Annotated in this window: 51 protein-coding genes, 1 tRNA gene and 1 pseudogene (1 of these 53 running past the window's edge); 32 read left to right on the top strand and 21 right to left on the bottom strand. The window is 41.5% G+C overall.

All coding sequences use genetic code 11. The features are described from left to right. Positions 1 to 109: 109 nt before the first annotated feature. From U5K72_03270 to U5K72_03350, 17 genes are all read left to right on the top strand, one after another. The gene (locus U5K72_03270) at positions 110 to 331 is read left to right on the top strand and encodes a hypothetical protein (GenBank protein ID MDZ7717827.1); all 222 of its coding nucleotides are present in this window, start codon (positions 110 to 112) and stop codon (positions 329 to 331) included. Positions 332 to 488: 157 nt separating this feature from the next. Continuing rightward, positions 489 to 926, top strand: coding sequence for a hypothetical protein (locus U5K72_03275; protein ID MDZ7717828.1), 438 nt, complete (start codon positions 489 to 491; stop codon positions 924 to 926). Continuing rightward, positions 889 to 1080 (top strand): hypothetical protein, encoded by a 192-nt coding sequence (locus U5K72_03280; GenBank protein MDZ7717829.1) that lies wholly within the window; start codon positions 889 to 891, stop codon positions 1078 to 1080. Before U5K72_03275 ends, U5K72_03280 begins: the two co-directional genes overlap by 38 nt. 541 nt (positions 1081 to 1621) lie before the next feature. Next, entirely contained in the window at positions 1622 to 1948 is a 327-nt protein-coding gene (locus U5K72_03285; GenBank protein ID MDZ7717830.1) for a hypothetical protein, read from the top strand. Positions 1949 to 2483: 535 nt separating this feature from the next. Further along, positions 2484 to 2996, top strand: coding sequence for an ATP-binding protein (locus U5K72_03290; GenBank protein ID MDZ7717831.1), 513 nt, complete (start codon positions 2484 to 2486; stop codon positions 2994 to 2996). 811 nt (positions 2997 to 3807) lie between these two features. Continuing rightward, a complete protein-coding gene (locus U5K72_03295) occupies positions 3808 to 5442 on the top strand; it encodes a tetratricopeptide repeat protein (protein MDZ7717832.1) in 1635 nt (544 codons plus the stop codon). Continuing rightward, positions 5439 to 5729: a hypothetical protein gene (locus U5K72_03300; protein MDZ7717833.1), complete on the top strand. Its 291-nt coding sequence runs from the start codon at positions 5439 to 5441 to the stop codon at positions 5727 to 5729. Before U5K72_03295 ends, U5K72_03300 begins: the two co-directional genes overlap by 4 nt. 148 nt (positions 5730 to 5877) lie before the next feature. Next, positions 5878 to 7161, top strand: coding sequence for a hypothetical protein (locus tag U5K72_03305; protein MDZ7717834.1), 1284 nt, complete (start codon positions 5878 to 5880; stop codon positions 7159 to 7161). Continuing rightward, positions 7130 to 7594: a DNA methyltransferase gene (locus tag U5K72_03310; protein ID MDZ7717835.1), complete on the top strand. Its 465-nt coding sequence runs from the start codon at positions 7130 to 7132 to the stop codon at positions 7592 to 7594. The genes U5K72_03305 and U5K72_03310 overlap by 32 nt, the downstream gene beginning before the upstream one ends. Further along, positions 7560 to 8312, top strand: coding sequence for an Eco57I restriction-modification methylase domain-containing protein (locus U5K72_03315; protein MDZ7717836.1), 753 nt, complete (start codon positions 7560 to 7562; stop codon positions 8310 to 8312). Before U5K72_03310 ends, U5K72_03315 begins: the two co-directional genes overlap by 35 nt. Next, entirely contained in the window at positions 8281 to 8850 is a 570-nt protein-coding gene (locus tag U5K72_03320; GenBank protein ID MDZ7717837.1) for a hypothetical protein, read from the top strand. Before U5K72_03315 ends, U5K72_03320 begins: the two co-directional genes overlap by 32 nt. Before the next feature lie 150 nt (positions 8851 to 9000). Further along, on the top strand, positions 9001 to 9426 hold the full coding sequence (locus U5K72_03325; GenBank protein MDZ7717838.1) for a hypothetical protein: 426 nt from the start codon (positions 9001 to 9003) through the stop codon (positions 9424 to 9426). A 534-nt stretch (positions 9427 to 9960) separates the two neighbouring features. Beyond that, on the top strand, positions 9961 to 10605 hold the full coding sequence (locus U5K72_03330) for a bZIP transcription factor (protein MDZ7717839.1): 645 nt from the start codon (positions 9961 to 9963) through the stop codon (positions 10603 to 10605). A gap of 650 nt (positions 10606 to 11255) precedes the next feature. Next, on the top strand, positions 11256 to 11699 hold the full coding sequence (locus U5K72_03335) for a hypothetical protein (GenBank protein ID MDZ7717840.1): 444 nt from the start codon (positions 11256 to 11258) through the stop codon (positions 11697 to 11699). Then, positions 11696 to 12052: a hypothetical protein gene (locus U5K72_03340; protein MDZ7717841.1), complete on the top strand. Its 357-nt coding sequence runs from the start codon at positions 11696 to 11698 to the stop codon at positions 12050 to 12052. Before U5K72_03335 ends, U5K72_03340 begins: the two co-directional genes overlap by 4 nt. After that, positions 12030 to 12428 (top strand): S8 family serine peptidase, encoded by a 399-nt coding sequence (locus U5K72_03345; GenBank protein MDZ7717842.1) that lies wholly within the window; start codon positions 12030 to 12032, stop codon positions 12426 to 12428. The genes U5K72_03340 and U5K72_03345 overlap by 23 nt, the downstream gene beginning before the upstream one ends. Before the next feature lie 128 nt (positions 12429 to 12556). Then, the gene (locus U5K72_03350; GenBank protein ID MDZ7717843.1) at positions 12557 to 13441 is read left to right on the top strand and encodes a S8 family serine peptidase; all 885 of its coding nucleotides are present in this window, start codon (positions 12557 to 12559) and stop codon (positions 13439 to 13441) included. 169 nt (positions 13442 to 13610) lie between these two features. Here U5K72_03350 and U5K72_03355 read toward each other — a convergent pair. Beyond that, positions 13611 to 13928, bottom strand: a pseudogene (locus U5K72_03355) (AAA family ATPase). Between the two features lie 178 nt (positions 13929 to 14106). Beyond that, positions 14107 to 14466, bottom strand: a complete 360-nt coding sequence (locus U5K72_03360; protein ID MDZ7717844.1) for a hypothetical protein — start codon at positions 14464 to 14466, stop codon at positions 14107 to 14109. Between the two features lie 422 nt (positions 14467 to 14888). Here U5K72_03360 and U5K72_03365 point away from each other — a divergent pair, with 422 nt between their 5' ends. The 3 genes from U5K72_03365 to U5K72_03375 all read left to right on the top strand — a co-directional run bounded on the left by U5K72_03365 (position 14889) and on the right by U5K72_03375 (position 20105). Then, entirely contained in the window at positions 14889 to 18266 is a 3378-nt protein-coding gene (locus tag U5K72_03365; protein MDZ7717845.1) for a helicase-related protein, read from the top strand. Positions 18267 to 18489: 223 nt separating this feature from the next. Further along, the gene (locus tag U5K72_03370; protein ID MDZ7717846.1) at positions 18490 to 19305 is read left to right on the top strand and encodes a hypothetical protein; all 816 of its coding nucleotides are present in this window, start codon (positions 18490 to 18492) and stop codon (positions 19303 to 19305) included. Continuing rightward, on the top strand, positions 19302 to 20105 hold the full coding sequence (locus U5K72_03375) for a nucleotidyl transferase AbiEii/AbiGii toxin family protein (GenBank protein ID MDZ7717847.1): 804 nt from the start codon (positions 19302 to 19304) through the stop codon (positions 20103 to 20105). The genes U5K72_03370 and U5K72_03375 overlap by 4 nt, the downstream gene beginning before the upstream one ends. Before the next feature lie 175 nt (positions 20106 to 20280). Here U5K72_03375 and U5K72_03380 read toward each other — a convergent pair whose 3' ends face one another. Then, positions 20281 to 21624, bottom strand: coding sequence for a DNA polymerase IV (locus U5K72_03380; GenBank protein MDZ7717848.1), 1344 nt, complete (start codon positions 21622 to 21624; stop codon positions 20281 to 20283). A gap of 72 nt (positions 21625 to 21696) precedes the next feature. On the opposite strand from U5K72_03380, the gene U5K72_03385 reads away from it, so the two are divergent. Next, positions 21697 to 22305, top strand: coding sequence for a hypothetical protein (locus U5K72_03385; GenBank protein MDZ7717849.1), 609 nt, complete (start codon positions 21697 to 21699; stop codon positions 22303 to 22305). Here U5K72_03385 and U5K72_03390 read toward each other — a convergent pair. The 3 genes from U5K72_03390 to U5K72_03400 form a co-directional block, all read right to left on the bottom strand. Further along, positions 22265 to 22960 (bottom strand): SOS response-associated peptidase, encoded by a 696-nt coding sequence (locus U5K72_03390; GenBank protein ID MDZ7717850.1) that lies wholly within the window; start codon positions 22958 to 22960, stop codon positions 22265 to 22267. The two genes, U5K72_03385 and U5K72_03390, sit on opposite strands and share 41 nt — an antisense overlap. Before the next feature lie 117 nt (positions 22961 to 23077). Then, on the bottom strand, positions 23078 to 23446 hold the full coding sequence (locus tag U5K72_03395) for a hypothetical protein (GenBank protein MDZ7717851.1): 369 nt from the start codon (positions 23444 to 23446) through the stop codon (positions 23078 to 23080). A gap of 15 nt (positions 23447 to 23461) precedes the next feature. Next, positions 23462 to 24271: a hypothetical protein gene (locus tag U5K72_03400; protein ID MDZ7717852.1), complete on the bottom strand. Its 810-nt coding sequence runs from the start codon at positions 24269 to 24271 to the stop codon at positions 23462 to 23464. Between the two features lie 1069 nt (positions 24272 to 25340). Here U5K72_03400 and U5K72_03405 point away from each other — a divergent pair. Further along, positions 25341 to 25628, top strand: a complete 288-nt coding sequence (locus U5K72_03405) for a helix-turn-helix domain-containing protein (protein ID MDZ7717853.1) — start codon at positions 25341 to 25343, stop codon at positions 25626 to 25628. A 149-nt stretch (positions 25629 to 25777) separates the two neighbouring features. On the opposite strand, the gene U5K72_03410 is transcribed toward U5K72_03405, so the two are convergent. Beyond that, positions 25778 to 25850 (bottom strand) — tRNA-Phe (locus U5K72_03410). Between the two features lie 169 nt (positions 25851 to 26019). After that, a complete protein-coding gene (recJ, locus tag U5K72_03415; protein MDZ7717854.1) occupies positions 26020 to 27660 on the bottom strand; it encodes a single-stranded-DNA-specific exonuclease RecJ in 1641 nt (546 codons plus the stop codon). A 1010-nt stretch (positions 27661 to 28670) separates the two neighbouring features. Here recJ and U5K72_03420 point away from each other — a divergent pair. Beyond that, the gene (locus tag U5K72_03420; protein ID MDZ7717855.1) at positions 28671 to 29597 is read left to right on the top strand and encodes a sulfotransferase domain-containing protein; all 927 of its coding nucleotides are present in this window, start codon (positions 28671 to 28673) and stop codon (positions 29595 to 29597) included. Here U5K72_03420 and U5K72_03425 read toward each other — a convergent pair. Together U5K72_03425 and U5K72_03430 are read right to left on the bottom strand one after the other, a co-directional pair. Further along, positions 29594 to 32497, bottom strand: coding sequence for a hypothetical protein (locus U5K72_03425; GenBank protein ID MDZ7717856.1), 2904 nt, complete (start codon positions 32495 to 32497; stop codon positions 29594 to 29596). The genes U5K72_03420 and U5K72_03425 overlap by 4 nt on opposite strands. 121 nt (positions 32498 to 32618) lie before the next feature. Beyond that, the gene (locus U5K72_03430; protein MDZ7717857.1) at positions 32619 to 33764 is read right to left on the bottom strand and encodes an Nramp family divalent metal transporter; all 1146 of its coding nucleotides are present in this window, start codon (positions 33762 to 33764) and stop codon (positions 32619 to 32621) included. A 191-nt stretch (positions 33765 to 33955) separates the two neighbouring features. Between U5K72_03430 and U5K72_03435 the strand changes: the two genes are divergently transcribed. Together U5K72_03435 and U5K72_03440 are read left to right on the top strand one after the other, a co-directional pair. Continuing rightward, a complete protein-coding gene (locus U5K72_03435; protein ID MDZ7717858.1) occupies positions 33956 to 35083 on the top strand; it encodes a hypothetical protein in 1128 nt (375 codons plus the stop codon). A 181-nt stretch (positions 35084 to 35264) separates the two neighbouring features. Then, on the top strand, positions 35265 to 36488 hold the full coding sequence (locus U5K72_03440; protein ID MDZ7717859.1) for an acetate kinase: 1224 nt from the start codon (positions 35265 to 35267) through the stop codon (positions 36486 to 36488). 117 nt (positions 36489 to 36605) lie between these two features. Here the strand turns inward: U5K72_03440 and secG are convergent, their stop codons facing one another. Further along, positions 36606 to 36986: a preprotein translocase subunit SecG gene (gene secG, locus U5K72_03445; GenBank protein MDZ7717860.1), complete on the bottom strand. Its 381-nt coding sequence runs from the start codon at positions 36984 to 36986 to the stop codon at positions 36606 to 36608. A gap of 130 nt (positions 36987 to 37116) precedes the next feature. Here secG and U5K72_03450 point away from each other — a divergent pair, with 130 nt between their 5' ends. Next, positions 37117 to 38064 (top strand): mechanosensitive ion channel, encoded by a 948-nt coding sequence (locus U5K72_03450; protein ID MDZ7717861.1) that lies wholly within the window; start codon positions 37117 to 37119, stop codon positions 38062 to 38064. Here U5K72_03450 and U5K72_03455 read toward each other — a convergent pair. Then, positions 38042 to 38671 carry an SOS response-associated peptidase family protein gene (locus tag U5K72_03455; protein ID MDZ7717862.1) on the bottom strand — a complete coding sequence of 210 codons (630 nt, stop codon included), beginning with the start codon at positions 38669 to 38671 and terminating at the stop codon, positions 38042 to 38044. The genes U5K72_03450 and U5K72_03455 overlap by 23 nt on opposite strands. Before the next feature lie 799 nt (positions 38672 to 39470). On the opposite strand from U5K72_03455, the gene U5K72_03460 reads away from it, so the two are divergent. Further along, positions 39471 to 40850, top strand: a complete 1380-nt coding sequence (locus U5K72_03460) for a DEAD/DEAH box helicase (GenBank protein MDZ7717863.1) — start codon at positions 39471 to 39473, stop codon at positions 40848 to 40850. On the opposite strand, the gene U5K72_03465 is transcribed toward U5K72_03460, so the two are convergent. Further along, positions 40847 to 42340, bottom strand: coding sequence for a sodium/proline symporter (locus U5K72_03465; protein ID MDZ7717864.1), 1494 nt, complete (start codon positions 42338 to 42340; stop codon positions 40847 to 40849). The genes U5K72_03460 and U5K72_03465 overlap by 4 nt on opposite strands. A 330-nt stretch (positions 42341 to 42670) precedes the next feature. Between U5K72_03465 and dnaN the strand changes: the two genes are divergently transcribed. The 3 genes from dnaN (at position 42671) to U5K72_03480 (ending at position 45757) form a co-directional block, all read left to right on the top strand. Beyond that, the gene (gene dnaN, locus U5K72_03470) at positions 42671 to 43786 is read left to right on the top strand and encodes a DNA polymerase III subunit beta (protein ID MDZ7717865.1); all 1116 of its coding nucleotides are present in this window, start codon (positions 42671 to 42673) and stop codon (positions 43784 to 43786) included. Between the two features lie 8 nt (positions 43787 to 43794). Further along, entirely contained in the window at positions 43795 to 44583 is a 789-nt protein-coding gene (locus U5K72_03475) for an SAM-dependent chlorinase/fluorinase (protein ID MDZ7717866.1), read from the top strand. Between the two features lie 370 nt (positions 44584 to 44953). Continuing rightward, the gene (locus U5K72_03480; GenBank protein MDZ7717867.1) at positions 44954 to 45757 is read left to right on the top strand and encodes a class I SAM-dependent methyltransferase; all 804 of its coding nucleotides are present in this window, start codon (positions 44954 to 44956) and stop codon (positions 45755 to 45757) included. Positions 45758 to 46147: 390 nt separating this feature from the next. Here U5K72_03480 and argS read toward each other — a convergent pair whose 3' ends face one another. The 6 genes from argS to U5K72_03510 form a co-directional block, all read right to left on the bottom strand. Next, positions 46148 to 47782 carry an arginine--tRNA ligase gene (argS, locus tag U5K72_03485; GenBank protein MDZ7717868.1) on the bottom strand — a complete coding sequence of 545 codons (1635 nt, stop codon included), beginning with the start codon at positions 47780 to 47782 and terminating at the stop codon, positions 46148 to 46150. Between the two features lie 239 nt (positions 47783 to 48021). Beyond that, entirely contained in the window at positions 48022 to 48585 is a 564-nt protein-coding gene (locus tag U5K72_03490) for a hypothetical protein (GenBank protein ID MDZ7717869.1), read from the bottom strand. A 114-nt stretch (positions 48586 to 48699) separates the two neighbouring features. Next, a complete protein-coding gene (locus U5K72_03495) occupies positions 48700 to 49632 on the bottom strand; it encodes a DUF4340 domain-containing protein (protein MDZ7717870.1) in 933 nt (310 codons plus the stop codon). Between the two features lie 2 nt (positions 49633 to 49634). Further along, entirely contained in the window at positions 49635 to 51218 is a 1584-nt protein-coding gene (locus tag U5K72_03500) for a Gldg family protein (GenBank protein MDZ7717871.1), read from the bottom strand. Then, positions 51215 to 51940 carry an ABC transporter permease subunit gene (locus tag U5K72_03505; GenBank protein ID MDZ7717872.1) on the bottom strand — a complete coding sequence of 242 codons (726 nt, stop codon included), beginning with the start codon at positions 51938 to 51940 and terminating at the stop codon, positions 51215 to 51217. Before U5K72_03505 ends, U5K72_03500 begins: the two co-directional genes overlap by 4 nt. Continuing rightward, a complete protein-coding gene (locus tag U5K72_03510) occupies positions 51937 to 52872 on the bottom strand; it encodes an ATP-binding cassette domain-containing protein (protein MDZ7717873.1) in 936 nt (311 codons plus the stop codon). The genes U5K72_03505 and U5K72_03510 overlap by 4 nt, the downstream gene beginning before the upstream one ends. 355 nt (positions 52873 to 53227) lie before the next feature. Here U5K72_03510 and U5K72_03515 point away from each other — a divergent pair, with 355 nt between their 5' ends. Then, on the top strand, positions 53228 to 54154 hold the full coding sequence (locus U5K72_03515; GenBank protein ID MDZ7717874.1) for a mechanosensitive ion channel family protein: 927 nt from the start codon (positions 53228 to 53230) through the stop codon (positions 54152 to 54154). Between the two features lie 115 nt (positions 54155 to 54269). Here the strand turns inward: U5K72_03515 and U5K72_03520 are convergent, their stop codons facing one another. Continuing rightward, complete coding sequence (locus U5K72_03520; protein ID MDZ7717875.1) at positions 54270 to 54767, bottom strand: heme-binding domain-containing protein; 498 nt, start codon at positions 54765 to 54767, stop codon at positions 54270 to 54272. A 556-nt stretch (positions 54768 to 55323) separates the two neighbouring features. Then, a complete protein-coding gene (locus tag U5K72_03525; protein MDZ7717876.1) occupies positions 55324 to 56211 on the bottom strand; it encodes a hypothetical protein in 888 nt (295 codons plus the stop codon). Between the two features lie 523 nt (positions 56212 to 56734). Here U5K72_03525 and U5K72_03530 point away from each other — a divergent pair. Beyond that, positions 56735 to 57671, top strand: the start of a protein-coding gene (locus tag U5K72_03530) for a glycoside hydrolase family 3 C-terminal domain-containing protein (protein MDZ7717877.1). The gene runs 1793 nt beyond the window's last position; the window shows 937 of its 2730 coding nt (coding positions 1-937); the start codon lies at positions 56735 to 56737; its stop codon lies off the right edge, out of view.

Here is a 57671-nt window from a genome sequence, read left to right on the forward strand (position 1 = left end):
GGTTTGATATTAATGGAAAGCATTTGACCGCTAAAATTAAAAATTACTTTGAAAAGATTTAGATTTCCCAATCAATTTTACACCGACGTTTATTAATAATCAAAAACGATTGTCAATCTTAGAAAATGGTGTAGCTCATCATAATAGTAGATTAAATTCGATCGAAAAGATTTTAGCTGATCGTTTGGAAGGTAGTGAGATAGAGGGTATTGAATTATCAGAAATTGGAGATATTTTTGTAATAAAACCAGATTTTGCGAGACGATCATTTGATATCATAGAAAATCACTTAAACAGCATAATGAAGGATTATGAAAAAAAATATACATAGACGTTAAACTTCCGAATTAAGTGGGCTGAATCTCGCCATTTCACCACAGTTATTGGTTTTTTAGTTTGTCGACTATTATTTAACAAGTTAACATTTTTTGTGCGCTGCTTATTTTCAAGACCATTATACCCTTTAAACAAATTATTATTTTCTTAAAATGCTTTGGTCCGAAATTTTAACATCGAGTATTGTAGCTACTGTTGTAAGTGGAATTATTAGCTGGATTGGAAAAAGATATCTTGATAAAAAATTGGAAATAGAAAAAGCAAATCACACAAAGAAGTTGGAAGATTTAAAGGCAGAGAATCAAAAAGTTTTAGAAAATTATCGAGCTCGATTGAAGAACTCTGAAATATACTTTAATCGACAACTTACTGCATGTGATGAAATCCACGCTTTATGTCAAAGTATGCTTCCTAAAAATAAGTTTCCAAATATGGAGTGGGACGATGCACTGGAAGATATGGCATTAGAAATGGAGAGAATTGAAACAGAAGCTCAAAAATTATACACAAAATTCTATTCTGTGTTACCAGATTCTATTCTTACGAAACTAAATGCATCTATTAGATACGCCGGAAGATGCAAAGTTTGAAACAGAAGTGGGTAAAGTTTCTACGACAGGAATTAAACTTGTTGAAGCAACTTTTAATGAATTGCATGAAGCAGCTGTAAACTCGAAAGAACTTTTAGATGGTCAAAGACATAGAATTATTGATCCTCCATCTAAAAAAGTAACCGAAATTTAAATCTTACAAGGTGGATTAAAAATGGCAGATCATCGAAAATGTAGTTGGGTTGGTAAAAGGGGGACCGAATACACTTATTATATTTGGAAACTACCAGCCTCGATAGGTGATAATCAATTTGGAAATTATATTTCATTCCAAGAAAAACTCCGAAGGTAAATGGGTTCCAATATACATTGGACAAGGGGACTTATCTGAAAGAGTAAATCCAGACTATCATCATAAAGTGCATGTATTAAAAAAAAGGTGCAACTCATATTCATATGCACCTCAACAAGAATGAATCCGATAGAGAACTTGAAGAAGAAAATTTATTAGATCGATACAAAAATGCTTTAAAACCCACAGTTGCAACGAACAAAGTAAATAGTCATGGTATAACGTTTTCAAGGCTTACTTGGTCGCTACACGCCGTCTCAAAATTCGTAGACTTATAGAAATTTCGAGTTATATTTACGTTACTTCCTAATAAGACCAAGCTGGTTATCCGCAGGCCGTCGTACAGTTTCATTCGGTCATAATTTCAATCATACTTCTCAATTTGATATACTTTGAAGCCAAGAAAAATATTGAGGTAGTTGAAAGGTTTAGAAATTTAGTAGAAGAATTTTGGAATCTGGAGGCTAATCTCAGAGAACACCAGAGAAAAATGAGACGTCATGAAGATTTTTCAGATGAAGAAATCGCATTATTCGAAAGACTACAGGAAATAAGAGAAGAGATTGCTAAATCTACTCCAAAACTTATTCGACTTGCCAGCCAAAATGGCATCCCCGCCAATTTACAATCTTATCCTGCTCCAATGGTTGGAGGTCCTGTTATAACTGTAAATATCTTTAATGCCATTTTAAATGATGACTCACACTAGGAGTTGATAACCAAAGAATTTTAGATACTATTAACACCTTAATTGGCCAGCTTGAAGAAAGAGTAGATAGAGAATTCAAAAAACTGATCAATCCTTTCTTCTGGCTTGGGTTGATAATTGAAAAAATTCTCAGATTTCCATTTTGGTTACTTTCAAAAACTGGTTTCGATGTAAACAAGATTGAAGATCATTTTTGGGGTAAATTTTTCAAGGTATTAGAAGTACTTATTATTCTTTATATAGCAATTCGACTTGGTGTTTCAGATGAGATAATTTCGGAAGTCTTTTCTTTTATTAAATAATCAACATGCATAATATCAAGACGCATTAACTGGGACCCAGACCAGATTCCGATTTATAGGGTTTAATTGATTTAAACTTTTAGCCGTTTATTAACTTATAATCTCCGCACCTGTTCTATGCCGCACCGTCATAGCAATTTTCATCACTTTGATCATGAGTCCATTTAAAAAAAATCTTGCAAATATAGACAAAGGGGATTTAGATCTTTTAATTAAAAGGGAAATATCGGAAGATGAATCTTTGGAGTTCAAAAAAACTTTGGCAAGCAACAAAGGAAATGATCCTTGGATTGATGGTAAAAGACAAGGTTGGCAAGAAGGCGTTATCCAAATTAATAAAAGAGATTATTGCGCTTGCTAACACGACAGGTGGATATCTCGTGCTTGGAATTGAAGAAAAAGGAAAGGTTAGACCAAGGGCAAACAAAATTAATCCTATCCCAAGAATCAAAGCTTTATCGGAAAAACTTAAATTGCAAATTAGGGATTATGTAGAACCAACCATTAATAATATTAGATTTAAAGAAGTCGAAACTGAGGATGAAAAAGGTGTTTTAATTATAAGGGTTGAAAAATCTAACCTGGCCCCTCACAGATCGCTAATCGATAAGGAATGTTATATTAGGAGAAATGATCGCTCAGAAAAAATGACTATGAGAGAAATTAAAGATTTGACTATTCTTCGAATAAGATCCCAGCAAGAAATAGAAAATGAATTCAAAAACGAGAGAAGAACTCTTTCTTAAAAAATTTAAAACCGGCACACTTCCATATCGCTATCACAAAGAACTTAATAATGAGCGAATTGGTGTAAGGTTCACCTTCATACCAATTTCAGATCGTTTGTTAGTTGAGTAACTTATATGACAAGATTGCAATTGAAGGACTTTCAATCAAACATTGGCTCTTAAACTAAATGATAGAAAAGAGGAAACGACTTTTCCTTTCATCCAAATAGGAAACAGCCGATCCTTAGAGGAGTCAGATTTTATGGTGACATTTTTAACTTAGATGTGTTAGAAAATGGAATAATTGAAGCAACTACTATAATCAATGAAACTACGCATGATGAGCCTGTTTTATTTATTCACTGGTATCTCGGATTCGTTTTATAGAGCTCTTATGCATGGCAATCAATTTAAGACATATGAGCAGCTTGTATAATGTTGAGTTCGCCATTGAACCAGAAATTATAACTGCTACAAAAAATTTTAAAGTACAATTATTTCCAAGCGGATTTAATAGCAAAAAAATAGTCGAAGAGTCAAATATCAAACTTCCCAGATATTCCTTCGCTGATGCTAATGAAATTGAGGCCCTTGTCTCTTTAATGATTACAGATTTTTATCATATAACTGGTACTCATTTTTACCTACTATTTCAGTAATTAAATGAATTTGCTATAGGGTATCATGAAGTAGTGTCTACGATTGGTAGCAAGACCTGTACATGGTGGTTTTGCTACATAAACCCAAGATTTAACCCATTTCTTTATAACACAGAACTTTTATAGGTTCCAACGATGAAGAAAAATGAAGAATTTTTTAAAGAAGGTAGATGACGATAACACACCGAATTGACGATTTTCTTTTTGAGTTATTTCCGGGGACGGAATCAGATACAGAAAAGCTCACCGATGCCATCAAGAGATATTACACCATTGGGCCTTTTGAACCGTCTGTTGAAGTGGATGAGGATCTCATTCACATCACGATTGACACAGAGCGAATCGAGACAGATAAAGATCGGTTCAAAAAGCTTGTATCGCTGGCTGAAAATGAGAAGTATGATGAAGCGAAAGAACTGGCGTTGGAGTTGATTGAACAGGCTCCGAATATCTCTGAATACCACCGCATTTTGGGACAGATCTATTCCGAGACCGGGGAGCAGGAAGAAGCGGTGAACTCACTCATCGATGCGTTGAAATGGAATCCAAAGAATGAGTGGGCGCTTTTGATGATGGGCAACATCTATGCAAAGTTTAAAAATGATGTGGATACGGCTCTTACCTTTTACGAGCAGATCCTCACCTTTAAACCGGACGATCACCTGGCGTTAAATAATATCGGTGCACAGCTATTGCAGGCGGACCAGGTGGATGAAGCGGCCAACTATTTCCGGAAAGCCCATGAGGTAAAACCGGACTATCCCAATACACTGTTTGCACTGGGTACCATTGAAGAAGAGAAGGGCAATAACTTTGAAGCTTTTGAGTATGCCATCGAATCGATCAAGAAGAATCCAAAACAGGATGAACTCTACAAGCGAAGTGTGAATTTGGCGCTGCAAGCATCACAGCAATACGCTTCTGCAACGGATACCCAATCCATCGTTGATGACTTTATTTCGGAGTTGGAGTACAAAACGGAAAAAGAGATCAAGAAAGTGGAAGATGACAGCATATCAACGGCTGCTAAGATTGAATATGCTGAAGTCCACGACCGGCCGTATCATTTGATCAAATACAAGCCCGGCCAAACCGGAGTGAATCATCTGATCATTCATGAGCTTACTCACCTTGAATTGGCAGAGGAAGCCAGGGAAGAGGGGACGAACATGCTGTTCACCTCCAAGCCTTCGTTAAAAGCGAATTTCATGCAGCGCTTCAAGAAAGAGATCGATAAGCTGAAAAAGAAAGGTGTACCCGAACGAAATGTGGAACGGTATTTCGGTTCCATTTATGACGGGATGAATACACAAGTGTTCAATACACCCATCGACCTGTTTATAGAAGACCGGATCTATAAACGGTTTGAAAATCTTCGGCCTGTTCAGTTCATATCTATGTTTTCGATGGTTCAGGAAGGGATTGAAGCCACCACGACACCGGATGTCATAAAAAACGCACCCTCCGAAATTCTTTCAAAGTCCATTATTTACAGTCTTGTAAACGCACTTCATCTGAAAGAGTTATTCGGTGTTGATCTGATCAAAGATCACAAACCCAAAAAGTCTGAGGTTCAAAAAGCAAAAGAGTTCTACAACGAATATAAAGAGTACCGGCACAACAAAAAGCCTGCTGAGGAATACGAACTGGTTCAGTTTTGGGCGGACGATCTTAACCTTTCATCCTTTTTTGAGTTGGTAGAAGAATCGGAGACGGAAAGGCAGACAGCCGACTCCGTTCTGGACGATATTGAACAAGACCCGTATGGCCTGGACTTGGACGATCCGGGGCTGAGCGGAAGATGAAACAGTTCCTGGAAGCCCATTCGGATAAAGATGTGAACCAGGCAGTGGCCATGTATATGGTAGGGGCGTTACAGTACTTCAAGGATATGCCCAAACCGGAAGTGAAGGAGATTGCACAAGAGATTGCGATGATGGGAATGACGGGAATAGATCCCAAAAAAGACGGCTATCACATTCCATCTATCGAAGGCAGCAGTTTTTCGGGCTATAAGACACTGGCCTATTACTATGTAAGCTGGGCCATTGCGATACCGGAGATGTTATCTCAACTGCAATATGCCGTTTGATAAGGAGTATGAGTTGGCGAAGAAGATGATTGAGCAATAGATGTACGTATTGGTTTCAAGCCTAATATAATTTTCTTATTTAGTGTGAAAGCTAAAAGAGGATAAGACAGTTCGATATCATGTAAATTCTAAAATCATAAACCGGTTTATGAACCAAAGAGAACGGCTAAAAGATCTTTCATCAAATTTTAAGCTCGAAACACTTGAGCAATTTTTCCGGGATGCCAGCATGGATTACAGGCCGGAACCGGAAAACCTGACTCGAGAAGTGGAGCCCGATCCGGAGTTCATTCAATCCATTGAAAAACTTGGAGAGATTGAATTTGAGGATGGGCGTCGATTGGTTGTGGTTTCTTCATTGCTAACAGGGGAAATTACAGACAAAACCAGTAAGAAAAAGCAGTTCGATATCGGGTGGAAGTTCCTGAAGAAACGGTTTTATGATGCCGGGATTTTCATCTTCCGGGACGATCGTGGCCACTTTCGGTTCAGCCTGATTGTTACCAAATATACGGGGAACAAACGAACGCACACCCCTTTCCGCCGCTATACGTATTATGTACATCCCGGAAAGCCCAACAAAACGTTTATTAACCAGATTGGGAAGGCGGACTTTTCTTCCATTGATTCGATTCTGAAAGCATTTTCCATTGATGCGGTTTCGGATGACTTTTACAATGCCTTCAAACCCAAGTTCAATGAGATTTCTTCAAGTGTGCAGGGTACGGATGATGCTAACCTGAAAGAGGACTTTGCCCTGTTGTTTGTGATACGGGTGATTTTTATCGGATTTGTGCAAAAGCGGGGATGGCTTAAAAAGAATGAGTTTTTGCAGCAGTTTTGGAAGGAATATCAAGAAACTGGTACTGAGGAGAATACACTTTACAAAAACTGGCTGGTACCCCTCTTTTTTGAGGCGTTAAACACTCAACCGGGTCATCAGGTGAAATACCGGAATAACGATTTTTCGGAAGAGACACAGCGGATTTTACAGATGGCTCCGTATTTGAATGGTGAGCTGTTCAAGGAGAAGAAAGGATATGACGATCAGGGATTGTGGATACCGGATGCTCAAATCGGGGAGTTCATTGACTTCCTGTTTCAGTACAATTTTACCATCGAGGAAAACACCTTTTATGATGAGGAGCTGGAGCTGAACCCGGAATTTCTGGGAATTATTTTTGAACGGCTGGTGAACAAGGAAGACGGGGCGGTTTATACTCCCAGAACCGAAGTGGATTTTATGTGCCGTATGGGTCTGGTGAAGTGGCTGCAGAAAAATAGTTCAGCTGATACCAACGACTTGTATCATCTGTTTTTCCGGGATCGTGGACAAGATCCTGAATTTGATGAAGATCAAAAGCAGGGCGATTTTACCACGGCACAAATTCAGAGAGTTGGTGGATCTGCTCAGCAATGTAACGGTGTGTGATCCGGCTGCCGGTTCGGGAGCGTTTGAAGTGGGGATGCTGCATGTGCTCCATGATATTTTGGATAATCTATACCACCGGCATAATGCACCCAAAGATCTGCCTGAATGGGATGATTTTGAGCAAAAGAAATCCATTATTGCCCGTTCGCTGTACGGGGTGGAAGTGAAGGAATGGGCGGTTTGGATTAACCAGCTCCGGCTGTGGCTCACCCTGTTTATTGATATGCCGGATGATTACAAGAATTCATTGCAACCGCTGTTACCCAGCCTGAATTTTAAGGTCCGCCAGGGCGACTCGCTGGTGCAGCGCATTGGCAACAAGTTGTTCCCTGGTTCAGGGGCACGCCCATCTCTCCAAAAATATAAAACGCAAGATCACCGAGCTGAAAAAGGCCAAGGTGGATTTCTTTTACAACAAGGGCGGTTCGTATGACGACTTGCGCGGAAAAGAGAACGATATTTTCCGGGCTATTTTGGATGAGGAAATTGTAGCTAAACGGAAAGAACTGCGGGGTTTTGCCAATCCCAGGGGCGTACAAGGAAATTTACTGGGCGATTCAGGTCCCGCTCAGTCGAACATAGACCTGGATGAGAAGGAAAAAGAAAAACTGAAAGCTGAGATCACAGAACTGGAAGACCAGAAGAAGGCCCTGGGCGAAAACCATCCGCTGATCTGGAATATTGAGTTTGCCGAGATCTTTTTTGACCGGGGTGGTTTTGATGTGGTGATCGGGAATCCGCCGTATGTACGGCAGGAAGGTATTGGAGACCCAATGGGAAATTTGGAGCCCAAAGATTATAAGAACCAGTTGGAAGCTGCTGTCCGGGGTGATTTTCCAAAGTATTTTACTTCCGGGATTAAGATTAGCGGACGGTCTGATTTGTACACCTATTTCTACATTCGTTCCCTACGGCTGTTGAATGAGAAAGGGAGAGCTGATCTTTATCTGCTCCAACTCCTGGCTGGATGTGGGCTATGGCGACTGGTTGCAACGATTCCTGCTGCGCATGACCGAAGTGGACGGCATTGTGGACAACCACGCCAAGCGAAGTTTTGCCAGCGCCGATGTAAATACGGTGATTACCTTTATGGGCGCACCCAAACAACGCAAAGACTGGATGGAAGGAACCGTTCCGTTCATTGCCTTTAAGAAGCCCTTTGAAGAAGTGATCATTGCCGACCACCTGCTCACCATAGAACACGCTAAGCAAACCATAGCCAACGATCAATTTCGCGTATTCCCGGTGCCCAAAAAGCGCTTGGTGGAAGAAGGCTCCGAGTTTAACAGCCCGGAAGACAAAAAAATGCTGGAGGGAACCTATGTGGGAGATAAATGGGGTGGCAAATACCTGCGGGCCCCGGATATCTTTTTTACGATTTTAGAAAAAGGGGAAGGCAAATTAGAGAAATTGAAGGAGATTGCTGATATAGAATTTGGAATAAAGACAGGTGCTAACGATTTCTTTTACTTAACGAAAGAAGAGGCAGAATACCATAAAATAGAAGAAGATTACCTCAAACCAGCGATTCTGAAAACTGATGAAATTAAGATTCCAATTTTGTCTAAAAATGATTTTGATGGGTATTTCTTTTGGTGTTCTAAGGAGAAAGATGATTTACAAGGTACAAATGCACTAAAGTACATTAACTGGGGTGAACAGCAACCCAATCGAAATCAAACAAGGTAATAGAAAAGGAGAATTTTATGATGGCTTTCATGAGGTAGCAAGTGTACAAAGTAGAAGTAATTGGTATGATATAGCAAAAAGAATCCCGCACCGGTTTGGTGGATTATTGCACATAATGAACGGTCTATCGCCTTTTACAATGAAGATTATGTGTGCAGTGATAATTTCTTTGAGATTACTCCATATAAATATCCGCCAGAGACATTAGCTCTATATTTATCATCAACCGTAGCTTGTTTTTATAAAGAACTACTTGGACGATCAAATTTTGGTGGTGGATTATTAAAAACCCAAAAGCCAGACTTACAGAAGATTGATGTTGTTAAGGATTTAAAAATTGATAAATCTATTCAATTTGCCTCAAATATAGTTGAATCAATCTTCAAAGAATGCGGCATCAATCCCGAATCCGAGGTTCCCATTTCTGAGCAAGAGCCCAATCCGCTGCCCGACCGCGCCGAGTTAGACAACATCGTCTTCGACGCCCTCGGCCTCACCGAAGAAGAACGTAAAGAAGTGTACCGGGCTGTGTGCCAGTTGGTGTGGAATAGGGTTAGTAAGGCGAGGAGTGTTTAATTAAATGAAGAGATTATGAAAACGACCTATTTCACGACTTTTCAACTTGGTAACAAAGATCAAGCCATTAGAAAATTATTCTGAATTATATAAAATCATCAGAAACTGGCTTGAAAAACCAATTCGAGGTTTCAAGCTTCCAGAAAAATACAATTTTATAAAAGAGAATATTGATTATGAAAATAATGGACATCGTCTTTCAACGATGTATGATAGTTCTACAGATTTTGGAAAATATTTAGCAATAAAATATGAGCATCCGGATAGTTCAGAAGACAGACATAAAGTGGAGAACCGAAATAATTATCGGCGACAAGATAAGGGAGACGGACAGTTCGTCTCGCATAGCAGTTCGGATATCTTACGGTGGATCTTCTCCACATTTTCGCCCGGTAAGAACGGTATAATAGTCGTCCAAGTATCAGTCAATAGTACTTTTAAATGAAATCGGTGCTTTTGAGTCACTACCGTTAATTGATGGGCATTTAAGACTTCCTGAAAGTGATATACAACAATTTGTGCATTTACTTTCTGATGAAAACAGATACCTACCAATTTTATTTATTAGTAAAGATTCAGAGACAAATCAACCAATCAGTTGATATTGATAAATTAACCTCCATGTGTTCAGGGTTGGCTTATATATTGTTGGCAGATAATAAAAATGTGACATGGAAGTTAGACGCCTTCCTTGGTGCAACTCACAACTGTTTTGATGGTGCAATAAGAATCTATTGGCCGAAATTTAAGGTCTCAGATAATCGTTTTTCACATCCATTATGGACAAGTGATAAAATTGAAAATATAAACCAAAGACCTGGTGGCTTTGAGTCCTATATTTTCAATATACTTTGCGACCATTCATCAAGTAGATTTGTGCATGAAGCACTTACTTGGGAAGGTGCAAATAGAGTCTTTAGAAAAATAGAGATTGAAGAATTAAAGAAGGCAGGGAATAAGGATGAATGGATTGACCTTCTTGAAGATGAGAACGCGGATCTAACTGCTCGGGTTAACGGGTTTGAGAATGAAAATGATGCTTTGCGACAGGAGAACTTTCAATTAAAGTCTCAAGTTAATCAGTTTAAGTATCAATTAAATGAAAAAGATACTACTGGAAATTTATCGGAAGAACTTGAGGAGTTCGAAAGTGTTCATGCAAATTATAAATCACTTTAATGACAAATATTCTGAGTTTATTGAAATTCCAAAGAATATAACTAGTAAACGAACATTTTGAAGATTTAGATTCTCTATTTGCCGCTTTGAAATGGTTGACACTGACCTATCGTCAAGCAAGATTAGGTAGAATTAAGTATTTCTGATTTCAATCATAATTGCATGGAAAGTTCTGCGATTTCTTATGAGGCAAATCAATCTGATATAACAATTGGGACAATTTCCTGATGAATATAAAATGAACTATAATGGTAAAAAGGCAGTCTGCTCAAAGAGCATATCGGACAAGGATCATCTAAACAACCGAGATATACAATACGAATTGCTTTCTTTTTTGATGAAAAATATGAAAAGGTTGTTGTTGGATATATGGGGCAACATCAAAAAACGAGGGCAACTTAAAAACATGAGGAAATCGTGCCAAACAGACCACATCTATACTTTCGGGGAGAGCAGTTATTAGAGGGGCGTTTTAGTTATCGCAGCAGATACACGACCCCAATAGTAACAAAGACGATAATCCAGATCCGGATTATCGTCCCATGCAGAATGTGTTCAGGCAGAGTTTGGCAAGTTTTACGCGAAAAAGAAATCTGAGAAGAGAGCGAAGAAACCCGGACATTCGGCTTCCCCATAAGGATTACATTCAGTTGAATTTTTATGGTGTCTACGATAATGCCAAATTTGAAAAAACGTATCGAGATAATTTTGGAATAAGTCCTGTTACCTTTTGGAATTTTAATCGCTCTGGGCTCTTTATCATAGAATCACCAAATCGTTTTGAAAGGTTTATCAGAGATGTCCAAACATTTATTGATGCAGATGATCCATTAGAAAACACTGGTAGTTACTCAGGTGCAATTCGGTTTATTGAATCTTTTGATGGTTATTCGACAGAAGAAATCATGCAATTAAGTGGAGCCCATCGACATGTAGTTATTGACGTCTTTAAAACGCTTCGTTTATCCAATCAATTTTTTGTACCGGTTCGTGAACGGTTGCAAGAGTATTTAGAAGAACGAGATATCTCATATGAGTTTAATGCAACTGCAGAGATTCTCTTGAACTTACTGACCCAACTCAGGAAATATTGATTGAGATTGCTAATAATTTCGATATTATTCAGAGCATATCCTCTCATGATGCCGGAGTTATTCGCCCTTCAAGGTTTGGGGAACCTATACGTGAATTCGGTTTTTCAGTGAATGAAACAGGCATTGATGAGCTACCTATTATTGGCATCCTTGACTCTGGTGTAAGTGATCAAACCCCATTGGCACCGTTATTGATTCAGACAACTCCCAATTTTGATCTGACAAATACGGATCCATTTACTGATGAAATAGATCATGGCACAGGAGTGGCTGCTATAGCTGCTTTAGGTACAAAGCCATACCCTGAATTTCTTGGAGAATTTGAAGCCGATGCCCAGAATTCTTCCTATTAAGATAATTCATACTAACCATACACCCATATCTCAAAAAGGGATTCTTGAAGCCATTCGAAGGGCAAACCGAGAGTCTGGTGTACGTATTATGGTATTGGCTGTATCTTGGGACGATCACAAGAGAACGCACGAAAAACCATCAGAATATACATTTGCTCTTGATCAATTGGCAAATGAACTGGACATCCTCATTTTTATATCCACCGGAAATCGAAATGATATACTACGTGGAGTGAATGGATTTCTCAATTACCCGGATCACTTTCTTGATGAAGAATCAAATCTGAATACTCCTGCCGAAAGCATGAATAATATTACGGTAGGAGCAATAGCCGATAATTTATCTGGAGAAGGATTATCAGGGATTTTCAATTGACAGAAGTTATCCTGCAGTATACAGTAAAAAGTTCCATTATAACTGGGCAGATGAACATCTAAAAGAAAGTATTATAAACCTGAAACTAACTAAGCCGGACATTTTAATGCCTGGAGGTGATTATCCTGGTGAAGGTTTTACAGACAGAACAGATCCAGAACTTTTCGGTTTTAAAGTGGTCTCATCAGAAACGGGAGAATATTTCGAAAAAAATGCCCGGTACAAGTTACGCCGCTCCACTTGCAGCTAATCTTGCTGCACGATTAATGCAACAATATCCGGATATCACAAACATTCAAACAATCAAAGCCTTGATTCTAAACTCTTCACGTGAAATAAGGTTTGGTCCTGATTTTGATAATGTACATAAACGTATAAGAAATGCAGTATGCGGTTTGGGTGTACCTGATGAATCCATATGTCTCCATTCAGATAATCACAGAGCAACGTTTATCATTGAGGGTTCAATACGACCTGAAAAGATGGAGGTATTTGAACTAAAGCTCCCTGAATATCTTCTTGAAGCTGATAGAGACATGGGATTGCTAAAGATTCATGCCACTCTATGTTTTAAATTCAATCCCGTTTCTGAAAATCAACTTGCTTATTGTCCTGTACATTTTGCTTTTGGTTTCTTTAAGAATATACCTGTTGATGATATTCAAAACGGAAAACTTAGTGAAACGAAACTAAAGCAAGGATGGACGGAAGATTACTATTTTGCAAAAGGCATTTTAAGTAATACTCAAAAAGTTGATTTCTCAATCAGCAAACCGGATTTAGTAACAGAGGAAAATACGGTTAGAATAGGAGTGCACAGCAAGCTTCATAAATATCTCGATGGAGGGCGTAAGACTGAAAATACACGAGAACACTCCTACTCGCTTGTGATCAGTATTGAAGAAACGACCAGAGAGGAGGTACGGATCAACAACTTATATGATGAATTGGTAGCAATAAATGAACTTGAAGCAATTGGAGAAATTGAAATTGAACTTGAGGCTGAAACCTAATCAGAAACAGATTGTTGTTTCTTTTCCTTTTAATTGTGTTTATCCAATATTGAGTCTTAATAATGGGGTTAAGATGGGTTGTTTTTTGTTTTAGGTCGAACAAGCTATTCTTAATTGCACCAATTAATGTCCGCTGAATACTTGTAATAAGAAAGGCCATCTGCAAGTTCTACAATCTCCTCAAGCCTTCTTCGCGATCAAGTGAAAAAGGGCCTGCATTCAGCGTTTTATCAATTAATTGTTTGATTTTGTTTTTATCTGGTAATTCTAATTTCAGTTTTACATCGAAACGACGAATTAAAGCGGAATCAATAATATGGGAATGGTTTGTTGCAGCTATGAGAACCACATTTTGAGGCAGATAATCGAACAGTTGCAAAAAGGTATTGACAACCCTTTTCATTTCAGCATGATCTTGGTTTGCATCTCTCAATTTTCCAAGCGTATCAAACTCATCAAAAAATAATACACGCTCATTTCGGGCAGCTTTTTGAACAGTCTGAGTTTACTGGTTTCGCCCAATTTAGAAGATACGATTGCTCCGACATTCACTACATACATGGGGCGATTTAATCTTCCGGCCAACACATAAGCAGCTAATGTTTTTCCACAACCTGATGGGCCGTGCAGAAACACCTTGTTGGAAACAGGTAGTTCATATTTTTTTAAATACTAAAATTTTCCTGTTCTTTTATGAATAGTTTTAATGACTCACTGACATAATTATCACTGATAAGATCATCAAAAGTATATCTTGAACTTAATTTTTCAAGAATGAGATCTTTTAAAGACTGATCCTCAATGGGTACAGATTCTGCAATTCTGCTTTTGAAAAGACAGGTCCGGCAGTTCACCGCCTGTTTTTGCCAACTCTGCTTAAGAATGGATTGAAGTTCCAAAGCAAAATTATGCTTATTGATCTTTTTGGAATAATCAATCAATCCCTGCACTTTTTCCTTAAGACGCTTTTCATCGTTTTGCAGAGCGTAACGGGTAATTTCTTTTATGTAGTCGTATTGGCTCATGATTCCAATCGATATTTATATGAGCAGAGTGATAATTTTATTTCGATGATGTTGCTAAATAATAAAAATAGGCAGTGACAGCCTTATGACACCTTAGACCGTATATTTAAAATGTAACATTTTTTTTGAATGAACCATTATTTTATCATAGATGAAACGCAAAGCCACAATGTGCAATTCAGTTCGTGTAATGGCAAAAAAGGTTAAATGACCGTAAAATGAAACAGCTGAAAAGTTCAAATCAGATTATGGGTGAGCGCAAAATTTAGCATTTGGCATCATACTATCACTTTAAAACATTTATAATGTCTTCATCTTCATAATATACTGTTTTTAAAAAAAGAACCTTTACAACAAAATTGCATGACCATGGGGTTATTCTTTTATTCCAGCCTCTGTTTAAATTGACCTGACAAAAACAAATGCCTACCAAAGCTTTTATCACCAACAGTAAAACACAAGCCAGGACTTTAAAGAAAAGACTACATGAATTAATCAGTCACAGTGCTGAACTGAAATTTCTTGTCGGCTTTTTCTATTTCTCAGGGTGGAGAGAATTATACAGTGCTCTAAAAGAGAAAGAGGATCTGACGATTAAGCTTTTGGTTGGGCTACAAATCGACCATTTGCTGGGAAAAATGGTTGAGGTGGAAACAGAGGATGGAGAAAAGTCCAATAGGGAAATTGCCGACCGACTGATGGAATCTTTTTCCAAAGCTTTGAATGATGAGGAACTGGATCACGAAGAATTTTACAAGCAGGTGGATTTCTTTATCGGTCTGCTGGAAAGCGGCCGCTTGCAGATTCGAAAAACACAGGAGCCAAACCATGCTAAGCTCTATTTCTTTAAATATGATGATGCGTCTAAAACGCTGATCGAATCCAGTTTTATCACCGGCAGCAGTAACCTCACCAGAGCAGGTATGCAAGAGCAGAATGAATTCAATGTAGAGCTGCGCGATTTGGGAGCAAGCGAGGCCGAAGCCTATTTTGATGAACTTTGGGATACGGCCATTCGAATTACAGAAGATGATGCCACAAAAGAGTATTTGATACAACTTATCAAAAATCGTACCCAGGCGGCGACCGTTTCCCCATTTGAAGCATACATCATGGTGCTTCAAACATACCTGGAGCTGATGGATCAGAAGAAGATAAAGCCCCAGATCAAGGATCTTCTCGAAAAGCAGGGGTACATAGAATATACCTACCAGACGGATGCCGTGAAGCAAGCACTGACGATCATTGATCAATATCACGGAGCCATTATTGCAGATGTTGTTGGTTTAGGGAAATCTGTGATTGCAAGCCTGGTGGCAAAAAGTCTTGGAAAAAGGGGAATGATTATTTGTCCACCCGGATTGATGGGCGACCCCAAAGCTAAAACATCCGGCTGGCACAAATACACCCAGGATTTCAAGCTCTATGATTGGGAAGTCCATTCCGCCGGTAATCTGGAAGCGGCTTCGAACTATCTGAATGAATGGGGGGAGGATATAGAAATCGTCATTATTGATGAGGCGCACCGTTTTCGGAATCAGGACACGCAGGATTATGAATATCTCAGCACCATTTGCCAGGGACGTATTGTATTGTTGTTAACGGCAACGCCATTTAACAACAGCCCGGCTGATATTTTCGCTCTTCTTAAACTGTTCATTGTTCCGGGTAAATCGGGCATTACTCTGGAAGATAATCTCGAAGCAAGGTTTTCACACTATGAGTCTGTTTTCAGGAAGCTCTCTTACATCACAAAGAACTATAATTCAAATGATCCGGATAAGAGAAGTAAAGCCGAACGAACCTATGAACAACTATTTGGAACGTTACCTATTGATCTCAACAGGGTAAAGCAACGGTCGAAAGAACTGGCTGATGAAATACGCAATGTGTTAGAACCGGTTTTGATACGCCGGAACCGGCTGGATTTAAAAAATGATCCTGTGTACAAGAAGGAAGTGATGAATCTTTCTAACACGGAAAATCCCAAAGAGCTGTTCTACGAGTTAACAAAAGAGCAGTCGGCCTTTTATGATGAAATTCAACAGGATTACTTTGGAGATGGAGCGGCATTTAAGGGAGCCATCTATCAGCCCTTTATGTATGAAAATAAAGTAGATGAAGAGGACTTAGACGAAGAAGGGAACCGGTCATTCCAGCAACAACGCAACTTGTATGAATTTATGAGACGATTGCTGGTAAAACGTTTTGAGAGTTCGTTTGGCTCGTTTAGGCAAAGCATTTCCAACTTTATTCAAGTGCATCAGGCTGTTTTGAAGTTTATAGAGCGGTCAGGGAAATATATACTGGACAGAAAAATTATTGAAAAGGTGTACAATGGCTCAGAGGAAGAAATTGAAGAAGCGTTAGAGAAATTTAAGGAATCATTGGATGAAGACCGGCATCCAAGACATGATAAGGTTTATGAAGTAGAAGAATTTGAATTCAAGGATCAATTCTTATCTGATATTAAATCAGACATTGAATTATTGGAGGAGGTCAAAGGAAAGGTTGAACGATTAAACCTTGCTACCAATGATCCAAAGGCTCACCGGGTTATTGAAGAAATAAAAAAGATCATCCATGAAACTCCGAAGCCGGGTGAACCCAAAAGAAAAGTAATCTTATTCACCGAGTATGTGGACACGGTTAAACATCTGAGAACTTTTTTTGAAAAAGAGTTTAAAGACGAGCTGTTTGTAGTGGATGGCAGTCTGGGGAAAAACAAGGCAGAAGAATTGCTGAATAACTTTGATGCCAGCAGAAAAAAAAGTAAACAGGAAGATAAGTACAGTGTCTTGCTAACCAGTGATATTCTTTCGGAAGGCCAGAATCTTAACCGGGCTGGTGCTATCATTAATTACGATATTCCCTGGAATCCAACGAGGGTAATTCAACGGGTGGGAAGAATTAACCGTATCGGGGAGAAGGTGTTTGAAAATCTGAGAATTTATAATTTTTTCCCAACCGAACAGGGGGCGACGGTTGTAAAGAGCCGGGAGATTGCCGCTAATAAGATGTATTTGATTCATAATACACTGGGTGAAGACGTTAAAGTTTTTGATGCAGATGAAGAACCGTCACCATCAGAACTTTTTAACCGGGTAAACAGACACCCTGATGAGAGTGAGGAAATAGCTCCGATTACACAGATAAGACTGAAGTATGACGAAATTAAAAAACACCATGCAGACATTGTCGAGAGAGTCGAAAAATTACCTTACCGTATAAAAACCGCCAAGCAATTCGACAAAAATGAATTACTTGTTTTTAGAAAAAAAAGATTAAGTCTTTTTATCAGTCATATAGCCGATACAGAAGCAGAAAAAATTGTGCCGGAAACGATCTATTCTCTTTTAGATGCCATTCCTCATATTGAATGTGGCAACGATGAGCCAACCCTGCCGTTAAGCCCACGCTTCTGGACATGCTATGAATCTGTAAAAGCTCACAAAATGGACTACACATCAACTCATTCAGAAATTTCTTTTGAGGTAAAAGCCATCAACGTTTTGAAAGCTGCACTGCATCATTTTAAGCAGGAATTTCAACCTGAGATTCCATTTATACGAACCCTGATTAAAGATTTAACGCAATATCGTTCCCTTCCAAAATTTACTCTTCGAAGGATAGCAAATGTTGATTTCGAAAAAGACAAAAAGAAAGCAATTAGTGATCTTAAAATTGCTTTAAAAAGCACTAAGAAACGTTTCGGGGAAGATTACCTGGAAAAACTCGAATCGAGAATTGGGGATATGAAGAGTGAGATTATTATTGCGGTTGAGAATGTTAGAAATTAAAATCAAGAATTCCTCTCAAAAAATGCGTATTCCCTTCCACTTGATGTAGTGTATTTGCCTTGGTTATGTTTCATATCTAAAGAACATGAATTAAAACTCATAAATTAGATATAAAATATAACTATAGGAGCTTTTTATTATGTTTTGTATCTTAAAAGTGATTTAATAACTCATTATACAGATATAAAACATAATTACCATTCTGAATGGTATGGGAACACGAATGAAAAATATCTCAACAAAATCGAGTACACTGCTACGGTATTTGGCAAAGAACAAGATACGTTGCTTTGAAGTATCCGATGCGAAACAGGCACTTCCCGAATCATCGGATAACACGTTGATCAAGTTGCTTTCCGATATGGTACAGCGGGGATTGTTAATGAGGATTAAAAATGGAGTGTATTGCGTCATCCCCTATGAGGAAGATCCGGAACAATATATGCCCGAGTGGCATCTGCTGCCTGAATATTTAATATCCGGGGGTGAGTATTACATTGGATATTATTCCGCGATGGAAATCCATAACCTGATTACCCAGCCTTCATTAAAAGAACAAGTGGTCGTCTCGAAACAGGTGAAGCCGAGCATCCAAAACGTAAAAGATGTGACGTTTCAGTTTATCTATCACAACGAAAAGCATTTCTTTGGCAAGAAAAAGATGTGGATAAATTCCTACGATAAAGTTTGGTGCTCTGACCTTGAGAAGACCCTGATCGACTGCTTGTACAAACCGGATTATGCCGGTGGCATTGTAGAAGTGGCTCGCGGCCTGTATAGATCAAAAGACAACATCGATTATGAAAAACTGCTGGAGTACGTCATTACATTTGATACGCAGGTTGTGATCAAACGCCTGGGCTTTTTATTGGAATTGTTTGAAATAGACACCGACATTATTCCAAAGCTACAGGAGCTGAAAACGGCTTCCTATACTGTTTTAGATACCGAACTTCCCAAGACCGGAAAAATGCACAGCCGCTGGAGTATTCGTCAGAACCTGGATACCGAAACCATTACATCCGCTATAACCACATGATTGTACCTGCAGAAATTCAACAACAGGCCCGTGAGGTCGGAGTACGTGATACGCAAATGGAAAAGGATTACATCTTGTCCTGGATTTTGCAGGGAGTAGCTCATCACGAGCATCTGCGGACTGCTTTGGTGTTCAAAGGAGGGACTGTTTTAAAGAAGTTTTATTTTGAGGACTACCGCTTTTCTGAAGATCTGGATTTTACACTGAATAATTCTGAGGTGACCAATGAGCAAATATTTGAGGGGTTTCACGAGGTATTTGAATACATAAAAGAGGAAGCCAATATTCCATTGGAGCTTATTGATGACAATGAACATGAGGATGGCGGCATCAATTTCTACATCAGCTATACGGGGCCGCTCGGCGGAAAGGGAAAGCAAAAAAGTGTGAAGGTAGATATATCGAGAAGTGAGCTTATCTGTTTTGATCCCGTTACCAAACCGGCCATTGGGCTTTACAGCGATCAGGATGAATTCGAGCTGCTGTGTTATCCACTAAAAGAGATATTAATCGAAAAGATGAGATCGGTGATGCAGCGCATGCAGCCCCGCGACTTTTACGACATTTGGTACTTATTGGAAATTGAACAGATGGATCTGGAATTTTTATTGCCTGAATTTTCGCAGAAGTGCGAGCACAAAGGTCTCCATTCTGCCGATTTTGAAGATGCTTTACAAAAACGCCTCCCACTCTACCAGGCCCGCTGGACTGGCTCAATCAGTGATCAAATTCAGGAACTACCCGAGTTTGAACAGGTGGAAAGAGAAGTTCAACGCCATTTTAGAAATATTGAGTTTTAGGCGAAGGTGACGACCAAGATCACGACTAAGATGGCGACCAAGTTTACGACCAAGATAGTGACCAAGCTACTGACCAAGGTAGTGACCAAGCTGCTGTCCAAGAGTTGCAGGTGTTTGAACTCTGTAAACTGCTACACTCCCGAAAGGAGATCTTAGAATGCATTGGTTCAGGGTTTCAAACATTCCTCTCCAAAAAATGCGTATTCCCTTCCACCCGATGTAGCGTATTCGCCCTGGTAATACACTTTGGCCCAAACCGGTTTTTGATCTTATCCACAGCTTTTGTCCTGGCTACTTTATCCTCATCATCCTGGAAGAATACATTCAGTTGATTGGTCTTGTCGATCTTATGCGTTCCAAGACCGATGTTTCGAATTTCCATGCCGTGCTGGCTTGCTTTCTCAATGGCCGGAGATACTTTCTCCATCAGTGCAGCGTACACGTAGTCATCAATATTCGTATGAGCCTCGGTACCAAACCGAAATCCTACTCCCGGTTTGTCTGGTTCGTTGAATCCAAACATCCCTGAATAGGAGTTGGCCCGGATGCCGTAGGCTCTCATCCGGTAGCAGATCTGCTGGACGGCAATGGCGTATTCTCCTTTGATCCGTTCAACATCCGTAGAACCTTCCGAAAAGGTGTGGCCATAGCTAACCCCTTGTTTGGGTTTGTAGTCCTCGGAGATCTCTTCCAGTACACGTCCCTGGTCTTTGCCGGTAATGGTTTGATAGAGCATCTTTCCGAAGTTGGCACCAAACAGGCGGGTGAAGGTATGAATGTTGCCACGCTCCGCAACATCTCCAATGGTTTTGTACCCTTCGGCCAGGATATGTTCATGTCGTCGTCGGCCCACGCCCCAAACCTCGTCCAGATCCAGCGGCCAGATTTGGGTTCGTTCATCATCATCGGTCAAGATCAATGTTCGTCCCTTCGGTTTATTCAAACTGCTGGATAGCTTGGCGTAGGTCTTGGAACGGGCAATCCCCACAGCCCCGACCAGGTTCGTCACTTCGTAAATTCGCTCCTGAAGCCGCCGGGCAAACTCATCAATCTCTTTTCGGGATCTGTCTTTCAGGAAATCGACCTCCATAAAGTATTCATCCATGCTGTAGCGCTCTACCACCGGCGCGAACTCCTTGAAGATGAAATGAACCTGCTTGGAGATGGCGGTGTATGCGTCATAATCCACCTGAAGCATGCAGACGTGCGGACAGAGCTGCCACGCTTCATAGGCACTCATTCCGGTCTTGATGCCAAAGCTTCGGGCTTCGTAGCTGGCCGTGGCTACAATGCCTTTCACCTGCCCGTTCTCTTTTCTCCATCCACCGATAATCAGCGGCAGTCCGTACAGACTCTTACGAAGCTGTTCGACCTGTGCGTAGAAACATGCGAAATCAAAGTGAAGATACAGACGCTCTTTTCGGGATTTGTGTTGGTGCTCCGGGTAGATGGTATTGTAGAGCGTAATCCGGTGGACATCGTGCTCAGGTTGGTAGCTGTGGTTCTTGTTTTTCTTCATAAATATTCTCGAAACCTATTGATATGTGTAATATATGTGTGTAGGTTGCTTTGACCAAAAAGATTTACGGTCATGAATGAATTTCCTCTTGTAGAAATGCTGGCTCTATTTACCCGCTATGAGGCCAACCCGGATGCCGACTGGCGGTTGCCCTATCGAAGGGATCTGCTGCGCGTGCGCTCCTGCCACAGCAAAGAGCAGGGAGGCGTTCGTAAATCCTTCTACACCATTGATACCAAACAGGGAGAGAGGTTCGATCTGGTCTTTAATGAACAGGAACTGCTGTGGTCACTGAATAAAGCCAATGGCTATGAGGACAAAGCCATCGACCGTGTACTGGCACTTGTGGACCGGCATAAGCACAAGCCGTCCAGGGCACACCGCGTCATTCCCTACCGGTTTGAACTGCTGCCGGAAGAGCTGGCCAAGAAAACCTATGACGGCACTGAAAAACCGTTGATACGCAGAATGCAGCCGTACCGGTTCCGATCTGGAAAGATACCTTCCACACAAGTATTTGGAATTCCAACGATTCACATGGAAAACACGATGATTACCAAAGAGCTAAACTATGTGGTGGAAACCGATCAGCACCGGTTTTTTCACCTGGTCTACATCCTGGATGAGATGGACTGGCGGTTTATGCAGGAGGTGGATGAGGAGTTCTTCTTTGTTCGCTAACCAAACAGATCTGCTTTCTGAGTGAGGCTTTGTCATTATTCCTCACATTGCCGACAGCTTTGCTCACAATATACTCATCGATTGCATCATCGGGATACGGACGCAGGAAATCCGTAAGATAGTCCGGGTCTTGATTGTCCGGATTCAGCCAGTCATCGAATTCCGATGGGTGCAGGATTACCGGCATACGATCATGGATGTCTTCCATCACTTTATTCGGCTTGGTCGTAATGATCGAGTAGGATTTGTTCGAGGCTTTATCTTCCGGGGCTAAATCGGAAAATATTCCGGCAAATCCCATGAACTTCTCTTTCGTAGGATAGATATAGTGAGGGGTCTTGTTTCCTTTCTTCCCAGCCCACTCGTAGAACCCACTGGCCGGAACGATGCACCGGCTTTTGATAAAAGGCTTTTTCCACATGGGCTTCTCTAATAAAGAGTCATCTCGTGTATTGATCGGCAGGAAAGGCTTCTTCCCCGGTTTCGGCTTCCACCCCATAAATCCCCAGTGCATGGTATCCAGGATTCGCTTTCCGTTCTCATCGACAAACGCCACCGGCATTTCGTGAGTGGGAGCAACATTATAGTTGCCGTAGGGTTCATCCTGTTCACTTGTTATGGCACCGCTGTCAACGGCATTTAAGAACTCTTCGATTTCCTGTGCTTTTCTGTAGGTAAGTAGTGTATCGCCGACACATAGGTTTTACTTTTTTATTGAGTCTAATAATTGAGATATATGTGAAAAAAAAAACAAACGTTTAAGGGCTGCGGTTCAAATCTTTACACTGTTTATTTTTAAATGCCTCCAAAAATTATCGCCATTGCTTCTATCGTTTTCATTTGGCTCATAGTTCAAAACATATTGGACTTCAAAATTTTTGGAATCTCTATCATTTACTGCAATGCAGGAATCTAAATCAAAGTATGCAATGGCTGATGTCAACAGTGTCATACCACGATCAATAATTTCTTGACGGTTAATGCCTTTTGAAGATGTAAAGACGTAGCCAAAATTAGGCTTTGAATCAGATAGCATAATACCATAAGCTGTATTTTTATCATTTGATTCATTTTTGTTTTTATCAATAATATTGTTGAATTGTGTCCCAAATTGAACTCTTTCATTTAAATTTAACGCCACAAATTTCTTGCTGCATTAACATATAATTATCGCGTGCATCTTCAGGATCAAATGCTTGAAGTGTATCTTTCTGAGCCCTGATCTATAATTTGGTAATCTTTCAGTGAGCGAATTAATCACATTTTCAGTTAGCTCCATATTTGCTTCATTCTCCTTTTTCCAGTCAATAAATTCTATCCACTTTGATGGTACGACAGTTAAATCGTCGATTGAGGCGACATCACTAAAGGATTGATTATGAGAAATATAATGTTGAAAAAATTTTCGCTCGTATCCGATATAGTTTCTCGTATTTTCGTACAAAGAGCTTCTCGATTCTAAGTAATTTTTTAAATCTGTGAATGTTCTTAATTCTGAAACCAAGTTTAAAAAGTCATTTACTGAAAAATATAGAATAGGAATTCCATCTTGAGCATTTGGAAGTTTTTCTGAAATTAAAAAGTGATCGTTAAATAGTTCTGCAATGACTATTACATATTTTATTTCTATTGATTTTGGATCAAAATTTACTTTACCTCTTATGTCATGGTCACACCAGAACTTTTCATTTGCAATAGTTTTTAAAGCACCTTTAGCTTGTTTTACAGCTTTTTTACTACTCTTTTTAACCCAGCTTTTTAGTTTTTTTCCAGATTTAGAATCCGGATCTTCTTGAGCTTTCATTGAAATAAGAATTGCTTCTTCTTTCATAATGATCAAATGATCACATACTTCTTTCTCAATACCCTTTTTTAAATATTTCGGGCTATGATAAACACACTCACGACTTAACGGTAACGATGAAAATTGTGCTACAAATTTTTCAGCCCAATCAGTTCTTGACATTTTTCTCTATTGTGTATTAATGTAAAGGATTACGGTCAGCGGTTGTGCCGCCGGGTGATCAATGTTGAAGTAAGAAAAAAACCTAAACCGGTCTGCACGAAAGTCGTTAACTTCCATTGCGAGTTTTCCCCACTGGTTATTCAGTTTCCCCGGATCTTCGATTTTTTCAACTCTCAGTCCAGCCTTTTAATAATTTTCTCACGTATACCGAAGCAATTTTGTTTTTGTTGATGCCGTTTAGAATTCTTTCTTCATCATCAGTAACTAAATTCTTCCCTTGGCCGCTTTTGCAATTCTCCAATCAAGTGGAGGGTATAGTCCCCTTTCAAAACGGACAGGATGCAAATAGAGGTTTTGATTCCAGCACCCCATGAGTCAATTATATCCAACAGTCTTTGATTTCTTTACAGTTATTTCTGAGGATCTGGAAGAATTTCCAACTGTGTCAACCACGATGATGTCCGAGATTGGAATGGGAGGTGTGCGTTTTTTTGCAGACTCTATACTTTTGTACTCTTCCATCTTTACCAATATATCTTTCGACAAGCTATCGATTTCAATTGAGTACCGCTTATCGATATCCCAGATGCTTCGTTTGTAAGGTTGATTACGGTCATTGATGGCAGTTAACATATAATGCTACGACAAATAGGTTGTTGCTTCGTGTGTTGCAGAATTTATTATTCATATTATTGGCAAATGTAGAGTCTTTCAAGGCAAGTCACACCAAATTGTATATTTGAAGGAATTGTCGTGTAATATCAAAAATGATCTATAAGGAATTTGGATTTTTTGGTTCATGCATATGAGAACACGAATATGTAGAACCGATAAGTGTTTGATAACACAATGAGTCTTTCCAGGCGTCGTGATGGATAATCACAACCCTCGATTATTTTAAAGCAATTTCTCTTTGAAAGTCACTGACTGGTTAACAAATCAAATAAAAAATTTATTTGAGGCGGTTTGAACCGGAACGAATCCCTGGGACTGTCGGCTGAAATTTCAATATCGAAATTCTGCACATCTTCGAATAGAAAGTAACTTTTCAAACTAAGACCAACAGAACATGAAACTCGTAATTACGACAGAAGATGAATTGAAAGCACTGATCAAAGAAGCCACAGGTGAAATTTTAAAAGATGTATTACCTGGCATCATCCGTAAGGCATCAATGAAAGAGTGGTTAACAACGGATGACGTGATGGAATACCTTCGGTGCAGCAGGCGCCACGTTCAACATCTAAGAGATTCAAACCAGATTACATTTACTCAAAATGGTCGCACAATACGATATCATATAGATGATGTGCTCGAATATTTGAATAGAGGAAAAGTGCCAAAAAGAGATTGCTGAGTTGGGTCCCTGATATTCTTGAGTATATTTGGGCTGATTAATTTTGTACCCAATGAGTACCCAAATCTTAAAATTCTCAAATATATTAGCAGAAAAAGAAAACCCCTGTAAGATCATAAATCAATGCCTCACAGGGGTTTAAGTATGTGTGGGACCGGGCGGAATCGAACCGCCGACACACGGATTTTCAGTCCGTTGCTCTACCGACTGAGCTACAGTCCCTCACAGAGCCATCAAATATAAGGGCTTTAAAAACCGAACACAATCTGTTTTGAGTGAAAAGTGAAAAGGCAAAAGTGAAAAGAAGCGTTTGAGAGAATTTATAATGTGTAGCGATATAATATCTATTTGTCTGCACCGATCTTATGTAAACTTACTTACTTTTGCCTTTTCACTTTTCACTTCTGCCTTTAATATGAATATCCTTCAAACGCATCTGGATCGTTCGGCGGCCGTTCCAGTGGTTCTCTTCAAGGACGTAGGCGATGTCGATTTTGTCCCGGTCACAATTTCGCAACTTGGGTTCAAATGCGTGCATATTAAAACCGATACAGTCAAAAACGGGTGACTTGCCCTGGCGAATTTTCATCTTTAGGTGCCCGTTTCCAACGATAGTTGGCACTCCTTCGATGCATACATCTTCGCTCACAAAAATAGGCCGCATATTTCCGGGGCCAAACGGTTCAAACTGGGTGAGAAGTTTCCAGAATTTCATATCTACCTTGGAGAGATCGAGGTCGCTTGAAATTTCAAGCTCGGGAGTGAAATCTTTGTCAGACAGGTTCGAACCTGCAATTTTATTCATCCGTTTACGGAACTCGTCCAGGTTTTCTTTATCCATGGTCAGTCCCGCGGCAAATTCGTGACCCCCAAATTGCTCAAGCAGATCTTCGCACTCTTTCAGCGCATCATAGATATTAAACCCTTTGATGGATCTTGCCGATCCTTTGATTTTTCCCTCCACAGTACTGAGCATAATCGCAGGGCGATAGTGGGCATCCACCAGCCGGGATGCTACGATACCAATCACACCAAGATGCCAGCCCGGATCATGGAGAACCATGGCCGAAAGATCATCAAGATTGAAACTATTTTCGAGCATCTCCATCGCCTGGTCCATCGTTTTAGAATCGGTGTTTCTCCGCATTTTATTGATGGATTCCAATTCATTGGCATATCTTTTAGCCGAGGTTTCTTCTTCGGCAATCATCAGTTCCACGGCAGTAGTTGCATCCCCCATCCTGCCGGCTGCGTTAATTCGCGGACCAATAGAAAATACGATACTGGAAGTAGTGACAGAGCTGGCCGGAATTTTTATCCTGTCGAGCAAGGCTTTAATGCCAATGCGTGGTTCTGTGTTGATGAGGTTCAGTCCCTTTCTCATTAAAATGCGGTTCTCGTCGATAATGGGAACAATGTCTGATGCGATGGAGATTGCAACGAGATCCAGGTATTTATTGGGTAGTTTTTTTGGGAGGCCCAGTTTTTCAACTGTACCCTGAACCAATTTGTATCCTACACCGGCTCCGGATAATCCGTCAAATGGGTAATTGCAATCTGTTCGTTTGGGATCTAAAACCGCAACTGCATCGGGCAGCTCATCCCCAACGGTATGGTGATCGCAGATGATGAGATCAACTCCTTTTTGCCGGGCATATTTGGCTTCTTCAATAGCGGTGATACCACAGTCAACGGAGACAATCAGGTCGGCATTTTTTTCAAGAGAAAACTGAATGCCCTCCGGGTTGATGCCGTACCCCTCTTTAAAGCGATGGGGAATATAATAATACACATCCAGCCCGAAACTTTTTAAAAAAGTGAAGAGAAGGCTGACGGCCGTGGTGCCGTCTACATCATAATCGCCGTAAATAACAACGGTTTCGTGATTGCGGATGGCTGCAGATAGTCGACACGCACCAGCCTCCATATCTTTCATCAAAAAAGGATCATGGAGTTTTACCTTTTCAGGTCTGAAAAACGTTTTAGCTTTTTCGTAGGTGTCAATTCCCCGAATGCTTAATAAGATGGGCAATTTCCGGTGGAATGTTCAGTTCGTCTTGAATATCGTTGGCAGAGTTCCCCCCTTGGGGTTCGGAATAGACCCATCGGTAAGACATGATTATGTTCCTGTTTTATTATCATTTAACAGGTATGAGAGCTTCACCCCAAACATACCCAAGCTTTATTTTCCTGAATGTCTAATTTTGTAAATCAGGCGGCATCGAATCAATCTCTTCTATACAAATACGATTATAAAGAAGAGAAAGACAAATGTGAAGAGGAGATTTTTACCAGTTTAACATAGACGTCCGAAGTCTGCCAAAATATTGCTATTGTTAATTCCCCGAATCAATATAAGAAGCGTTGATTTGTACCTGTTTAGCGGTTTGAGTCAAACAACCTGAAAGAACCCGTGCTTTTTCGGTTTCGGTGCCCGAGGCCTCGGGATGGGATAAGATCAATTCCCTTCGAAAACCTCTACTCGTGACTCTCTGGCAGGAGCTATCGCACTCTGCCTGGTCGGTAAACACATGAGAAGTTACCCCGAAATTTTAAGTTTAAGTATGCTAAAGATATAAATAACAGTAGTTTAATACATTTAACAAGTGGAAATGGTGATTTTGGGAAAATAACCGACCTTGAATAGTTGGCGGGAAAAAGGACAACGAGAGAACCGTGAGAAGAATCCTTTCATACCGGCGAGGAGCGAAATTTAAGGGCTGAAAGCCTGATGGACCATTGAAAGGATTCCACGGTGAACTCGTGTCCGCCGCCAAGTATTCACAGTCTTGATCTTTTCGTTCTTTTGTATCAAGACAAAAGGACATACAACATGCAATAAGTTTACACTTACAATAATGGGGTAAGTCCTCGATAAACACATAAACACATACGTTGATTTTGTCCTGAAAGAGTTTGAAAATTTCTTCATCTAAAGACATTGGCTGATCTTTCGGTTACATTCCCTGCAGAAAAAAGTTATGATGTAGGTTAAAATATTTTAAGCCTTCGTCTCAACATGTTTAAACGGAATAAGGGTCTGTGCTGGTAAAGGAAAATCGGAAACATATTCTGGTAACGGGAACTCATCGCTCGGGTACAACATGGGTAGGGCGGACACTTTCCAAGACAAAAAATGTAGAGTTGGTTTATGAACCCTTCAACCCGGAAACAACACGGTACAATTTTGAATACAAATTCGATCACTGGTTTGAGCACGTTCCCACTTCACAGAATTACAGGGAAATTAAAAGAGAGTTCGATCGGTATATACCCAATACCGCATTCCAATATCCGGCAAAAATTTGCAGGGAATCGGGGTATAACTGGAAAACCCCGCTTATCTATCTAAAATATCTTCTGTTGAGTGGAAATCGTCCCCGCTATTTGTTGAAAGACCCGATTGCGCTTTTATCGGCGGGATGGTTATATGAGCGGTACCAGCTAAAAGTGATCTGCATGATTCGAAATCCCCTTGCATTTGCAGGAAGCTTAAAAAAACAGGGGTGGGATTTTGACTTCAAAAATTTTCTCAACCAGGAAAAACTGATCAATACCCGTTTGGAACCATTCAAGAAAGAGATCGAGAAAACGGATGCAGAAGGCGATTTCATTGACCGGATCAGTCTGTTATGGAATGTGCTGAACTTTGTGATTTTGGATTACCGGGAAACATATCCCGAGTGGCTTTTCATGAAGCATGAAAAACTTGCTCAAGATCCGATTGAAAACTTCCGAAAAATGTTCACCTACCTGGACCTGGAATTCAGCGAAGAAATTGAACAGTATATAAGGGAGTTTACATCGAAGCAGAATCCTGCAGAAGCTGAATCGAACGATTATCAGCCCAGAGATTCGAAGCAAACGATTCATACATGGAAAAACCGGCTGACAGATGATGAAGCTAAGCGGGTAAAAGAAAAAACTGCAAAAATCTATCGCAAACTTTATACAGCCGAAGAGAGTTAAAAGCTGCCAAAATGGTAGGAAAGATTGTCCCGGGTCGGTTCCCAGCCGAGTGAAATCCCGATATCGAAACTCATGTTGCTCAAACGAAATCTCGATCGAATTCCGGCACCGAAAATAGTCCTTGAGTTTGAGGTACGAATGGTATGATCTAAATCAGCAGCTGTCTGAGAAAACAGAACCAGGTAAATATTGGATAGATAGAGAGGCAAGAGCAATCCTCCCTCATCGGGATAGATAATGGGAATGGTATAGCGGGTATTCAGGAAACCGATATTGTTGGCACCGGGAAATGGAAACTCTGAGAAATGATCAATAAAACGAGAGGATACTCCAAATACAGGAACGTCGGTTTGCGAATACAGCTCAGCGGAAATTCGCAAAGATTGATTCCAGCGCTTCAGTGGAGAAAGAAATGTAATTGCGCCAACATTGAGCCCGCGCCGGCGAGAGAGAGTTCCGTCAACCGAAACCTGGTCTGTTTCAATCATAAATTCATCTTTGTTCAATGCCTGCCGACCCTCTACAAAGAAAGCCCATCCTGCATTGGGCTGAATGTCACGGGTAAAATGACGTAGTTTCCAGTTGAAAATGGTTTTGAACCCGAGAGTATGGCGGGTTCCAAAATCAGAAACAGGTTGCCATGATTGATCCGGGTTCAGAAAGCGGATCTGAGAAACAGAATATCGCGGTTCAAAAAAGAGAGATGTAAACCGGGTGTTTGATTCGAGCATGAGTGGAATAGGGATGCTGAATGAGGCTCCACGGGATTCCTGCAGCAACTCCTGGTATGATTCATCCTCACCATCGTCCGTTTGGAACTGGGTGAAAATCGGGCTGTTAAATAGCTCAACTTTAAACCCGGGATAAAATCCTTTGTAGTTATAGGATGTATTAAACCAGAGCCGTTCTGCTAAATAACTCACGTCAAGCGAGTAAGCTTGCGAGCTCATCACATCTCCGCTTTCAAATGTTAATCCGGGCCGGTGGTATCCATTCTGTTCTTCATAGGTGGGAAGCCAAAGCCGGGGTTTGAGCCAGGCCCAACCGGTTGAGTACGACTCGGGTTTCCAGGCAGAGGTATCGACTGCCATTTTCCGGTTCATTAACGGACGAGAAAGGCTTTCCCGAATTGACGAATCGAATTGCCACCGATCGGCCGGAACCTGTTCCCAAACGGCATCATCTGCATCGAACAATTGAAGCGTTTGCTCATTTTCATCCTGCATGATGTAGGCGATCTGCTGTCCATCGGGAGAATACGAAGCCTCAAATACATTGAATTGACTATTGGTGATTTGATGAACTTGACCACCTTTCAGATCGTACTGATACAGGTTCATGGTTCCGGTATGATCGCTCACAAACAGTAGTTTCTGTTCGGTGGGATGCCACGACAGATCAAAAACAGAACCTTCTTCAAAAACAATATCGGGTTTAGCATCGAGAATCCTCGTCTTATCGAGATCTTCAAACCAAATTCCCTGGGTGCTTTTTATTCGCCCGATGATGGCTGCAGAGACAGGTTTGTGAGGATTGGGAGCCACCTGAACAAGGGTGGAGTGCTCTGGCCTGGAGTACTTTTTCATAATCTCACCATCGTTTGGGTTGATCCGTACGAGATTCATCTGGTTGGCTTCTGTTTGAAGAGCAAGGATATTCCCATCAAAAAAAGCCGGAGAAAAAAGTCTCGATTTTTGGGTGATGCGTTCCGAATCTCCAGTTGAGAGTTCAAGGATATGAAGATCTCCCTGATAGAGGTTGTCGTAGAGAAGATTTGTGTGATAGCGAGAATAGACCGCAATACTTTTATCTTCCGAAAGTGAATACAGAAAATCGTCGGTGATGGATACTTCCTTCAGTAGTTCTAATGACTTGGAATTAAGATCGTACGTATAAAAGCCGGAGGCCCGGTTGCATCCTCTTCCATAAAAAATAAGAGTATGATTGTTCAGCCATTTTGGGCGTTGAAGCCGTTTACAAGTGGCGGTAAATGGAATCTCTTTTGACAGCGTATCAGTGCTGTTACCGATCTTTTTGAGGCGGTCATCTTCATTCTGTTTTTTTTGCTCGTTGAACTGATCGTAAAGTTGGCCCGGCCAAAAATCTGTTTCATGTTTTAAGGCTAACCCAAAACCTAAAAAAGGGTATTTATAATGATATTCAATTGCGTTTTTCATGGAATCCTGTCCGTAGGAATCCAGCAGCCAGTTTACAAATTCATATCCGCCAATGTAGTGCCGGTTAAACGGCGGCGTATAGGTTGAACTGTGAACCAACTGCCCCATCGACCACGGGTTGGAAGAATGTAAAACAGACCGAAATTGATTGCGGAAATAGGGATGGTGTCCCCGTCCTGCCTGCGGTATTTGATTGTGAGTTTCATACTCTACGGCAATTCCCTCAATCAAACCGATTGGAGCGGCGCCGTGAGTAGCTCGCCTGATGTCGGGAGAAAAGATGGAGAGGATACTGGTTACCGATGATGGATTTTCGTTGAAATGCATGGCGTGAACCAACTCGTGGGGAAGAACCAGTTCCAGCCACCCGCCCGACTTAGGATTCATCGTTTTGCTGATGATGGGGGAGAGTTCAACCTCTGACCGGAAATTTATTGGAGAGACGAACCCGTTCGAGTTGTCATTTTCAGGGTTGAGGATAAAGGGAAATCGATTCATCGTTCCGCCAACCAGGTTTTTTATATCTGAATATTCGCTCTCTAAAATGGCCATTGAACGATAAGCTTCCTGCTGATATCGTTTAGGGTAGATAAGCCTGAATCGGTCGGTGTTGAGCTCCATCCACTCCTGGCCTGGCACCCTGTACTGGGTATTGTACATTTGTGCCTGCGCTGGCAGTACAACAAAAAGTGAAATGAAACCGAAAAGAAAAAACCTGACCATGGAATAAAGTTAATAAAAGAGCATCCAATACAGGTAAATTAAGGCAAATAGTGTAAGAAAAATAATGCCGCTCACGCTCAGCCAGTAGAGCCATGGTTTAGGCCTGAACTGCTCTTCAACTTCAGGTTGATGAATGAGTTTGTGATTCATAAATGCTAATACCGGCGCTGTGAGAAATGACATGGTTGTGGCGAGATCGATCAGAAAACCGAAATTGATCCCCAAGAAAAATCAATAGCAAAAGCGAGCCGGCACTAACCCCGATAAGAAGATACCGGTAACGGATTTCTGTTGATTGATTGTCGTCCTTTTTTAAGACCGACACAAATTCATTAACTACGCGCGGGTATGTATCTGTTACCGTAAGTGTTGTACTAAACATGGTTGTGAAGGCACAGGCGGCAATCAGTACAAAAGCCCAATCGCCCAGTGCCGAGGTGTAAAGTTCAATCAGTTGATTTGAGAATCCGGCTGCGCTGGCAGCGTATTCCTCTCCTGAACCGTACATAACCATTGCGCCAAGTGTTAAAAAACAGAGTGCGATAATGGCCGTGCCGATGTAACCGAGATTAAAGTCGAACTGCACTTCGCCGAGTTGTGGTTTGTACTTGGTTTCCTTCATTCGCTCCAGTGTCCAGATTGATTGCCAGGCTGCGGCATCAATAGGAATGGGCATCCAGCCCATCAGGGCAATCAAAAAAGCAACCCCGGATACGGTCCAGATCTCGGGTGCAATAGCTTTAGGTTTTGGTGTGTAACCGATGTTTACAAACGCCAAAATCATGGCAATTACTGTTGAAATGGCCAAAATTACCATCAATACTTTAATGGCCTTATCTAATAATGCATATGTGTTTCGAAATAGATAAATGACGCACAAAACGAGAATGATGGCACACCATACCGTAACGGATAGTTCAATTCCGGTGAGGCTGGTTGCCAGGCTTGCTGTTACAATTGTAACTGCCGCATGAACCGCAAACATTGTTGAAACTGTAAAGATGATGAAAATCCATAGTGCCAGGGAGCTCATTTTGGCATATCCCCGGATCAAATTTTTGCGTGTGGCAAGAGCGTACCGCGGGCCAAACTCCAGAAACGGATATTTAAAAATATTTGCTAAAAGTACCGCCCATACAAGAGCAAAACCATATTCGGCGCCGGCACGGGTTGACTGAACAAGATGTGAAACACCTATTGCAGCGGCAGCCATAATTAACCCGGGGCCCAAACTGTTTTTAATTCCCTGAAGAGTAGATTTACTCATTTTGTCTTTTAGTTGTACTTATTTCTTTTCATTCACGTAGAGTAAGAAATTTTTATCAGAGTCAGTAAAACCTCTTGTTTTCACATTTAGCGACTTTATTTTTGTACGTATATTTTAAGTGGAACCTTAAGACTCAGAAATTCTTTATTTTTATAGAAGACTCATCGAAATATTAAGTAGGAGACAAAAGGATGGTAAGCGAAAAAACAATACACGAGCTGATTAATAAAAACGCTGAAAATTACGTAACAATAACTCTTCCAACTCACGAAAAAGGAGAAGAATCAAAGCAAGATCCCATTCGGTTCAAAAATTTACTGTCTAACGCTGAAAATAAATTAGAAGAACGAAATTTAAAAAAAGAAGATGTCCAGCAGATGCTTAAACCGGCGAAAGAACTGCTGGATAAGCCATTGTTTTGGTCTCATCTTAAAAAAGGACTTGTGGTTTATATAACTGAAGATTCATATGACCTCTATCATCTACCCTACGAAGTAGATGAACGGGTGTTTGTGAATGATCATTTTATGATAACCCCGTTGCTGCCCATGACCAGTATGGACGGTTCATTTGTGGTATTGGCAGCGAGCCGAAAGAATGTACGTTTACTGCGCTGCACCCGAAATTCCGTTCATGATATCACTCCGGATAACATTGAAACATCTGTGACCGATTATCTTGAAGTGGATCCTCAAAAGCAGCTTCAGTTTCATACCGGGGCGAGGGGGCAATCTGCTATGTATTTCGGGCATAATGCCAACGAAGAGGACAAAATGGTAGTTGTTGAAGCGTTTTACCGCGAAATTGAGAAAGAGATATCTAACGTAGTGAATGAAACGGGCGACCCGTTAATTCTGGTCGGACTTACGGAAAATACCGGGCTTTATAAAAAGGTGAATCACTACAATCGATTAATTGAAAATACAGTTTCTCACAACCCCGATGACCTTTCCGATAAAGAACTGCGGGATAAAGGCTGGGATGTAGTGAAAGAGCACTTTTTATCTGAGATGTACAGATCTCTTGAAAATTTCTCTGAGTATGGAGAAGACCGCGTATCCAATAATCTGAGTGAGATTATTGAATCAACTGTGATGGGGAAATCTCAAACCATATTTATTTCACGAGGAGAAACCAAGTGGGGTAAGTATGATGAAGAGAACCACACCGTTCACTACAGCGGTGAGCCGAATGGCGAGGATGTAGAACTCCTGAACTGGCTGTCCATCACCGGTTATAAAACAGGCAGCAAAGTGTATGTGCTTCCCAAAGAAGAGATGCCCATTCACTCAACCGTAGCTGCAGAATTCAGATTCTAAGGTATTGTTGATCCCTAAAAAGGCACACTTCTAATGTAAAGGAGTGTGCCTTTTAATTTTTTTTGGCTGAAAACAATTCGTTTAGGAAAAACAGTTTCAGTAGTTTTAAAAGAGACCCGGATTAAATGAAAAAACTCAGGGGTATACACTACTAACCAAATTAACTATCAAATAAATATACATGCTTGTATTAGTCATCAATTGCGGAAGTTCATCCGTAAAATACGACCTGATTGAAGTTGAAGAGAGAGAAGAACTTTGCCATGGAATAATTGAACGCATTGGCGCAGTTACATCCATCGTAAAACATGAACCGGCAACCGGCAACCGGATTAAAGACACAAAAGTAATTTCCAACCATGGAGAGGCACTAAAAGAGATCCTGGATTACCTGTTGAGCCCGGAAGCTGATATTATCTCTTCGCCATCTGATATTAAAGCTGTGGGGCACCGGGTTGTTCATGGCGGCGAAATGTTTAAGGATTCTGTATTGATTGACAAGGAAGTAAAATATGCCATCAAACAGGCGTTTGACCTGGCTCCCCTTCATAATCCGCCTAACTTGAAAGGAATTCAGGCTGCCCAGGAAAAATTGCCGGACATTCCGCATGTAGCTGTATTTGATACGGCTTTTCATCAGTCTATTCCGCCTGAAGCTTACATGTATGGTATTCCAAACCGGTTGTACCGCCGCCATAAAATCCGGCGCTATGGATTTCATGGAACCTCTCATTATTATGTGAGCCGGCAGTATTACAAACAGATTGAAAAGGCAAAAGAGAAGACCAAAGTAATTACCTGCCACCTTGGTAACGGGGCATCAATTGCGGCGATTGAAGGAGGACAGTCAAAAGATACATCGATGGGTTTTACGCCGTTGTCTGGACTGGTGATGGGAACCCGAAGCGGGGATCTGGATCCATCAATTTTGTTCTACATTGTGGAAAAAGAGGAGCTTCCGCTGAATAGTCTGCATGCTATGCTGAACCGCCACAGCGGACTGTTAGGCCTGAGTGGATTTGCCAGCGATATGCGGGATTTGATATCTGAAGCAGAACGGGGAGACCGGCGCTGCCAACAGGCAATTGATGTGTTTTGCTACAACATCAAAAAATATATCGGTACCTATTTTGCCACGCTGAATGGTTGTGATGCCATCATCTTTACGGCTGGAATCGGAGAGAACTCTTCATTGATCAGGGAAAAATCGCTCGAAAATCTCGAGTCACTTGGTATTGAGGTCGACTCAAACCGGAATAATTCAGTAAAACCGGGGGAGATCGAAAAAATAAGTTCAGATACTTCGAAAACAGATGTGTATGTAATACCCACAAACGAAGAATTGGTTATTGCGATTGACGCGGCAAAAATTGCAGAAGCGAGCGACCAAAGTCCGTGGGTTTGAACCGAATGTGTAGACTTCCGAAGTCTGTATACTTGTTTTTATAAGAAAGGAGATATTAAAGCTCTAAAGCCTTTGATAAAGTCTCGCGAGACTTCGGAAGTCTTGGCTGGGAAGAGCTTAGTTACCTTCTTCATTAGAAGATCCCTGATTCTGCGGCTGTTGCGGAACAGCTGATTCTGTTTCAGACGGAACCGAAAAATCTTGTTGTTCAACCGGTTCACCAAAATTAGACTGCTGTTGAATCGTGCTCTGATTCGTTTCCTCGCTGTCAATGGCAAAATTAGCAAGTACACTTAATCCGAGAAAAAGCCCTGCGAGAATTGCAGTGGTTTTCGATAAAAGATCGGCTGTTCGTCTTGCTCCCATCGAAGAGCCGCCGGCCATTCCGGCAGCCAGTCCACCCGACAATCCCTCTTTTTGGCCGGGTTGTAATAAGATTACTACAATCAGTAAAATACAGATTAAAGTAATCAGCGATATGATAATTCCGTATAGCATAAAATAAAGTTTTCAGTTTGTTGCAAAGAGTGTAAAAATATCACTATTTATACTTTTAACAAAGTGGTAAAGATATAACAAATTGGAACCCTTTTAATTGTTCTGAATTGGTACAGATTAGTGAAATAAAATGAACGAGGAAACAACTCAATCCATTCAAGACATTTTATCGAATATCTATCTGGATTTCGGCAATCTCATTGAGTCAGTATTCATTATTCTGGTTTTGATAGCCATTCGGTTTATTGTTATTCGAATTGTGCGTCGGCAAACTGACGACGATTCAATTCGATATAAGTGGCGCAAGAATTTAACCTACTTCTTAAGTTTTCTTGGGTTTCTGCTGATCGGCCGGATCTGGTTCCAGGGGATGGCTTCTGTAGCCACGTTTTTGGGATTGCTCTCAGCAGGTTTGGCCATTGCCCTGCGAGACCCGGTAACAGATATGGCGGGATGGCTCTTTTTGATTTGGCGAAAACCATTTGTGGTGGGAGATCGGATCGAAATTGGCGACCGTAAAGGAGACGTGATTGATATTCGATTCTTCAAATTTACGATCCTGGAAATTGGGAATTGGACCAAATCCGATCAAAGTACCGGCCGTGTAATTCATATTCCAAATCATTACATACTGCAAAATTCTGTAGCCAACTACACCAGCGATTTCAATTTTATTTGGAATGAAATTGAGATTGTAGTGACATTTGAAAGCAACTGGAGAAAAGCGAAAGAGATACTCACTGAGATTGTAAACAGCCACTCTGAAGACTATGTAGCTGATGCCGAGCAGCAGATTCGACGAGCCAAAAAATCATACTTGATACAGTACAAAAACCTGACTCCGATCGTCTATACCGAGGTTGTGGAAGTAGGGGTGAAACTCACAATTCGCCATCTGTCGCATGCAAGAAGACGCCGCGGACTCAACCAACTGATTTGGGAGGATATTCTGGACAAGCTATTGGCTGAGCCGGATATTGATTTTGCATATAATACACTGCGTATCTATCAAAACCAGATTGAGGGTAAGCCGGATCTTCAGCCTAAATCTTCATCTACTTCGGAATCGGCTGAATGATCTCCGCACTGTTGTTCGTAGGGTCATTCACTTTTTTACTTACACGAAGCACAGAAAGGTCGGTAAGCATAAACAGATTATCCGCCTCTTCAAGAAGTTCAGAAATATCCATACCTACGTCGAGCCACTGAAGAGCCGTCGGGCGATCGAACATTAAAGGCATTCGGGGAGACATTGGCTGAACAAGGGTGTTGGCTTCGGTAGTAATGAGACTCACAAACGGTTCATCGTCGTCGTAATATAGTCCAGCTACCGACATTACAGCATTATTCAACAACCGGACGAAAAAGGGATGATTTTTTTCCTGGTCATCTTTCCAGACAAAAAAACCACTAAGCGATATAATAGATCGCTTAACATTATCTTTTTTAAGTTCCTCAAGAACCTTCTCTTTTTTTACAGTGGTTTGTTCTGCCCGGCTTGCCCCCATCTTTCCCCAACGAATTCGATTAATATCGGGCTCTCCTTCATTCAGAGAGATAACCGGAAGTTGATGACCCGGAGAGAGATTGTAGTGAGGTTCAAACAATGCCTCTTTATTTGTTTCTATATTGTAATACTCTTCAACCTCTTCTTTGGATGCAAAAAATGCGACTCTTTTAGCCATTGTGTATCAGTTTTTACGGTGTTCTTATTAGTAAGAGTATACAAAATTTTTGTGTTCGGGAATGATCTGTAACAACACCAATTTTTTCAGGTTAAATAGTGTCTTCGCGCGCCTTGAATTTGACGTTTTCTTAGGACACTATGAGTTTTCTTACAAGCACTAATTAAGAAGTCTATGCTATTTTGTATATACAATTATGGGTGTTCAATAATTCCGTTTAACAGGTTGAACTCATATCATTTTACAAAAAAAGAGTTTAGTAAAACAAAGAGTTTCAAAAAATGAGTTGGAATGCATTCTTCTGAGATTTATTTTCAGAGAGCAGCAGTGGCCGGCTTAAAATAAGTTGGTGGCAAGTTTAGTTTAATCGCAGTAGTAAAGGCGATACCTTGTTAAAAAATATAGCAGGCACAATTGGTAATTTATAGAAATTGTGGGCTGTTTCTGTAGTGATGGTTATAAGATGCAGATGTAATATGCGTTTATAAACCTATAGATTGACGCGTTTACCGGTTAACCAAAAAAGTGTCACGTTTTCTTAAAGAAAATTTAACCGGTAAACGCATTGCATACGTTTATTTGAAGGCTGATAGAAGAGTATTTTTACGAATGTCGGTGAGTTATTCACCTGTTATTGTGATGTGATTTAAGATGAATATTGTCTGACAATGTATGTTTTTGGGCATTTCTTGAAATCCAGGTTGATCGTAGTGAATACTCTTATTTGATCATCAGTCGTTGGGCAGGTTTGCTGCCGTTTGTTAATTGAAATGTTGATCAAAATTGAAGAGGTACCACATTGTCGTTTAATCAATTTCGACTGAGTTCTGATATCTTGAAGGGGTTGAATGATGTAAAACTTGAAAGCCCCTCATCTTTACAAAAGAAAATATTCAAAGCAGTACAAGAGAAGAAAGATCTTGTCATAAATACAACAAAAGAGGAGAGCCCGGAGGTAGGCTATCTGATTTCCTTATTAAATGAGATAGCGAAATCAGAACGCAGGCAGGGTACTCGTGCTATTGTTGTAACAGCCGATAAAGAACGGGCCAAAACGCTTGATGAATGGATCTGGGCGATCGGTTATCATGCATCTATAGAGAGTGCATGTATAACAGATGATGGTGACCCTGATGAGCAGCTCGATGCTTTGATGAAGGGGCCTGTTGTGGTTGTTGCCACACCGGAGCGCCTTACCAATGTTCTTGAAAAGGGACGCATGATTTTTCGTGAAGTTCAGCAGTTAATCATTGACCAGGCCGAATTAATTGACGATTGGGATTCAATTGAAGCAATCTCAAACCGCGTTATTGGGAACTGCCAGCGAATCTTCACTGCAGCTAAAGACAGCAAAGAACTGCGCGAAGCTGAAAAGCAGATGCTCAATGATCCTGAACTGGTAACACTTGCCAAGAAAAAGTCATCTGCGCCGAAGGCAGCTTCAAACGGGCAAGAAGAACCAAAAATTACAAAAGATCTTACGCAGTACTACATCAATGTTCCACCGCGATCTAAGATCTCTACACTGATGGCTCACCTCGATAAACACAAGCCTGATTCTGACTCGGCCGTAATTTTTACAGCTTCACGTAAAACGGCAGACAGGCTCTACAAAATTCTTCGAAAGAGTAATAAGCGGGCTGTCAGTATCCACGACAAGACCGATAAAGATACATTTAATGAGCGGTTTGGACGATTTAAATCCGGAAATGTTCAGCATTTGATTGTTGGGCAGATGTCTGCCGGTGACATTCCGATCGAACACACTTCACAGGTAATCAATTATGATGTACCGGAAGATGTAAACGAATACAAATTACGAGCCGAGCTTATAGGAGATGGAAAAGCAACGAGAATCATCAGTCTTGTATCCAAACAAGATCGGAGTGATATTAAAACGATTTGCAAATCACTTGGATATGCACCCGAGGAAGTACCTTTACCAAAAAGTGTAAAGGACAAACTTTCGTCTCGCGGAAAATCGAAATCCAAAAACAAACGGGGCGGACATGGAAAAGGTCGCGGAGGATCAAAAAAGAAAAAGAAACGATCGGCACGAAAACTCCACGAACTGCCCAAGCCCACGTTCGATCAGCTTGAGGGCGGGCGAACCGGTAAGAAGAAGAAAAAGAAAGAGAAGAAGGGGTTTATCGGATTTCTGAAGAACCTGTTTGATTAGGAATCCTGCATATCTTCAAATGCCTGTTCTACTTTTGGAGCGGGTTCTGTAAAAAGACTGACGATCCACGTTGCGAAGAGTGCTGCAGTAAATCCCGGGATGAGCTCATATAAGGAGTCTTTCAACACAGGTATGTAATACCAGCCAATGGTTACGAGCGTCCCTGAAATCATTCCGGCAAAGATTCCCGCCCGGGTGGTGCCTTTCCAGTAGAGAGCCAGGATAGACGTTGGCCCGATGGCTGCTCCCAATCCGGCCCAGGCAAATAGCACAAGCCAAAAAACAAGTTCCTCAGCAAGAAATCCAAACAGTAATGAAAGTACGACTAATAGAAAAACAATGGATCGGCTGTAAAGCACAAGGCGTTTCTGCGGAATGATTTCGTTCTTTTTGATAATTTTATCGTACAGATCCCGTACCACACTTGAAGCGGCTACAAGTAACTGCGAATCGGCGGTAGACATGATGGCAGCAAATATAGATGCCAGTACAATTCCAAAAAGAACGGGATGGAGATGTTGCTGAGCTAAAAACGGGAAGAGATTTTCGGTATCGCTGGCGGGAAGCATCTCAACTTCAGGGAAAAATACACGTCCGGCTAAACCGATGAAAACCGCACCCCAGGCCATAAATACATTCCAAACAGTTCCGATAATGGCGGCAAAGCGAAGCTGCCTGGAATCATCGATCGACATGTAACGCGCCAGGATATGAGGATTTCCGGGCGAACCCAATCCAATTCCTAAAAAACCAATAGCTGCACCGGCTGAAATGGCAAATGGATCAACATATGCAATATCCAATGCAGATAGTTGTATGAGCAACTGTGAGAGTCCGCCGGTATCGTAAATCGCTATAACCGGGAGTGCAACCAATGCAAAGATCATAAGGATGGCCTGGAGCATATCAGTGAGGCTTACAGCAAGAAATCCGCCAACAATTGTATATGCAAGTACTATAACGGCTGTAATGAAAATACCGGTATTTTGTTCTAACCCAAATCCGGAGGCGAAGGCTTTACCGCCGGCCACAAACTGAGCAGAGACGTAGCCGATCATAAAAAGAAGAAATATGACAACGATCGTGATGCGCAGATATCCATTTCGATCATCAAATCGTTCCGCAAAAAAATCGGGTACAGTAATGCAGTTTCTCTTTTCAGTAAAATTGCGCAGCCTGCGCGCATAGTAGAGAAAAAGAAATAGCTCAACAATAATATAGCCAACGACTGCCCAGATAGCCGAAGGGCCCCGGGAATATGCCATTCCGGTTACGCCAAGCAGAAGCCATGCACTTCGTCCCGATACAACAGCTGATAATGCTACAACGAATCGATTCATTTTCCTGCCGCCAATAAAATATTCGCTGATTCCTTTCGATGAGAAACGTGAGGAGTAGATTCCGATTCCTATCAAAAGAAGCAGGTAACCGGCAAATGCTGCAATGGCGTAGGGATCGAGTGCAATGGACAGAGACTGAGTTTCATCCATTGTGTTGAGATCTTTTATTTGCAAGGATCAATGCAACTGCAATAATCAAAACAGGCAGGACAAACATCACAAGGTAAAATGAATTCATAAACCATCTGCTGTTATACAATTCAACATAAATCTAATGAAAGCCGATTGATATAAAAAGGAGCCACGTTTATCGACTGCTGAATCTGTTAAAATCAGATGTTTGATGGTTGCAGGAAGAGACAGGATTTGTTAGTATAGTCTGAATAGAAACGGTTCCTGAAACATGCATGAATTATTGAGAATCGGGGACAAAAAGTGATATTTTCCATACCTGACTTTAAAAACTGACCAGATAAAAGTATGAAATTTAATGTATCAAGTAACGATCTGAATGAGGGACTCTCAGCAGTAATCGGAGCGGTTCCGACAAAAGCTACTCTCCCAATCCTCGAAACTATTTTGTTTGAAAGTGAAGATGGCCGATTGAAATTAACGGCTACCGATCTTGAGATCTCAATTATTGAATATATTGATGCAGATATTGAAGAGGATGGATCAGTTGCGATTCCGGCAAAGCGATTGCAGGAAACATTGCGTCAGCTTCCAAATATCCCGGTATTTTTTGAGGTAGATGAAGACCATAACGTTGAGTTTAAAACGGATAAAGGAAAATATAAATTGGTTGGAGAAGAGGCCGATGAATTTCCTGAAATTCCAAATATGGACGGTGGTACGAATCTTTCCACAGAGACTAAGCTTCTGCAAAATGCAATTGGAAAAACAATGTTTGCCGTTTCTACGGATGATCTCCGCCCCGCGATGATGGGAGTATTTTTTGATATCGGGGAAGAGGAAACAAAATTTGTGGCTACAGACGGCCATCGGCTGGTAAAATATGTGAACAGGAATTTTACTTCAGATACACCACTCTCTTTTATTGTACCGGATAAAGCATTGAATCTCATCTCAAAAGCGCTGGATGATAGTACAACGGATCTGACAATCTCCGATGATCATGCACAATTTAAGAGCGGTAGCACGATTGTTATTACAAGATTAATTAATGAGCAGTATCCCAATTACGAATCAGTCATTCCGAGAGATAATGACAAGAACTTGCTAATCGATAAAAACCAGATGCTGGCTACGGTTCGAAGGGTATCGGTTTTCTCAAGCAGCACTACGCGTCAGATCAGGCTTCAGCTACATAATGATAAAATTACTATTCGCGCAGAAGACCTGGATATGAGCAGCGAAGCGAAAGAAACAATTTCGTGTGATTATAGTTTTGATGAGATGGAAATTGGATTTAACGCAAAATACCTGGGTGACGTGCTGAGCAACGTTGACGGTGATGAAGCCAAATTTGAACTCTCTACTCCCAACCGCGCGGGTATTGTAAAACCGGCCGAGGAAGAAGAGGGCGAACAGATGCTGATGCTCGTGATGCCGGTGATGCTTAACAGCTACGCATAAACTCTGCAATGTCTCCCATAATTACACTTACAACCGACTTTGGAAACCAGGATCATTACGTAAGTGTAATGAAAGCGGTTATTCTGGATATTATACCGGATGTTCGCTTTATCGACATTTCCCATGAAATTCCACCACAGGATGTGATGGCCGGAGCCTGGGTGGTTCGCAACTCTGCACCCTATTTCCCGCCGGGAACCGTTCATCTTGTTGTCGTTGATCCGGGAGTGGGTACGGATCGTGCGCCTGTTGCTATCAAAATTAAAGATCAGCTATTTGTAGGCCCTGATAATGGAATATTTTCGCTGATTGGTGAAGAGTTTGGCTATGAAGCTGTTAAACTTGAAAACATAAAGTACTGGCGTCAAGATCAATCCTCCACATTTCACGGGCGTGATATTTTTGCCCCGGTGGCAGCACATATTGCAAACGGCGTTTCGCTTGATGAGTTAGGAGATCCTTTAGAAAAACTGGTAACCTATCGGTGGGCTATTCCCATTTCCGATAAAGACGGTATCCAGGGCTGGATTGTGCATATTGACCGGTTTGGGAATCTGGTTTCTAATATTCCCTCCTCTTTGATTAAAGAAACCATTGGCGATTCCCGCCTCAAAATCTACGTCGGCAATACTATTCTTGATGAGATTGTGCCCACCTTCGGAGCTGTGCCTGATGGTGAACCGGCAGCATACATTGGCAGTTCAGATAAACTGGAAATTGCCATCAACAAAGGAAATGCAAAACAGATGCTTGGTGTTGAGAAAGGTGCGCAAATATCGATCGTGGTTCAAAAATAAGATAAGACATTGTATTTTTCTTGCAATTGAGTGATCTATAAACAGGTATTAATATTTTACCAATCTGAGATTGTGAGTTAGCTCGAAAAAATACAATGTCTCCCAAACTGGCACAAGTGACGCTTCGCTTAACACTTGCGCCAGGCGGGGTTCAGAAATGAAGTAAGACATTGTAATTTTCTTACTAAGATAGCGCAAGCGTCCCGCTTGTGCTTGTTATAACGTTTATTGAGCACGAGCGAGACGCTCGCGCTATTAAGTTTGAGAGTGTGATGTGCCAAGAAAATACAATGTCTCAGAAAGTCCACTCCGTAACTATAGAACGTTGTTTGCGTATCGAAAAAAAGTGTTCAACCAATCTAATTGATGCATGAAATTTGAAGTTCGTTCTCCGCTTTACGATCAGGAATCTATAGGAATCCCCTCAGAAGTAGAAAACCTGTCTAAACCGTTTAATGGTACGGTCTGTTCAAGAAAGGGTGATGAATATACCATCAAGAACAATATTGTTGATCTGCTCCCAAAAGAGAAAGAATATACCCTTGCACAGAGCACGAATCACTGGAGTATCACAGCGTCTGTATATGAAGATTTGTGGCGGGTTCGATCTCTGTCGCTACTCACCGGCGAACAATTTCCCATTGAAAAGGAGAAAAAACTCCTGAATGAGTGGTTGAACCCTCAACCCGGAAAAACATATTTAGATGTGGGCTGTTCCACTGCGATGTACGCAAGAGCGTTGAAAAAAGCAGAGCCTGAGAGCCGTCTTGTAGCAATTGATTTTGCAGATGCAATGCTTGAAGAAGCCCGGCTGAAAGCTGAAGCCAATCAAACAGATCTGCTGCTCATACGGGCTGATGCACGCGAGATGCCCTTCTTTGCAAAAACATTTGACGGAATAGCAATGGGAGGTACACTTAATGAACTGGGGGATGAGTTAAAGGTACTGTTTGAGTGCCGCCGGGTTTTGAAAGATGAAGGAATCCTGTTTATGATGCATCTTATCAAATCGGAGACATGGTACGGATGGCTGTTCCAAAACTCTGCCGAGTGGAGCGGGCTAAAATTCTGGACGGTGGATGAGAGCAACGAATTGTTTAAACGCTCCGGTTTTAAAGTAGAAGATCAGTTTATCAAAGGGATTGTTTGTTTTACGAAATTGAAAACGGTTTAATAAGAACCTGGCAGAGTACTGAATCGAGAACCTGGCAGAGCGCTGAGCGGAGCGAAGTTCCTGCAAGAGTTCGGATTCACGCCTCCAATTCACCGCTTTAGATAACACTTTGCAACTCCTGGCAGAGTTCGACTATTTTTTTAAAAGGCCTCACATCTGGTGCAAGTTTGTAACTTGTACCAAAACTATTTTGCACAAATTACAAACTTGCGCGAGTAAAGCACCGGCACTCTTGCAGGTTGCTGAATGGAGAACCTGAAAGAGCACTGAGCAGAGCGAAGTTCCTTTCAGAGTTTGGGTTTCGATCTCAAAACGCAATCAAGTCTCAATCAGGTCTTGCAACTCTGCCAGGAATCCGAAAGGCGCGGATGCTCTGGCAGGTTGCTTGAATCACATCCGATCCGGTGCATCAATACCCAGGATTCCAAGTCCGTTTGCCAGCACTGTTGCCGTGGCTTTTGCCAACATCGTTCGGGCCTGCATGAGCTCGTCCTCCTCACCGATAATTCTGCAATCGTGGTAGAAAGATGTAAATGCAGAGGCAAGCTCATTCAGATACGTAATCAACCGGTGCGGTTCACGATGCTGGGCTGCCAGTGAGATCGCTTCGGGAAAGGCGATCAGTTTTTTGATGAGTGTGGTTTCTGATTCATGAGTGAGAACAGAGAGATCAATATCATCGTTGAATTTTGAGATCTCATCAATTTTTCGAAGGATTGATTGAATGCGTGCGTGTGCATATTGCAGGTAGAAGACGGGATTTTTTTCACCGGTTTCTTTCGCCGTTGTGATGTCGAATTCAAGATGAGTATTCGGGGATCTCATCAAAAAGAAAAAGCGGGTTACGTCTTCTCCCACTTCGTCCATTAATTCGTCGAGAGTAACAAAGTTGGCTTTCCGTGTACTCATCTTAAAAGGTTTGCCTTCTTTAACTAATGTGACAAACTGGTATACAAGCACTTCTACTTTCTCTTTATCATATCCCAAAACCTCGATCCCGCTCAGTACATCAGGGTACGTATCGATATGATCGGCTCCGAATACATCAATGCACAGATCAAATTTGCGATCGAGTTTGTTGGCGTGATAGGCAATATCCGGTAATCGGTAGGTGGGCTCACCGCTGCTTTTGATTAAAACCGTATCCTGGTCTTTCCCGAATTCAGTTGTTTTAAACCAAACGGCGCCGTCTTTATCGTACGCCAGATCTTTCTGTCGAAAGGTTTCAACTACCTCATCAATCGAGCCGTCTTCATAAAGCGTGTGCTCATTGAAGAAAGAATCCATCTCGATATTCATCCGCTTGAGCGTACTCTGAATCTCTTCGAAAATGACCGATTCTGCTTTTTCTTTAAATACGGTTTCAGTTTCTTCCTCAGCCAGTTGATCGGCATGTTCTTGAACAAGCTGTTTGGCAATATCTTTGATGTATTCCCCTTCATAACCACCTTCGGGAAATTCAGAATCTTCTCCAATCTCTTCCAGGTATCGGGCTTGAACACTCAGGCCCAGCATTCGCATCTGTCGGCCGGCATTGTTAAAATAGTACTCACGCTGTACATCCGCACCGGTCCATTCCAGAAGCCTGGAAACCGTATCTCCAAGAACAGCATTTCGACCGTGGCCCACTGTTAATGGTCCCGTTGGGTTTGCACTTACAAATTCCACCAGGCACTCAACTCCCATATTGTCACTCGTTTTTCCAAATTCAGAACCGGATTTCAGAATTTCGCCAAGCTCATCATACAGGTAATCCTCAGCAAAACGGAAATTGATAAATCCGGGGCCGGCGATCTCTACTGCTTTAATTTTTTTGGGATCGGATTCAAGGTGATCAATCAACTCTTCGGCTATTGCACGTGGATTTTTTTTGAGGATTTTGGGCAGAACCATCGCCACATTTGTAGCCGCATCCCCATGAGATGGATCTTTCGGCGTCTCAATCTTGATGTCGGGAACTTGATCTTCAGGCAAACCGAGCTTCAACAGTGCCTGCCTTATAATTTTTTGTAAATAGGTTTCCATGAATGGAAGAAAAAATGTTTGATTGTAAGTTAGATTCTCTGTTTAACAAGAGGGTAAATATACAGGTTTCGCAGGCTCATTTCTTGGGGATTCTTTATCTCCAGTTTAAGACCCACCCTAAATCCCTCCCTATGGCGAAAAGCACGCCACAAGGAGGGACTTTTAGTGTTCATTTTATAACAACTCCCCTTCCTTGTTTCGCATCTTTTGGCGGAATAGGGAAGGGGCTGGGGGAAGGGTTAAAAAAGCGTAGGCTGATCATCACCTGAAGAAGCCGTTTTTCGTGCAAAGGATGGATCAGTATGAAACAATTCAAGCATTTCCGGGGTGAAGCGTCTTCCGTACGCTCTTCGGCAAACTCCCTGCAGCGCCTTCTCCCCGTTGGATGTAATGGAGAGATACCCGTGTTCATCTTCGTGAATAAAACCAAACTGACGGATGTCGTTTACAATCAGGTAAGCCAGTTTTGCGGTTACGCCGATATTTTTTTCAACGAATTCACGATGGGGCGGCTCATCCTCTGTGGCAACGAGAATTCCAAGCAGGTTGAGTTCAGCTTCTGTGAGTGGATAGCCTTCGGAGTGTTTGGTGAGGAGGCTATCCCACGCGGCCTGGCTGTAATAGAGGCCAAACCACCATTTGGCATTTTTCAGAAGTTTATGAGTGACCGCACAGGCCAGGTATTTTCCGGGAGCGGCATGGCGGGGCTCACCCCGGTCGCGATACATGCTAACCATCGTAGCAAGATCCAGCTCTTGCAGGTTTGGCGGATATTTGAATATGAACTCGGATTTTTTTTGCATGATGCACTCCTCAGCCTTCTCTCAAGTTTACAAAAAATTGGCGGGGTTTGTTTAATAAATTAGTGAGAAGGCAAATCACAAAAGTGAAAAGTAAATGCAGTTCAAACCAGATTGCTACTCCTTCAAATAATCATCCCGCCCTGTCAGAACCGCCTGATTCCAGGTGCGTTTGGCGAGAAAGAATGCATAGGGATATCCGCTGGCGGATACTTTGTAGAAGGGGCCCGGTTTCGAATCTACAGCGGGGAAAAAAGCAAGCGATTTTGTTTCTCCGTTATCAAGTAAAAACTCCACGGTATATTGAGCTTCAGGCATGAAATGGTTTGCACCTTCATCGGGGAAACCGGCCGCTTCAAGGTTAGCCAGCATATTGGAGAGGGTGGATGTCTTTTGTTTATCCAACGAGTCGGACCCGGCAAACCATGTTTCATTTTCTCTCCGGATTGTAAATGAGCTGTCTGCCGGATAGGTAAACCGGATTTCTGTGATAGAACGCTCCGGAACATTCCAAACTGTAAGATCCCGCCAGTAATTAAAATTGGATTGAATGGACGATCGCCTCAACCCATTGACCAAAAAAACCTGGTTGTCTCCGGTAAGCCGTACATAAATATCTCCCGAGCTTCCGGGAAATTGCGATGAGCTGGCGATGAGCTGATCCAATTGTTGATCGTCCCGGTAAAGGGTGATTGTAGCGCTGGTACTGTCCACCCGGTAACGGGTGTGTTTAGCGGGGTCTCGTGTGACGAGTGCCTCTACCTCCATATTCTGGAACTCACGGAGAGCGGTTTTAATTTTTTGAGAATCCGCTTCGAACGTTTCATTATTGGCCCTAATCTGCCATGCCCCATTACTTTTTGAGAGCTCTACAAAAGCGGTATCGGCTGGGTGATCGATTGTAATTCGGTTAACCTGCGATGCTTCGGTTTCAACCAGATCGCCTTTAAAAATTTCACTTTCCCCGCTGCCGCTTAAAAATACCTGTAACAGAAGAAGAACCAGCGCGAAAGCAAATATCAAAGAAAGTGTTTTAGTTGCGTTTGTCATTGTTATACTCCCTCCTCCTTCCATTTCTGTCTTCTTGATTGAGCTGTTCGATATCGATAGAAACCGTAACCAATCACCAGGAATATGGGTAATAACACATTTAAATATTTCAAAAATGTTTTGGTCTGATCTGTAATCTGTGCCAGCGGCCTGCTGGTAACTGCTTTGGTTCTCAACTCCATCAGGCCGGATGCATCGGCCAGGTAATCCACCGCATTTATAAAAATATTGATGTTATCTTCCGGCATGTTTTGCTGCTGCTGTCCGGTTCCGTTGATTACAAAATCACCATCACCAAAAACTACAATTGATGTAGGACTGCTTGATGTGAGATTGGCTTGTATGGAATCATCATCTGCAAAAGCAGACGTGAACGTTCCCTCAATTAAAGCAGCAACGGGCAAATATGAGGCTTGGAAATCTTCAGCTGTAAACTGTTGCTGCGGACTCAGGTTTAAAAATTGCCGGGTTGTATCTGCCCTTTCAGAGCTTCGCGCAAGAACCGATAAGGTTTGATTTGTATCTGCCAGGGTAACATCGAGTGTAGAAACAAATGGAAAGAGTACAGACTCAATGCCCTGGCTAATCGGGTGATCTCCAAAGTTCGGAATCATCGGGATATATGGATAACGTACATTATTTACAACATTAAACCCTCTATCCCGGCTTTGAACCTGGATCTGGGCACTGCTAACATCCCTCAACAGATTTGCCTGAACCGGAATGTTGTAGGTGTTAAGGAGGCGGCTTAGTCCCGTGCCAATGGGTGATCCGATACCGCCCGCTTGCAGATTGGCATTTACTTTATTGATGGCAAAAACAGCCTTGCCGCCGCTCATAATATATTGATCAATCGCCAGCAGTTCCGAATCGGTCAGCATCTCTTCCGGCCCCACAATCATGAGCACTTCAATATCCGGTGGAACTCCGTTCGAATCTACATTATTCAGATCCACAACCTGGTAAAGTTGCTGTAGCTGATTCATGGTTTGTGTCATTGCTGCTTGGGTGGGCTCGCCGTGTCCCTGTAAAAACCCGATTTTGGGTTTACTTTCTCCAATCAGCTTCTGAATGATCAGAGCAATTTCATATTCAAGAGAGGTGTTGGGCTGAACCGCGGGTAAAGTTTCCTGTCGATTTTCATATTGAAAAACAGCACCCAGGTACGCCCTTCTTTGCGAGACTTGATCCCGTTCGCGAACATTCACCAGTAACGGTTGGATACCGGCCTGTTGAGCTTCCGCTTCGGTTTGATCGTTCTCGTTCGGGTTTACGAATCTATACTCAAGATTGCCACCGGAATAAGCTCTAAACTCATCCAGGAAGCTTCGGAATTCGTCTTTTACCAGGTCGAGGTTGGGGGGCAGATCTTCAGAAAAGTAAGCGGTAACAGTAATGGGATCTCCAATCTGTTCGGCAATTTGTTCACTGGCGGATGACAGTGTATAACGGTTGTCTTCCGTCAGATCAGCCCGCCAGATTAATTGATTTGCAAGAATACAAAGTACAATGGCTGTACCGATGATCAGGGCTGTTTGAATCAACCCCTCTTCTCTATTAATTAGAAAGCCTTCAAACAATGTCATCTCCACATCCTCTGTTTTAGTGAAACTGTTGACAATACAAAACCAACCACGATCAGCGAAACCATATAGGTAACACTTTCAAGTGTGACAACACCACGGGTAAGTGTTGAATAATGGTATTGCAGATCCATAAACTCAGCTATGCCTGAAAGAAACGGCGGCAGTACAGACGCTGAAATTCCGAATAGAATATGGAAGAAAACACCGATAAAGAGACTGAGGATCAGTGCAACAATTTGGTTCTTCGTCATACTGGATGCAAAAATTCCCACACTGGTGTAAACACCGCTTATGAGAATCAAAGCAAAATAACCGGCGAAAGTTGCTCCGTGGTCGATATTTCCAAGATTGGCTACGGTGATGTAGTAAGGAATTGTAAACAGGAGAGAGATAATTACCAGCAACCAGGAAGCCAGCCATTTACCGATTACAATTTGAAAATCGGTAACAGGTTTTGTGGCGAGTAGTTCCAGTGTGCCGGATCGTCGTTCCTCAGCCAGCATACGCATGGTAATGGCCGGGATGAAAAAGAAGAGTGTCCAAAAAGCAATTCCAAAAAAAGTATTGAGAGAAGCCTGTCCTACAAAAAACAGATCTCCCGAACCGCCAAGCCAGGTAAAAAACCCGCTTACCGCCAGGAATACAATCAAAATAATATAGGCCGTAAGTGAGTTAAAAAATGCGTTCACTTCCCGTTTGCAAATCGTCCAGATATGGCTCATACTCCCTCCGATTGAACAGTTAATTGTCGGAAAACATCTTCAAGGCTGGATTCTAATGGAGTCATCTGAAGCAATATCCATCCCTTTTCTACACAGAGCTGAAAAATCTCTTCCCTGGAATCCATATTGCCTTTCGTATCCACATGCCAGGTATCGTTTTCACCTTCATCAGCTGGTGCAACTTGTGCAACCGATTCTAAATTCAGAAGAGCTTCCTGAACGCCCTCGCCCTTCACTTGTAAGACCAATCGGTTTACGGCTGTTGAACGCGCTTTTAACTCTTCGGTTGATCCGTCAGCGACCAATTTTCCTTTGTTAATGATCAAAATGCGATCGCAGGTTGCTTCTACTTCTTTGAGAATATGCGAGCTGAGCATTACGGTTTTTTGCCTGCCAATCTCTTTAATCAGCGAACGGATCTCTACAATCTGATTGGGATCGAGTCCCGTGGTTGGCTCATCAAGAATTAAAACTTCAGGATCGTGGATGAGTGCCTGGGCTAAACCCACCCGTTGCCGGAATCCTTTGGAAAGTTCATTAATATCTTTGTGGCACTCCGGGCCTAATCCGCAGATATCCACCATCTGTTTGATGCGCCCGGGAATTTCCTGCTCGGGTACGTTTTGCAGTGAGGCCGACAGATGCAGGTAATCCACAATATTCATGTCGGTGTAGAGCGGATTATTCTCGGGAAGATACCCGATTCGGCGCCTCACTTCTTCGGAATGTTTTTTGGTCTCAAAACCGTCTAACTGAACAGATCCTTTGGTAGGGCTGATAAAGCACGAAATAATTTTCATAGTAGTGCTTTTACCTGCACCATTGGGACCCAGAAAACCCAGAATTTCACCGGTTTTCACCTGGAAAGAGATGTTGTCTACTGCATTTTGAGAACCGTAGGATTTAGTAAGATTCTCAACGGTTATACCCATGTTGTAATCTGTTTATTAATTTTTATGAATATGACCCATCAACAAACGCGAAAAATCTAAAAAGTATTATTTTTCAAATCAACCGTTGATGGACTTTTCAGTGCATAGTTTTTGTAAAAAAACTCATAATGTTCTGAAAAAATGTGAAGTGCGAGTGCAACGCAGAGATTCATATTTTTTTAGAGACACTATATAGCCGACAGGATTGATGATAATGATTCTGTCGGTAGAATCAGAAAACAAATAATCTGCTTTTTCTGAATAACAGGTTGAAAAATGTAGATGGAACATTTTCAAAAAAATTATGCTTGTATAAGGTGGCAATTAATCTGAAATAAACCACTATAACAGTTCTATGGAACCAGGTTTGGAAATTGATAATGCTTACGAACTTGTAGTAGGTAAACTGGAAACATGGTTGAGTACGGCCATTGAGATGCTGCCAAACTTAGCGTTGGCTCTCCTGGTACTGATTGTTTTTTATGTTGTAGGAAAGATGCTGCAAAAGTTTGTGCGCACTCTTCTGGAAAAAGCAACCACCAATAAAACCGTCATCGATCTGGCTGAGACGGTAATGTCGGTTATTATTATAGGTATTGGGCTCTTTTTTGCACTCAGTATTTTAAACCTTGATGGTACCGTTACAAGCCTGTTAGCCGGTGCTGGTATTATAGGTTTGGCTTTAGGTTTTGCATTTCAGGATATTGCGGCCAATTTCATCTCGGGTCTGTTGCTTACTATTCGTCATCCATTCGGAATCGGGGATATCATTCAGAGCAACGATTACTACGGAACGGTTCAGAAGTTGAATTTGCGAAACACCATCGTTAAAACACCACAGGGACAAATTGTTTACATACCCAACAAAGTAGTTTATGAGAACCCATTAACAAATTTCACGAAAAATTATGAGCGTCGTATTGATCTGGAATGCGGTATCTCTTATGGCGATGATTTGGAGAAAGTAAAGAAAGTAGCCACAGATGCTATTCAATCTATTGAACACAGAAATCAGAACCGCGATGTGGAATTCTACTTTAAAGAATTCGGTGCAAGTTCCATTAATTTTGTAGTTCGGTTTTGGGTTGATTTCAGAACCAATCCTGATTATTGGTCCCCCCAAAGCGATGCCATCATGGCCCTTAAAAAAGCTTTTGACGAAAACGACATTATGATTCCATTCCCAATCAGAACGCTCGATTTTGGAATCCGGGGCGGCGAAAAACTGAACACCATGCTGGATGACCAAAAGAAAGTTAGTGGTTCCTCAAACAGCAAATAGTTTTAGAGGGCTTTGCATTACTGCCCGTCTGCACGCTGTATGTGCGGGCTGACGGGTTGGGGACACCCATCAGCCGGTAAAAACAACCGACAGATGGGTATTTCAAAGCCTCCTTTTAATTTGTACTACCCGTTGCAGCTGTAGAATCTGACTTCTGTTGCAGCGAGGTGCGCAAATTAGCTGCCCAATTGGTTAGATTTTCCCGTTGCTGATCTGTTAAACGGGCATCCGAGTGAGTCCATGTGTATGATGGCAGCGGCATCTCTTCCTCTTCAACCATTTCTACCATCTCTTCCAGCAAGTGATCTGCATCTTCGGTAGAATATTCATTCCACAGGGATAAATTCATCTCATCTCTGCCCTCATCAATATGATCTTGCAGCCACCAGGCTACCGGCTGAATATTGGAGTACCAGGGATAGGTAGTTTCGTAAGAATGACAGTCGTAGCAGGCAGATCTAAAAATGGATTCAACATCAGAAGAGGGGTTGTGCGTTGCCAAAAAATCTGTATTCGTATTAAACTCAGGTACTGATTTGTCAACTCCAAAAAACTGGAGAATGATAAATATGAAGAGCAGGGTAAGTAGTATATATTTGAGTATAGATTTCATAATATCTCTCTGTTTCAAATAATGGTTTGGAATAAGTGTAATCTATCTATAGTAATTTAGTTTTCTTTCGGTTCTTTGCATAAAAAATTTGAGGAGTTACCCCATTTTTTAAGCAAATAATTAGCAATGACGATGAAATTTGTCTCGGTTTTTGAAACGTCCCGAACCGTCGGGACCAAGGAGTTTTTGCGATCAAAAGCCCCGAAGGGGCGTCATCAATAGCATAGGACGGAGTCCTATGTATTGGGAATCATAGGAATTGTGTAGCCCTGAAAGGGCGCAAGCTTTCCTCTGACAATCTCTTGGGCTTACGCCCTTTCAGGGCTGATCGAAAGAAATGCGTTATTTTTCATAGGGTTTCACCCCATGCTATTGATGACGCCCCTTCGGGGCTTATTATGTAGTCTTCTTTCAAACAAAGAGCATTTCCACTTGTTTAAAAAAGTATCCTTCTGATTTTATTGAACTTACAGTTCAAGAAGTAAAAATTTCGGGGTAACTTCTCAAAAAATTTCCCTCTACCTGCCCGGATATATTTTTTGAAATGGAATCGGCTTCAAAGAGTTAACAGCTTTTTATAATAACTCATATCCAGTTTGTCGAAGTTGTCCCACTTGAAAGATGGATAAGTATCCTCCAGCCTCGACAGGTCTAAATCCTCCCAATCATCCAGCAGTAAGACAGGGAAATATTGTGAGAAGTATTCAGTTAGTAAATTCTTTTTACAAATGGGCACGACCCGCAGATATAAACATTCCCAAAACCTGTAGGTGTCTATCCCGTTTCCCTCCGGACAAATTGCAAATTTATATCTGCTTAGTGAATGAATGTAATCTTCGAAATTTATTCTCGATTGAAATTCCACACCTTTCTCAGAGATTTTTTGATAGCATTCCACTCGTTTTTCTACATTTGTGTCAATACTGAAATTGAAATAGATCAGATTCTCTTTTTTTAATTGTTGATCTCTGACTTGATTAATAGCAGAGAGTTTACCGTGGGCAAACTGTGTGTTGGCAATTCCAATTGGCAGAGGCGTTACTTTTTCATGTGAGACATCCAGATTTTGAGCAAAAATCTTTTTTAGCTTGGGGAGATTCTCAAATAGCTTTAAATGATGTTTCTTGAAACCCGTGTCATACGTATGAAATACAAGCAGAAAAGGGTTTTCCATCCACTGTAACTTTTCAATCAGCAGGTCAAGTTTACACAGTGTATCCATATAACAAAAAATTCGAGAATCATTGTTAAAGGGAGCATTCAAATTCTCAAAATAGGTCCACTTATATTGTTTTCTCCAAAGCAGCGGGTTCTTCGATGCATCTTCTTTATCACCTAAAAAATGATCACACAACAGTTGAATTTTCTCCCCGGTAATGATGCCAGTTGATGGGTCGGGTATCGGTTTGAATAAGTATTTGATCTTTCTCTTTAATGAACTCATGATATTATCTTAAAAGTTGTGTCATGCCGAAAATGCATACGTATATATATAAATGGCCAATGTAAGATGGTAAACGATTAAAATCCCCACAAAAAATGTAGAGAAGTTACCCCGAAATTTTAAGTTTAAGTATTCTAAAGTATTAAATAACAGTAGTATAATACCTTTAACAAGTGGAAATGGTGATTTTGGGAAAATAACCGACCTTGAATAGTTGGCGGGAAAAAGGACAACGAGAGAACCGTGACAAGAATCCTTTCATACCGGCGAGGAGAGAAATTTAAGGGCTGAAAACCTGATGGACCATTGAAAGGATTCCACGGTGAACTCGTGTCCGCCGCCAAGTATTCACAGTCTTGATTTTTTCGTTCTTTTGTATCAAGACAAAAGGACATACAACATGCAATAAGTTTACACTTACATTAATGGGGTAAGTCCTCAAAAAATGTAATCTTGTCTTGCATCCAATACGTTAAAAGATTTTTTTACAAGTATAAATACTACAAAATTAGAATAGGTTACCATGGAGAAAAAACAAGCAGAAGCGTTGGATAAATCGAGTCGATCATCAAAAATGGAAAGAGAGAATCAGGAGAGCGGGGGTTGGTCACGGCGAGATTTTTTAAGAGGAAGTTTGGGCTCAGCCGGGATGCTTGCACTGTCTGGAACGGGATTATTCCAGGTACTCCAGGGATGCAGCTCTCAGGGCAGTAATACAGCATTCGCGGAACGGGCGGCTGAACTGATTAGCCAGATGACAATAGAAGAAAAAATATCCCAGCTACGGTATGATGCCCCCGCCATCGACCGGCTTAACATACCGCAATATAACTGGTGGAACGAGTGCCTGCACGGAGTGGGCCGGGCAGGAATTGCTACCGTGTTTCCGCAGGCAATTGGTATGGCCGCAACGTGGAACAGCTCTCTTTTTAACGAAGTAGCGAATGTAATTTCTGATGAAGCACGCGCCAAACACAAGGCATTTACAGATGCCGGCCGGCGCGATATCTACATGGGGCTGACGTTTTGGACGCCAAATATCAACATTGTTCGTGATCCGCGCTGGGGCCGCGGGCAGGAAACTTACGGCGAAGATCCATTTCTCACAGGGTCACTCGCTAACTCATTTATCCGGGGATTGCAGGGAGACGATCCCGACTATTATAAAGTGATAGCCACGTCTAAACATTTTGCAGTTCACAATGGCCCGGAACCTTTACGCCACTCATTCGATGTGGATGTGAGTGAACGCGATCTTCATGAAACCTATCTGCCGATGTTTAAAACCACTGTTCAGGATGCAAAAGTAGCGTCCATCATGTGTGCCTATAACCGGTTTCGGGGTTTGCCCTGCTGCGGCAGTGACCCGCTTTTACAGGAGATTTTACGTGATGACTGGGGATTTGACGGGTACGTAGTTACCGACTGCTGGGCTGTTGCCGATTTCTATGAGGAAGGCA

The organism is Balneolaceae bacterium (genome assembly GCA_034521495.1).
In the GTDB taxonomy this organism is placed as follows: domain Bacteria; phylum Bacteroidota; class Rhodothermia; order Balneolales; family Balneolaceae; genus Rhodohalobacter.

Coding starts and splice junctions, on each gene's coding strand:
- U5K72_03425 (MDZ7717856.1), bottom strand. CDS start 32,497: ATGGTCAGGTTTTTTCTTTTCGGTTTCATTTCACTTTTTGTTGTACTG.
- U5K72_03450 (MDZ7717861.1), top strand. CDS start 37,117: ATGAACGAGGAAACAACTCAATCCATTCAAGACATTTTATCGAATATC.
- U5K72_03280 (MDZ7717829.1), top strand. CDS start 889: ATGCATCTATTAGATACGCCGGAAGATGCAAAGTTTGAAACAGAAGTG.
- U5K72_03300 (MDZ7717833.1), top strand. CDS start 5,439: ATGAAACAGTTCCTGGAAGCCCATTCGGATAAAGATGTGAACCAGGCA.
- secG (MDZ7717860.1), bottom strand. CDS start 36,986: ATGCTATACGGAATTATCATATCGCTGATTACTTTAATCTGTATTTTA.
- U5K72_03490 (MDZ7717869.1), bottom strand. CDS start 48,585: ATGCAAAAAAAATCCGAGTTCATATTCAAATATCCGCCAAACCTGCAA.
- U5K72_03525 (MDZ7717876.1), bottom strand. CDS start 56,211: ATGAGTTCATTAAAGAGAAAGATCAAATACTTATTCAAACCGATACCC.
- U5K72_03480 (MDZ7717867.1), top strand. CDS start 44,954: ATGAAATTTGAAGTTCGTTCTCCGCTTTACGATCAGGAATCTATAGGA.
- U5K72_03320 (MDZ7717837.1), top strand. CDS start 8,281: ATGGAAGGAACCGTTCCGTTCATTGCCTTTAAGAAGCCCTTTGAAGAA.
- U5K72_03455 (MDZ7717862.1), bottom strand. CDS start 38,671: ATGGCTAAAAGAGTCGCATTTTTTGCATCCAAAGAAGAGGTTGAAGAG.
- U5K72_03465 (MDZ7717864.1), bottom strand. CDS start 42,340: ATGGATGAAACTCAGTCTCTGTCCATTGCACTCGATCCCTACGCCATT.
- U5K72_03345 (MDZ7717842.1), top strand. CDS start 12,030: ATGCCCAGAATTCTTCCTATTAAGATAATTCATACTAACCATACACCC.
- U5K72_03380 (MDZ7717848.1), bottom strand. CDS start 21,624: ATGAAGAAAAACAAGAACCACAGCTACCAACCTGAGCACGATGTCCAC.
- U5K72_03500 (MDZ7717871.1), bottom strand. CDS start 51,218: ATGACATTGTTTGAAGGCTTTCTAATTAATAGAGAAGAGGGGTTGATT.
- U5K72_03520 (MDZ7717875.1), bottom strand. CDS start 54,767: ATGAAATCTATACTCAAATATATACTACTTACCCTGCTCTTCATATTT.
- U5K72_03430 (MDZ7717857.1), bottom strand. CDS start 33,764: ATGAGTAAATCTACTCTTCAGGGAATTAAAAACAGTTTGGGCCCCGGG.
- U5K72_03505 (MDZ7717872.1), bottom strand. CDS start 51,940: ATGAGCCATATCTGGACGATTTGCAAACGGGAAGTGAACGCATTTTTT.
- U5K72_03330 (MDZ7717839.1), top strand. CDS start 9,961: ATGAAAACAGATACCTACCAATTTTATTTATTAGTAAAGATTCAGAGA.
- U5K72_03385 (MDZ7717849.1), top strand. CDS start 21,697: ATGAATGAATTTCCTCTTGTAGAAATGCTGGCTCTATTTACCCGCTAT.
- U5K72_03440 (MDZ7717859.1), top strand. CDS start 35,265: ATGCTTGTATTAGTCATCAATTGCGGAAGTTCATCCGTAAAATACGAC.
- U5K72_03510 (MDZ7717873.1), bottom strand. CDS start 52,872: ATGGGTATAACCGTTGAGAATCTTACTAAATCCTACGGTTCTCAAAAT.
- U5K72_03495 (MDZ7717870.1), bottom strand. CDS start 49,632: ATGACAAACGCAACTAAAACACTTTCTTTGATATTTGCTTTCGCGCTG.
- argS (MDZ7717868.1), bottom strand. CDS start 47,782: ATGGAAACCTATTTACAAAAAATTATAAGGCAGGCACTGTTGAAGCTC.
- U5K72_03375 (MDZ7717847.1), top strand. CDS start 19,302: ATGATTGTACCTGCAGAAATTCAACAACAGGCCCGTGAGGTCGGAGTA.
- U5K72_03275 (MDZ7717828.1), top strand. CDS start 489: ATGCTTTGGTCCGAAATTTTAACATCGAGTATTGTAGCTACTGTTGTA.
- U5K72_03405 (MDZ7717853.1), top strand. CDS start 25,341: ATGAAACTCGTAATTACGACAGAAGATGAATTGAAAGCACTGATCAAA.
- U5K72_03360 (MDZ7717844.1), bottom strand. CDS start 14,466: ATGAGCCAATACGACTACATAAAAGAAATTACCCGTTACGCTCTGCAA.
- U5K72_03475 (MDZ7717866.1), top strand. CDS start 43,795: ATGTCTCCCATAATTACACTTACAACCGACTTTGGAAACCAGGATCAT.
- U5K72_03515 (MDZ7717874.1), top strand. CDS start 53,228: ATGGAACCAGGTTTGGAAATTGATAATGCTTACGAACTTGTAGTAGGT.
- U5K72_03305 (MDZ7717834.1), top strand. CDS start 5,878: ATGAACCAAAGAGAACGGCTAAAAGATCTTTCATCAAATTTTAAGCTC.
- U5K72_03435 (MDZ7717858.1), top strand. CDS start 33,956: ATGGTAAGCGAAAAAACAATACACGAGCTGATTAATAAAAACGCTGAA.
- U5K72_03290 (MDZ7717831.1), top strand. CDS start 2,484: ATGAATCTTTGGAGTTCAAAAAAACTTTGGCAAGCAACAAAGGAAATG.
- U5K72_03370 (MDZ7717846.1), top strand. CDS start 18,490: ATGAAAAATATCTCAACAAAATCGAGTACACTGCTACGGTATTTGGCA.
- U5K72_03400 (MDZ7717852.1), bottom strand. CDS start 24,271: ATGTCAAGAACTGATTGGGCTGAAAAATTTGTAGCACAATTTTCATCG.
- dnaN (MDZ7717865.1), top strand. CDS start 42,671: ATGAAATTTAATGTATCAAGTAACGATCTGAATGAGGGACTCTCAGCA.
- U5K72_03365 (MDZ7717845.1), top strand. CDS start 14,889: ATGCCTACCAAAGCTTTTATCACCAACAGTAAAACACAAGCCAGGACT.
- U5K72_03295 (MDZ7717832.1), top strand. CDS start 3,808: ATGACGATAACACACCGAATTGACGATTTTCTTTTTGAGTTATTTCCG.